The organism is Clostridium mobile (assembly GCF_018918285.1).
Lineage (GTDB): Bacteria > Bacillota > Clostridia > Clostridiales > Clostridiaceae > Clostridium_AW > Clostridium_AW mobile.
Genome location: NZ_JAHLQF010000001.1, coordinates 288,357 through 346,027, shown reverse-complemented (window position 1 = coordinate 346,027; position 57,671 = coordinate 288,357). Strand labels below are relative to the sequence as shown.

The window sequence follows — 57,671 nt, the reverse complement described above, 5'->3', positions numbered from 1 at the left end:
AATATGGGAAAAAACTATTAGGACAAGACTTTGAGGGTGGGGAATTTCCTTTATTAGTTAAGCTAATAAACTCTAAAGAAAAATTATCTGTTCAAGTACATCCTGATGATGAATATGCAAAAAGAGTAGAAAATTCTATGGGAAAAACTGAAGCTTGGTATGTAGTAGAAGCAAAAGAAAAGGCTTTTTTAATAGTAGGTACAAAAGATTGTGATAAGGAAACATTTAAAAAAGCAATTGAAGAAGGAAGAACAGAGGAATATTTAAATAAGATTCAGGTTAAGAAGGGGGATTGTTTTCTTATAAAGAGCGGTCTTGTACATTCTATTTGTGAAGGGGTTATAATAGCGGAAATTCAGCAGAACAGCGATATAACATACAGGATATACGATTACGGTAGACCTAGAGAGATACATGTAGAAAAATCTTTAGATGTTATTGATTTTAACTTAAGAGCAATAAATACAGGCGAGGACCAATTAGATAAATTTAATGGATATTCTAAAGGAGTTCTATGCCATATCAAATATTTTACAATTGAAAAATATATAATTAATAAAATTCTTGAAGAAAAAAGCAATGTAAGTAAGTTTCATATTTTTACATGTGTAGATGGATTTGGAACTATAATTTCAGAGGATGATACTATAGTAAAGATTAATAAAGGAGATAGTATATTAATACCAGCTACCCTTGGTAAATATATTATAAAAGGAAAATTAACATTATTGAAGAGTTATATATAATAGGAGGAATAGCTAGATTCATTAGCTATTCCTCCTATTTTTTATTAAACTTTTCCACATTTTGCACGATATTTATTAATAAATGCAGTATGTTTGGAGTGGTGAGTTTGAAGAAAAGATATAGTTTAATTTATAATATTATATTTGTATTTTTCATAGTAATTTCTGTGAATTATAAGGTAGAAGCAGCTTCTCCTATAAGTTCTTATAAGGGAGCAAATGGAGTGGAGATAAGAAGTTATACTCAAGCTTTTTCCTCACAAGAAAAGCTTAAAATGGTATATGATGAACTTTTAAATAATACAATAGGGGAAGAAATAAAGTATTTATCCCATATTGAGCTTATTGATGACTATCCTTATGGGAAGTATACCACGGGTATGTACTATAGGTTTTACACAGGGGATACAATAAGTAAAGATAATTATATTCAAATATATGGTTGCAAAAATATAAAATTTACTACTCTAGCTAGGGTTTTGTCCCATGAATACGGACATCACTTTACCATATACCATACTTGGATGGGAGAAGATAAAGAATTAGATGGTAAAGATACAGGATATTATAAAGTGAGAAATTTGGGCTCTTATAAAAAGGTTGAGAACGGAGAACATAGCTGGGCTATAAGCGAAATAGCAGCTGAGGATTATGTTCAACTTTTTGGAAGTCCTACAGGAAAAAACAGCATAGTTTATAGAGATATTAGGGACAACACAAATGGACTTAAAAATAACATAGGTGTTTATAGTAATTTAGAAGGTTTTAATTCATCCCCTCAAGAAAATGAAGAAATACCAAATGCATGGAATGTGAATGGATTATATGACTATTGGTTAAATATATCCAAGGTCAAACCTAAATATAGTAAGCCGGGAACAATTCCATTTTTGTATTTAGAGGATTATAATGATGGTAAATATACATTTAAATGGACAAAGAGTGTTGACGACAATACAGAAAATATGGAGTATACAGCTTTAATTGAAGATGGAGATTTACCAAATATCTGGTTTGGAAAGAGAACCACTACAGATAGTATTGGAAGGGATTTTATAACGGGTAAATATAAAGAAGATGGAATTATTTATAGCGATAATATTAAGTCAAATGTCTTTAGAATAAAGGTAAATGCTAAAGATAAGGATGGAAATTTAGTTTCTTCTAATATAGTTTCTATAGATAAAAACAATCCTCAAAAGAGCATAGCTCATATACCAAATAGAATAGAAGGAAAAAATAGGTATGCTACTAGCAGTGAGATAAGCAAAAGTGGATGGAGAGAGAAGAGCCAATATGTTATTCTAGTATCCGGCGAAAACTTTCCAGATGCTTTAAGCGCAGTACCATATGCTAAAAAATATAATGCTCCAATATTGCTTATAGAAAAGAATTATATAGATAAAAGTATAGAAAATGAATTGAAAAGATTAAAACCTAGTAATGCTATAATAGTTGGCGGACAAGGTGCAATATCACAAAATATAGAGAATAAAATAAAATCTATGGGTATGACAACTAGAAGAATTTGGGGAAATGATAGGTATGAAACCTCATTAGAGATATTAAAAAACTTTGGAGACTTTAAGGAAGTTATAATAACCTCTGGTGAAAATTTTCCTGATGCTCTTTCTGCTTCCTCTATAGCTGCTACTAAGGGTATACCAATAATATTATCTTCAAAAGCTGGATTAAAAGAAGATATAATAGAATATTTAAAAGAGAAAGAGGTAGAAAAAGCTTATATAGTAGGAGGAGAAAAAATAATTACTCCTTTCTTAGAACATAGCCTTTCTATAGATAGTGAGAGAATCTATGGTAAGGATAGATATGAAACAAATCTTTTACTATTAGATAGATTTGAAAAGGACTTAGATTTTAACAAGGTGTATTTAGCTTCGGGACAAAATTTTCCAGATGCCTTATCAGGCTCTGCTTATGCTGCTTTGTCAAAATCGCCATTGGTGTTATTCAATAATAGTAATTTAAAATACTTAAAGAACAAAGGAATATCTTTGAATGCTATGACTGTTTTAGGTGGAGAAAATTCAATACCTACGATGAATTTATTACAATAATATAGCATCAAAATAATTAATAAAGAAAGCAGGTGTTAATATGGATATAGCTGGATTATCCATCGCTATGAATGGAGGTAAGGTTAAGCAACAAGCTTCTTTAGCCTTAATGAAAATGGCTATGAACAAAGGTAAAGAAAATGCTCAAGCCATGACAGAAATGATTGAGAAATCAGTAAATCCTAATATTGGTCAAAACTTAGATGTTAGAGGCTAATTTAAAATCTATAAGCTTTAAAGGGGTTGTTTTGAAATATTATTTTGAAACACCCCTTTTGCATTCAGAAAATTTGTAAACTTATTTCCAATTATTACGATAATATATATAAGCAAGGAGGTGGAATATTGTTAATTAATAATATATATACTTTTTCATCTAGCAATAAAATTAATTCTTTTAGAAAAAACAAAGAAAATGTATTGGAGAAGATATCCTCGGGAAGAAGGATAAATAGAGCGGCAGATGATGCGGCAGGATTAAGCATTAGTGAGAGTTTTAAAGCACAAGTAAGGGGACTTTCCCAGGCACAAAGGAACATACAAGACGGTATATCTATGCTTCAAGTAGCAGATGGAGCCTTAGATAATATAACTAGTCATCTCCATAGAATGAAGGAGTTAGCTGTACAGGGGGCTAATGGAATCTTAACAGAAAGCGATAGGGAAAGCTTAAACAGTGAATTTAAACAACTTAAAGAATCCATAGATAGCATAGCAGAGAATACTGAATTTAATAGTATAAAATTGTTAAATGAAGATAAGACTCTAACAATACAAGTAAAAGATCAACCATATACTACTATGGGTATTAGGTTATATTCCTTAAGTACAGACAGTTTAATTATTGACGATGACAATTTAATCACTTCTGAATCCTCAGGAAATTCTATTCAAGGGCTAAAAGATGCACTGACAAAGATAAATGAAATTAGAGTTAATATAGGCTCATATTCAAACAATCTTCAGCATGCATTAAGCAATACCTCTAATACAAACGAAAATATAACAGCCTCCCTTTCACGTATAAAAGATATAGATATGGCTGGTTCTGTTATGAATATGGTTAAAAATGATATACTATCAAAATATAGTGAGATGCTATATAGTAATGTTAAAGGAAATGTAGAATCTATAAAAAATCTAATATATTAGTAAGGGTAGAGTGAAAATTCGCCTAGAAAAAAATTTCAAGTGAATCGAGTTAAAAATAAAGAGGACTAGCATTAATAAAGCTAGTCCTTTTTTTCCGTATGTTCTTTAGATTCAGATTTAATCTCCCAATGAATCATAAAAGTTAATAGCGCTCTTAATATAACGATAGAAGCTAAAATATACATTTCATCTAAGGTTCTTACTATAACCGTTTTTAATATCTCTCCACCTAATTTAAATTCTAAAGCTAAGGCTAGAGCATTGGCTAGATCAATCTTTATTAAAGGGTTAATCAATCTCTCTTCAGATTTTGTCGCTGCTTTTATGTACTGAAAGAAAGCCTTTCCCGCACCAAAGATTATAATAAATGTACCCATAGCCTCGAGTAAATGAATTACTAAAGGTATTAATGTTCCCATAAGTGATTCTAGATGCATGTCCTATTCTCCTTAAATAAATTATACTATTTTATTGATATATAGATTATACCACAATTGTATACATTATACAATTATAAAAACTTCGCTAATAAATAGTAATAGGGTAAAATTTTTGTAATATATTGTAGTAAAATGAATTGATATGTATAATAAAGTATAATAAAAAACTAAAAACGGAACAATTTACTGGAGGAGAGAATGAAAGTATTATTCAAGAAGAGAATAAATAACTATGTATTAATGCAAGTTTTAATATCATTAATTATACTAATAATATTTCAATTTCTTGATTATAAATATAATATTATTAGTGTTGAAAACAAGATGAGCTTAATATTAAGTTTAATGTTTATTTTTTTTGAAGTTGTAATATTAAAGTTGCAGATTAAAATATTTAACAAAAATGAAATAATAGATAAGCTTACAAAGCTAGAAGAGGATAATGGTAAATTAGCTGCTATTATTAAGTATGCTGATGATGCTATTATTAGTCAAGATTTACATAACAATATTATAAGTTGGAACAAGGGAGCAGAAAAGATATTTGGATACAAAAGAGAAGAAATAATAGGAAAAAATATATCTATCCTGATACCAGAGGATGAACTCCAAGAAAGGTCTTTGTTTATTAAAAAAGAAATTAATAATAATGAAGTTGAAAATATAGAGAGGATCACGGTTAAAAAAAGTGGTGAAAAAATAAATGTTTCCATAACTATATCCCCTATTATAGATGATATGGGAAGGAAAGTAGGGATTTCATTCATAGCCAGGGATATAAGGAAAAATAAAATTATGGAAGAGAAGCTTCAGAAAAGTTATGATGAACTTTCGGCTGTTTATGAAGAGCTTTCTGCTACAGAGGGAGAATTGAGGGAGCAGTATAATGAGCTACAGAAAATAGAAGAAAAAATGAGATATATGGCTTCTTATGATCAATTAACAGATTTACCGAATAGAAATACTTTTATGGAAAGTCTTAAGTCTACCATAAATAAAAACATAGAAGAGAAAAGCAGTGGTAAAATTGCAGTAATGTTTCTAGATTTAGATAACTTTAAGAAAATAAATGATACATTGGGACATATCTATGGAGATAAACTTTTAAAAAAGGTAGCGGATATATTAAGACTATACCTAGGTGGAAATAACTCAATAGGAAGAATTGGAGGAGATGAATTTATTATTTATCTACCTTGTGATTCTCAATGCAAAGAAGTAATTGAATTTTGTGAAAAGGTAATTTTAAAACTTAATCAAAATTTGATTGTAGATAATAAATGTGTTTATGTTTCTGTTAGTATGGGGGCAAGTGTTTTCCCAGATGATTCCTCAGATGTGAATACCCTATTAAAATATGCTGATACTGCTATGTATAAGGCTAAAAAAATAGGTAAGAACAACTATTGTTTCTTTTCAGAAGACATGAAAGAAGAAATAGAAAGAAAAATATCTATAGAAAAGGGATTAAGAACTGCTCTAAAAAATGAGGAATTAGATATTCATTATCAACCTCAAGTAGATGTTAAAAATAGAAAAATTGTAGGCTTTGAAGCTCTTTTAAGGTGGAATAGTAAAGAATTTGGTATGGTATCACCGGCAGAATTCATTCCAATTGCTGAAGAGACAGGACTTATTATATCCATAGGAGACTGGATTATAAATAAAGTATGTAAGCAAATAGTACAATGGGTACATAAAGGTTACGATATAGGCAGAGTAGCAATAAATATCTCTGCAGTACAAATACAGAATAGAGGCTTTGCTGATAGGGTAAAAAAAATAATTAAGCGCACTGGTGTGGATCCAAAATATTTAGAGTTTGAAATTACTGAAACTATATTAATGGAATCTCTAGAAAATAATATAAAAATACTACAAGAATTTAGAGATTTAAATATAAAGGTTGCCCTTGATGATTTTGGAATAGGGTATTCTTCGTTTAACTATTTAAAGAACCTACCTGTAAGTACTATTAAAATTGACAAATCCTTTATAGATAATATAGGGAAAAATAATTCAGATAAGGACATAACACATGGCATAATTAAGCTAGCTCATAATATAAATATGGAGGTTATTGCTGAGGGGGTAGAAGAAGAGGAACAAGTTTTTCTATTAGAAGATATGAGATGTGACAGGATACAGGGATATTATTTTAGTCGCCCCTTGCAAATAAATAAAGCAGAAGAATTGCTGATGAATATAGGAGAATAAGGCTATGGTATTTTATAGCTTTACATTTGTGAAATTGTAGAAGTGTTGTTGTAATTAGAATCCTATGTTATAATTTAAAAATGTTTAAAAATCAATAAAATTATTTGGAGGTTATTTATGAATATAGAAGAGATGATTAATAGAATAAATTATCTATATAAAAAAAATAAAGAAGAAGGATTAACGGAAGAAGAGAAAATTGAACAAAAGGAGCTAAGAGAAAAGTATCTACAGAATTTTAGAAATAATTTTAGAGCACAGTTAGAAGGTATGGGCAGGGTTTCTAACAAAAAAGATGAAAATTAAGTTTATCTTGTAGTGCAATTCAGTATATTTTTTATTATAATAATATGCTATAATAGAAATATAAGGATGCGGAGGTGCACAATGGAGGAAAAGCTACTAGTTAATAAGGAAGTTCTTACAAAGATACAATCAAGAGCTATGGCCATTAAACTGACATCAAAAGATAAACAAGTAGTAAAAGAAGCTGAAGAAATAATAGAAATTATTGAAAAGGTATTAAAGGATAATACATTAACTTTAAACGAGAAAATTGAAAAAAAGATGAAAGAGACAAAATTTAGCGATCCTGAAATGAATGCCAATCTGTATATTTTATACAGGAAGTTGTCAGATGGAAAGATAAGTCAAAAGGATGCCGCAGCTCTATTCCAGTTATATATAAATACTGAGCCTTTTGATAAGAAAATATATTAAAGGATCCATATAAGATAAATATGGATCCTTTATAGTATCTTTATTACTTCTACGTCATAATATCCATCAGGAGAATTTACAGTTACTCTTTTTCCTATCTCAAGCTTATAAAGAGCTTTGCCTAAGGGTGACTCTATGCTAATCTTCATATTTTGCAAATCAGATTCAACGGAACTTACCAAGGTTACCTCTTCTTCTTCTTCTATATCATAGAATTTTACAATAGCTTTTTTGTTAAGATCAAATATATTTTCCTCTGTGGAAGTTTCTACCACAACAGAATTTTTCAATTGAGCATCAAGGTCCAATATTCTAGTTTCATTTAAAGATTGATCATCTTTAGCGGCACTATAATCGGCATTTTCGCTTAAATCTCCTTGGGCTCTGGCAGCTTTTAAAGCAGCTTTAATTTCCACTCTTTTTACTGTCTTTAGGTACTCTAATTCATCTTCTATTAATTTTTTTGCGGATTGTGTAAGAATTATTTCTGACATTTTTCAACTCACCCTTCTATAGTTTACCTTTATCTTATAATTCTATCATTAATATATAATATTATTCAACATTTTTGAATAAAAAAATAATTTCATAATACATATTGTTGATTTTAGGAATAAGTAATATAATAGAATTAAATATTTTGCTAGTTAGAGTAGGTTTTGCGCGTCAAGTGCTAGTTGGACAGGAAGTTGCCACTAGACGAAAAGGCCAAAAGTTTTTTCAGGTTTTGCGATGCAATTACCGCATTCCGCTAACGTTGGGTGATACTTTCTCTACGGCAATTATTAATATTGCATATTTGGAGAGGAGGTGGGGATATGACAAAAACTCGAAAATTAATATTTATTAGTTTCTTTATTGCGTTACAAGTAGTCCTTACAAGATTTTTAGGCATCGAAACCCCGATAATTAGGATTAGTTTTGGATTTTTACCTTTAGCTCTGACAGGAATGTTATTTGGGCCTTTATGGGGAGGCATTGCTGGAGCTGTAGCAGACTTATTGGGTATGGCTATTTTCCCGAAAGGTGCTTATTTTCCAGGATTCACACTAAGTACTGCTCTTTCAGGGATGGTTTATGGTTTATTCCTTCACAAAAAGTCTAAAAATTTAGTTAATATTACCCTTGCAACAGCAATAGTTGTTATCTTTATTAACCTTGGATTAAACTCATTATGGTTGTCTATGATAACAGGTAAGGGTCTATATGCTTTGATTATTCCTAGAATAATTAAGAATGTAATTGAATTACCGGTAAGAGTATTTGTTATATATGTATCATGGAAGTCCATTGGCACATATTACAATAAAACCTATAAAGATGTAGCGGTTTAATCAAAATTTACTGAAATTTAGGAACAGTTCTAATCTTATACAAGATTAGAACTGTTCTTTTTATTTGACAATTATATTAATCGGTTATATTGTTGAATTATAGATGTATGACTAATATATGGAAGGTGATTTTATGAAAATTATAAATAAAAATTGGTACATAAGATTCAAAGCCTTGATGAGGATGATATTGGCAGATAACAAAATGGTTTTTGGATTAGTTTTTATAGTGTTAAATGTATTTTTAATATCTATATCTTTGATATCAAAAGTGAGACCGAAAGAAGGTAACATGTTTTTATCTATAGTTTTTTCAACTATACTTTTTATTTCTATTTGTGGCTTTACTGGGAGTTATATAAAAAATCTATTTCATTATTTAATTTTAGGGTTTAAAAGAAAAGAATTGATTAATAACCTATGTTTAATACACGGGATTATTTGTTTTATAATTTCATTGAGCACAATAATTTTTTTAAACGCTATGGTATCTAACGGAGAGTTTTTTCTTTATTTTAATTATAAAATGAAAAAAGAACCTATAGTATCTACACTAATAATCTTCATTACCTCTTTCATAATTTTATATTCTATTTGTATTTTTGCTTCTTATATAGCCATTAAACCCAATAATAAATTAATTATTTTTATAATTTCGGATAATGCTATTAGACATTTATTTAAAATCAGTATGACAGATATAATAATAGATTTTTTAGTTGAGTACATATTTATTAATACATTTATAACTTATATAATAACCATTGCCACAAGCTATATAATATATAAAATATGCTTAAGAAATATAATGAAACGTGATATAGCAGGTTCAGTCAGTTGAAATTTAAAACTACTATAATATGAAAAGGAATATGCTTGTAAGCATAAAAATCAAAAATAAATGTAATAATATTAGTGCACTATATTATTTTTGAGAGGAGAATAGCTCATGAAATCATTTAAAGGAGATAAGCATCAAAAAGATGGTAAAAATGATGGAATAAAGCCACCAGATAGAATAAGAAAAAGAGATGAAAAAAATCCTCCTAAGTTTGAAAATTTAAATGGAGAGCCTATAGAATAAAATAAAAATCAGAATATTATTAATTTTATGTATAAAATTTACAAAAACTGTTAATAATTAAAATGGTTAATGAATCACATCAACTTAATATCATTTTAAGCCCCTATATAGAAAGAGAACTGATAACCCCCTTTATCGGTTCTTTTTTTGTATAGAGATAAAGTGAAGCCTAGTCAGTCAATAGATTAAATATAGTTTGAAGTAGGAAGTTTAATTTTATATAATTGATAATATATATTAGTGCTTAAGAGGAGGAATTGTTTTGATAAATAAATTTAAAGATAAAGAACCTAGGATACATAGCAGTTGTTTTGTAGCTGAAACTTCTGACGTAATTGGAGATGTCACTGTAGAGGAGTGTGCTAATATTTGGTTTGGTAGTGTAGTTAGAGGAGATACTAACAATATTGTTATAGGTAAAAATACCAACATACAAGACAATAGTGTTTTACATGTAGATAAAAATCATCCATTGATTATAGAAGAAAATGTAACTGTAGGCCATGGCGCTATATTACATGGATGTAAAATAAGTAATAATTCTTTAATCGGTATGGGAAGTATTGTATTAGATGGTGCTGTAATCGGGAAACACACCTTAGTTGCCGCAGGTAGTTTAGTCCCTCAAGGTAAAATAATACCAGATGGTGTACTATGTATGGGATCCCCGGTAAAAGTCATCAGAGAGCTTACTGAGGAAGAAAAAATGAACTTAACCCAAAGTGCCCTTAACTATGTAGAATTATCAAAAGCTTACAAATAGAATAACTAAAAAACCAAGAGAAGCTAAAATATCCACCTTATGTTAAAATAACTGATTATAAATTTTAATAATGGGTATAATTATTAAAAAAACAGGTTAGAGGTGGAAAAATGAATAAGGTTTTATTAATTGGTAGGCTTACTAAAGATTGTGAATTAAAACAAATTGGAGAAGAAGGCAATTTGTTAATAAATTTCACCATAGCTGTTCAAAGATCTTATGTCAACAATAAAGGTGAAAGAGAAGCGGATTTCATACCAGTTTCTTACTGGAGAAAATCTGCAGAGAGTTTAGCTCCTAATTTAACTAAAGGAAGGCTTGTTAGTATTTTAGGTAGAATTAACGTAAGATCTTATACAAATGCAAATGACGAAAAAAGATATATCACACAAGTAGTAGCAGAACAGATCAACTTTATGGAGCACAATAGAGCTGATGAAGAAGCTAAATAATTTATAAAAATGAACCCTTGCATTCTTTGCAAGGGTTTTATTCATTTTTTCTGCAAGTTGAAATACATTACATTAAATACTATTATATAAGTAAAGAGAAAAATTATATTAGAGTAGGAGGAATGGAATTATGAAAATAGTTGTACTTGAACCTTTAGGGTTAGCGGAGGAAGAAATAGTTTCTGCCTTTAGAAACATATTAGGTGAGGCACATGAACTGGTGATACATAATGATAGAGTTGATGATATTGAAAAACTAAAGGAAAGAGCTGCTGGTGCAGATGTATTGGTAATAGCTAATATGCCTTTAAATGGAGAAGTTATTAGATCAGTGGATAATTTAAAATTAATATCTGTAGCTTTCACTGGTGTAGACCATGTAGATTTAGAGGCTTGTAAAGAAAGAAATATTTTAGTTTGTAATTCAGCAGGATATAGCACAAGCTCTGTTGCTGAATTGACTTTTGGATTAATTCTTTCATTATTAAGAAATATAGTTCCTTTAGATGGGAGAACTAGAGAAGGAAAAAATAAGGATGGATATTCACAAAGAGATTTGTGCGGAAAAACATTAGGAATAGTAGGGGCCGGAGCTATAGGACTTAAAGTTGCTAGAATAGGAAAAGCTTTTGGATGTAATGTTATAGCCTATAATAGATCTGTTAAAGATAATCTAAAAGAAATGGATATCAGACAAACTACTTTAGAGGAAGTTTTATCTGAAAGTGATATAGTATCTATCCATGTCCCTTTAAATGAAAATACTAAAGGCTTAATTAATAAAGAAAAGATTGATTTAATGAAAGAAAGTGCTATTTTAATAAATACTGCCAGAGGCCCTATAATAGATAATGAGGCTTTAGCTAAAGCTTTAATGGAAGGGAAAATCGCTGGAGCTGGTATTGATGTTTTTGATATGGAGCCACCTCTACCATTAGATTATCCATTACTACACACTCCAAATACAGTGGTTGCACCTCATGTGGGATTTGCTACAAAGGAAGCTATGATTAGAAGGGCTAAAATAGTTTTTGAAAATATATTAAAGTGGATAGAAGGAAACCCTCAAAATATAATGTAGAAGTAGAGTGACTATTTCTGAAATATTTTTCCTAAAGAATACTCATTTAATTACGATAAAATATACAATAAATACGTCAATGGAGTGATAAAAATGAGATTAAGTCATAATATACCATCATTAAATATATTTAGAGAATATGTAAAGAATACAAAGAAGAATAGCCAAGCATTATCTAGAATATCAACAGGTGAAAAAATAATAAAGGCCGGAGATGATCCATATGGTCTAGCTAAAAGTGAGAGAATGAGGATTCAAATAAGAAGCATGCAAATGGCTCAAAAGAATCTGCAAGATGGTGTTAGTATGCTTCAAACAGCGGATAGTGGACTAGATTCATTAAATTCAATAACTCAAAGAATGAGAGAACTTACAATACAATCTGGTAATGCTGGCAGTGATGAAGACAAGAAAATAATTAAAAATGAAATGGATGAAATGATAGAGGCTTTTAAAACCATAGTTAATAACACAGAATTTAATGGAACTAAATTATTGAATGTGGATGAAGATAGATTGATGCAGATTGGAGCTAAAGTAGGAGATAATATAGATATTCCTTTTGTGGATTTATCTCCAGATAAAATAGGAGTTATGAAGAAGAATGCTTCAGGAGAACTGGAGCTAGATTCAACAAAAACACTTCAACACCTAAAGGATAATTTAGATATATTAAGTGATGATTTTATCGGTAATTCACTAGAAATTTTAGATGCAGTTTCAAATAAGCTTGTAGATGTAAGAAGTAAGTATGGTGCTCTTAACAATATGTTTGAAGGTGAATACGATAATTTAAGTGAGTTTGAAATGGGGGTTACAGAGGCGGAAAGTTCCATTAGAGATGCTGATGTAGCAGAAGAGATTATAGAGTTCGCTAAAACCGGATTATTGATGGAAGCAGGTAATGCAATGATGGTTCAATCAAATAAATTACCTCAAGAGGTTTTAAGGATATTAGAAAATGTAAGAAGTAGATAATATTTTATTAGAGATTGTCCGTAAATTTGGACAATCTCTCTTTTTTTACATAATAACAGAATATTATTAGATAAATACCTAAAATTTTCTTTACTATGCTTATTTAGGTAATGTAAAATATAATTAATAAAGAATGTACCTCAATTTGTCCACATATAACTTGCTAATGTACAGGGATTTGTCCACATATAAGAGTATAAAATAAAAAGTTTAATTAAAATATAAAATAAATTAAAATAATTTAAAATATATGTAGAATTTAAATTGAAAATATTGTATAATGAATATGTAAAATTTGGTTTGTATATTATTGTAAAAGATAATAGATTTAGACCATTATTTGAAGAAATTTATATCTACTGGCTATTATATGGAATAAAAGAAAATTTTATGTTATATTGGAGGGTGATATTAATGAAGATTGGTGACAGTTCTATAGACAAAAGGAACTACAATCTTATAAAAAAAGCTTTGGATGTTTCAACAGAGAGAAGTCGAGTTATAGCAAATAACATGGCTAATGTAAATACGGCAAATTACAAGAGGAACTATGTCGTTTTTGAAGAAAATTTGAGAGAAGTTTCTGAAAAGTTAGAATTAAAAAAGACAAGCAACTCTCATATTAATACAGCTTCCTCTGAAGGTGAAATGGAAATTAAGAGAGATGAAACATCAAGTATGAGACAAGATGGAAATAATGTAAATATTGATTTGGAAAAAGTAAATCAAGCAGCCAATACTTTAACGTATAATGCTTTGATAAATCAGATAAATGGTAGATTTTCAACAAAAAGATACATAATAAATGGTAAATAAGCGGAGGTGAGTTAACTGTGATAAAAGCGTTTAATAACATGAGAATTAGCGCTAGTGGACTTTCAGCAGAAAGGTTGAGAATGGATACTATCGCTTCTAATATAGCAAACGTTTCAACTACAAGAGGAGAAGATGGGATGCCTTATAGAAGAAAGGTAGCTATATTTCAAGAAAATTTGACCAATGAATTAAATAAAAAAACAGGGAAAAAAGAAGAACAATTTCTTGGGGTAAAAGCTGTTGGGGTTATAGAAGATAACTCAGAGCTTAGAAGAGTATATGACCCATCTCATCCAGACGCTGGAGAAGATGGATATGTATTAATGCCTAATGTTAATATTCTAAATGAAATGGCAGATATGATTGCAGCCACACGGTCCTATGAAGCCAATGTAGATACTATTAATTCAGAAAAAAGTATGTTTATGAAAGCTTTAGAAATTGGAAGGTAGGTACTAGAATATGAGAATAAATGAGTTTACTCCAAATCCTAAAATATTTGAGGGAATGAGTTTAAATAAAAATAATGATACTGAAAATATAGAAGAAGATAAAAGCTTCACAGGTCTTTTAAAGAAACAGCTAGATAGTTTAAATGATAAGCAGATTAAATCTGAAATGTCAACGGAAGCCTTTATAAAAGGGGAAGAGACAAATATACATAATGTAATGATAAATGCTGAAGAAGCAAAAATGTCCCTAGAATTGGCAGTACAAGTTAGAAATAAAATAATAGAAGCATATCAGGAGTTAAGTAGAATGCAGTTATAGTAAGGAGTGCTATAGATGAACAAGCTATCCCAATGGGTAAATAAACTTAAAGAAACTTTAGGCAATTTGAGCAAAAAAAAGAAGATAGCTTATGGTGCAATATTTGCAGGTATAATATGTACATTAATTTATTTAGGAATAACTCTGACTAGCACAAAATATGCTGTTTTATTTTCTAACATAGATAACAGTGACATGGGATCCGTTTACAATAAACTAAAAGAAAAGAAAGAAGATTTTAAGGTTGAAGGTAATACCATATTAGTGCCTAGTGAAAAAGTTGACAGTTTAAGAATGGAAATATTGTCAGAGGTTCCCATGAATAATGGTAGTCAAGGCTTTGAATTATTGGATAAAAGCAAATTTGGAGCTACAGATGCTGAGATGAAAATTAATTATCAAAGAGCATTACAAGGTGAATTAGAAAGAACTATAAAGAGTTTTCCAGAGATAGAAAATGCAAGAGTTCATTTAGTTTTACCAGAAGGAAGTGCCTTTATAAAAGATGAAACTCCAGCTCAAGCTTCCGTAACATTAAAACTTAAACCATATAAAAAGCTATCAAAAGATCAAGTTAAAGCAATTGTAGCATTGGTTTCAGGGAGCGTTAAGAATCTACCAAGAGAAAACATTGAAATTAATGATACTAATGGAAGTCTTACTAAGGATTTATATGAAGATGAAGAACCAGATATGGCAGGGGCAGCTGAAAAGTAACAAGCCTTAGAGAGAGAATATGAAAAAAATTTAGAAAACAAAGTAATGAATATGCTGGAAGCGGTTTATGGAAAAGATGGGGTAAAAGTTAAAGTTAATGCTGATTTAAACTTTGACGCCCATGAAAAAGAAACTACAGTATATGACCCTAATAATGTAGTAGTTAGTGAACATTCTATTAAAGAAACTACAGACAATAATGTAGGGCCTAATAGCGGAAGCCCTGTAGATGATAATATGGGAAATAGGGCAGAAGATAACGTAGACAATGGAACTACAACTCATGAAGAAATCACTAAAAACTATGAGATATCAAAAGAAAATAATAAATTAATTAAAGCTCCAGGGTCAGTGGAAAGACTTACTGTATCAGTAATATTAGATGGAGTTTTAGATAATGCAACTAGAACCTCTGTAACTAATGCTGTATCATCAGCAGTAGGATTAAGCAAAGATAGAGGAGATCTTATAAGTGTTGAAGGATTGCCTTTTGACACTGGTTCTAAAGATAATACTAATACAGATATAGAAGATATGGAAAAAGAGGCGCAAAAAGCAAAGAATATGAAGCTTTATACAACTATAGGAATTATAGCAGGATTACTCTTATTACTACTTATAATATTTATTGTAATAAGAAGAAGAAAAAATAAGGATGAAGATATAGAATTAGAAGGAATCGATGTAGTATTGGATGATGAAGCACCAATAGAAGAAACACCAAAGTTTAAGCCGATACAATTAGATGTAGAAAATGAAAAGTCACATATAGAGAATCAAATTAGAAAATATGCTACGGATAAGCCAGAGCAGGTTGCAGAAATAATTAAGGCTTGGTTGGCAGAGGATGAGAGGTGATTGCATATGGCTAGAGGTGGAGATTCAAGTAAATTAACTGGAGTTCAAAAGGCAGCTATATTATTTATTACACTAGGGCCAGAAGCATCTGCCGCTATAATAAAAAAATTGCCAGAATCTGAAATACAAAAAATAACATATGAAATAGCTAATATTACTGCTGTAAAGTCAGAGCAGAAGGAAAAAATATTAGAAGAATTTATTCAGATGAACAAGGCAAAAGATTATTTGACAGAAGGTGGCATAGAATATGCAAGGAACTTACTTGCAAAAGCTTTAGGTAGCCAAAGGGCAGTAGAGATTTTAGATAAAGTTACAGAAGCTACTCAGCAGTTTAGACCTTTTGCTATAGCAAGAAAGGCTGATGCTGCTCAGCTATTAAATATTATATCTAATGAACATCCTCAAACAATTGCTTTAATCCTTTGTTATCTTCAGCCTGATAAATCAGGACAAATATTATCAGAACTGCCAGAGGATTTGCAAGGAGAAGTTGCTCATAGAATTGCAACTATGAATAATACTTCCCCTATAGTTGTAAAAGAGATAGAAAAGGTATTGGATGGCAAATTATCTTCAGTTGTAAGATCAGAAATGAAATCAATAGGAGGAGTACCTACTATTGTTGACATACTGAATCAAGTTGATAGAACAACTGAAAGAAATATCACAGAGTCACTAGAGAGAGAAAATGCTGAATTAGCTGAAAAGATTAAGGCATCAATGTTTGTTTTCGAAGATATTGTTACATTGGACGATGTTTCAATTCAAAGGGTTTTAAGGGAAGTAGAGACAAAAGAATTAGCATTAGCCTTAAAAGGATCTTCAGAAGAAGTAGCAAATACAATATTCAGAAATCAATCAAAGAGAGCTGCTGCATCGTTGAAGGAAGATATGGAATTCTTAGGGCCTGTGAGAATCATGGATGTTGAAAAAGCTCAACAAAAAATAGTAAGTATTATAAGAAGACTTGATGAAGCAGGAGAAATAGTAATATCAAGAGGTGGAGAAGATGCAATCATCATATAATAAGGTATTAAAAAATACCACCGTAATAAATAGCGGTAAAAAAAAGATTGTTACAGAGTATACACCACCAATAAATACTGCAGATATTATTGAAAAGAAACAAAGAGAAGATAATGCAAAAGAGTTTATAGAAAGCTATGAGAATCTAGCGAAATCAATGCTGGAAAATGCAAGAAGACAAGGTGAACAAATTCTATCAAAAGCATATGAGGATGCTGAAAAAATAGAAGCAGAGGCATATCCTATGGCCTATGAAAAAGGTTATGAAGAAGGCAGAAAAATAGGATATGATGAAGCTTATAAATTAGCATATGAGGAAAATATTAAAAAAGCTAATGAAGAAAGAGAAGAATTAATTAAGGATGCTCAAAGTACATCAAGTGAAATAATTAATTCGGGAAAAGAAGAGTATATTAAGTATTTAAAAGACAAAAAAATAGAAATAAAAAAGTTAATAAAAGAGATTATTGAGTCAATTATAGCTAAAGAATTTAAAGAAGAAGATGGTCTGAATTCTATGGTTATGGGGATATTAGATGAAGTAAAAACTTCTAAAACCGTGATTGTTCGATGCAACAGTACATATAAGGATGAATTGGAAAAAAATATTTCTAAATGGAAAGAAAATAATGCTTTTAGAGGAGATATATTTGTAATTAAAGATGATTCGTTAAAAGAAGGCAATGTTTGCATTGAAAAAGATAATGGAAAGATAAATATAAATAAAGACTCAATATTTGAAAAAATAGGGGAAATCCTCAATGGTTAAATTGAGAAATATCTGAGGTGTTTGAATGGAAATGCTAGACTTTAAGACTATAAAAAAGAGAATAAAAGAAAGCAGCTTTTACGAAAGAGAAGGAATAGTAAAGAAAGTCATTGGATTAACCATTGAAGTAGAAGGCATTAAGGCTTTTATAGGGGAAGTATGTACTATATATAATGAAAAAAATGCTTCCATTGTATGTGAAGTGGTAGGGTTTAAAGAAAATAATGTTATATTAATGCCTCTAGGTGAGCTAACTGGGATTGCTCCAGGGTGTAGAGTGGTTCCTTCAGGAAAGCCTCTAAGTGCAAGGTGTTCTGATGAAGTCTTAGGAAAGATATTAGATGGATTAGGAGAGCCATTAACTGAAGATGAGTTAAGAGGTGGAGTGTTCTATCCTTTGGATAAAGAACCTCCTGATCCTCTAAAAAGAAGAAGAATTAAAGATGTAATTTCCACTGGAGTTAGAGCAATTGATGGATTTTTAACCTGCGGTGAAGGGCAAAGAATAGGTATATTTGCAGGTAGTGGTGTGGGGAAAAGTACCACTCTTGGTATGATTGCCAAATATGCTGAAGCAGATGTGAATGTAATATGTTTAATCGGAGAAAGAGGAAGAGAAGTTCTAGATTTTATTGAAAAAGATTTAGGGACTGAAGGAATGAAAAAGAGTGTAGTGGTATGTGCCACCTCTGATAAGCCAGCTTTGGTAAGAATTAAGGGTGCTTTTACAGCTACGGCTATTGCAGAATACTTTAGGGATCAGGGGAAAAAAGTAATATTAATGATGGATTCAGTAACAAGATTTGCTATGGCTCAAAGAGAAGTTGGACTTGCTATTGGAGAACCACCGGCTACAAAAGGATATACTCCCTCTGTATTTGCTATGCTTCCTAGATTAATGGAGAGGGCAGGTATGTCCGATAAGGGATCTATTACAGCTTTTTACACAGTCTTAGTAGATGGGGATGATTTTAATGAACCTATTGCGGATGCTGTGAGAGGAATTTTAGATGGACATATTGTTTTATCTAGAGCTTTGGCTGCTAAAAATCATTACCCATCTATAGATGTATTAAGTAGTATTAGTAGACTTATGTCTGAAATAGCTGATGAAGATCATAAGAGTGCTGCTTCTATTGCAAGAGATTTAATAGCTACTTATAAGGAAGCTGAAGATTTAATCAATATAGGTGCATATGTAAAAGGAAGCAACAAAAAAATTGATTTAGCCATTGAATATAACGATGAAATTAATTCCTTTTTAAAACAAGGAATTAATGAACATACAACTTTTAAAGATACTGTATCTAGAATTGTAAATGTGTTTAATTCTTAATGAAAAGGTGAGCTTATGAAAAAGTATAGTTTTAGACTTCAAAAGTTACTAGACATAAGGATAGATAAAGAAGAGGAATGCAAAAGAACATTCCAAAAGGTTCAAAAAGATAAATTTGAAGCTGAAAATAAATTAAATGACTTAAAAAATAGTTATAAAAAACATAATAGAGTTGAACAAGAGGATACAACTATTGAAAGAAAGATGAGACAACAATATCTTAGCACATTATCTAATTCAATTAATGTTGCTACTACAGATTTAGAAAAGAAGATAAAGGTAGTAGATGATGTTAGGGTAGAGTTGAAACAAAAACAAATGGACAGGAAGACAGTAGAAATATTAAAAGAAAAATCTTGGCAAAATTATTTAAAGGAGCAAGAAGCAATTGAACAAAAATGCAATGACGAATTTGCTCTATACGGATTTTTCAGAAACTTGAAAGGAGGTGAGTTAAGTGATAGATAGTCTAAGTATTATGTTAAATAAAACTAGTTCTAAAGGAAATGATTCCCCTTATAAAAAAACAGACAACAAGGAAAATAAGGATTTTAATAGTGTATTAAATGACTTTAATGAAGTGAAAAAAGAAAATAAGGTGAATGTTCCTAAAAAAACTAAAGAGCCTTTGATGACAGCGAATTCAAAGGATAGCCAATCTACTAATATAGATAAAATTAATCCGGAAAAGTTAAAGGAAGAATTGAGTTTAAAAGATTTAGAAGTTGAAGATTTAAGCATTAGTGAATCATTAATGTTACTACAGTATTTGCTTGATACAACTAATGTAGACATGCCTCATGAGGCCATGGCTAAAAAGATTGAAGGAATTATAAATGCTGTAATTACAGAAGAGTTTATAAGTTCCAGCGATAAAAATTCAAAAGTAGATTTTATTTTAAATAATCTATTAAATAATAAAGAATTATTTAATGGAGAATTACTTGGAGAAAATAAACCCTTAATAAATGAATTAGTTAAAAAAGTAGAAAGTGACTTAGAGAAAATTATTACTTCAAAATCTGAAGAAGGATTTTCCGATGTAAATTTAGTTCAAAAGATAAAATCTGAAATATTGAATGGAATAAATAATGAAGAAATAGTAAAGAATGATGAATCTCCAATTAAGCCTGACATAATCAAGGAAGAAATACCTGTAAATGTACTGAATGGCTATAGAATGGGAAAAAATCATGAAAGTGATCAGTTTTCAAAACATGATGATAAACATCAAGGTAAGGAAGAAAAATTATTATCCAGTATTATAAATAATAAAGAAGAGGATAAAATATCTAAGTTTATTAATTTAATGCCGAATAATAAAAATTCTTTAGAAATCTCAACAGAAAAATTTAATATTGAAGAGCTTATGATAAGAAGAGAAACTATGGTTAGTGACATTGTTAAAGCTGTGAAATACATGGAAACTGGTAATTTAAAAGATTTAACTGTAAAAATCAATCCTAAAGAATTAGGTGAAGTAGTTATAAGCATAACTATGGAAAACGGAAAGATGAAGGCCTCCATTACAGCTAATACAAAAGAAGCATATAACTTAATAAACTCAAATATGAGTGACATAGCCAATAAGCTTGAAACTTCACAAATTAAAATTCAAAACTTCGCTTTAAATCTTTATGAAGATACTACCTTCTTCAAGGGAGAGGGAAAAGGTCATGGAGAAAAGCAGAATAATCAAGGAAGAAAAAATTCATCCTTGAGTGCTATCGATGATTCTTTAGATGGTGATGATATATTAGAAAACATAAGTGAAGATTTAAGAAATGTAAATACTTTAGCTTAGGAGGGAGAATGAATGTCAGACATACTAATATCTCAAAAACCCAATTCCCTAGCAGGCACACAAACATCTAAAGGAAATTTCCTTAAAAAAGATGGAAAGGAATCAGATATACCAATATCTGAAAGAGTTAATGCTAACACAGGTACGAAAACTGCTAGAGGGACTCCTATTAGAAAACCAGGGGACGATATGGATAAGAATGCCTTCTTAAGAATTTTAGCTGCTGAATTATCAAATCAAGATCCAATGAATGCAAAAGATGGAACTGAATTTGTTACGCAAATGGCACAATTCGCTTCCATAGAACAAATGTCAAATTTAAATAGCAACATGAGATTTGTTGGAGCAACCTCTCTAATAGGGAAGGGTGTAATGTTAAATAGATTCGATTCAGATGGCAACTTGTATATGGGTAAAATTACTGGTGTTTCTAGAGATGGAAATAGTATCAAAATTAATGTGTTAATTGGATACGAGGAAAACGAAGATGGTGAAACCGTTGCAGTAGTTAATCAATTTATGCTTGAGGATATACTTGAGATTATAAATGTCAACGAATCACCAGAAGAGCCAGGGGAACCGGAGGAACCAGGTGAGCCAGAGGAGCCAGGCGAACCGGAAAAACCGGGTGAACCAGAGGAACCTGGTGAAATACCAGAAAATTAAGGTTAGGAAAGTAAGGTTGAGTAAGTATGAGCTATAGAATTATAAATGGAAAAATGCAGTATATTCAAGAGCTGCAACCATATTCTATCTCAAATAATGTAAAAAAAGTTAATAGCCAAAATGGATCTGTTAACTTTAATGAAATTCTACAAAATGAGATTAATAAAGAATCGGATTTTGTCATATCTAATCACGCTAAACAAAGATTATTAGAAAGAAACATTGAGTTTAATCAAAATGATCTAAATAAAATAAGAGAAGGTATAGATAAGGCAAAAGAAAAGGGATGTAGTGAAGGGGTAATCTTATATAAAGACGTTGCCCTTGTAGCTAGTATAAAGAATAGAACAGTGATAACAGCAATGAATAAAGATGAGAGCCAAGGAAATATATTCACAAATATCGATAGTTTAGTAATATTATAGAGGCTGGACCTTCGGGAGGCCTAGTTCTGCTGAATGAAGGATGCAGGACGAGATAAATGAATTTTGGAGGGTATAAAATTATGTTAAGATCAATGTATTCAGGTATAAGTGGATTAAAAGCTAATCAAACAAAACTAGATGTAATTGGTAACAACATCGCTAACGTAAATACCACTGCATATAAGACACAAAGAATTAGATTTCAAGATATGTTGAGTCAAAATTTAAGAGAAGCTACAGGCCCGGGAACTAGCACAGGAGGAACAAATCCAAGTCAAGTTGGATTAGGTACTCAGGTTGCAGGAATTGACACTATAATGGAACAAGGTAACATGCAGTCAACTGGTAATTCATTTGATTTTGCCATAGATGGAGATGGATATTTTGTTGTTGCTAAAGGTAAGACTGGAGATGAAGCAGGACTAGAAGTAACAGAAGATGGAACTATAGACTCTGAAAATGAAAATGCAGGAGATTATGAAATATCCTATACAAGAGATGGTTCATTTACCCTAGATGAATTTGGTCAATTAGTAACTTCCGATGGATACAGAGTTATGGGATATGAAATTGATGGAAGTACTATTTCATACGATGAAAATGGTAGACCAGTAATAGAAAGTGCAGCTGATGTCAATGGAGAAGATGGTATTAAGGCTACTAATAAGTTAGTTCCACTAGCTATTCCTGATGAAGTAGCTGGAGAAAGAGTTAAGAGTTTTACTGTAGATAAAAATGGAGTAATAAAAGTAACGTTAAGTGGTGGGAGTATGAGAGCAATTGGTCAAATAGGAATGGCTAGCTTTAAAAATCCAGCTGGCTTAACAAAGGAAGGTAAAAACTTACTTTCATCCTCAGCAAACTCAGGACAAGCTGTTTTTAGAAGTGGTGCTGGAGCTGAAAATAGCAATGAAAAGGGATATGGAAGCATTAATCAATCAATGTTAGAAATGTCCAGAGTAGATTTAGCTGAACAGTTTACAGAGATGATTGTTGCAAGTAGAGCTTTCCAAGCTAATGGTAAAGTTATTACTACAGGAGATGAAATACTTCAAGAACTAGTAAACTTGAAGAGATAATTTTAGTTAGTTAATAATTGAGAGTTAAGGGTTGAGAGTTTAGAACTCTTAACTCTCCCTAAAAAAGGGGGTGGGTTTATGATTGAGGTAACAGGGCTTGATAATAAAAAAATTATATTAAATGCAGATCATATAGAAAAAATGGAAAGTGTACCAGAGAGTCTTATTACTCTCACTAATGGGAGAAAATATTTGGTTAAAGAATCTATTGAAATTATTGTAGAAAAAGTTACTTTATATAAAAGAAATATATTTACAGTGAATATACAGGAGGCATCTAGAAGATGAAAAAGAGGGACGCATTGACAGGCATAGGTATAGTAGTTGGATGTTTTACCATGTTATGGGCTATGAGTATGAAATCTCTTACAGAATACGATTTTGGACAGCTAAAGTCATTCTTTGACGTAGCTTCCATATTAATTACTATTGGTGGATCCTTTTGTGCCATGCTTATAACATATCCTTTAAGTTATTTTAGAAAACTAAAGACGGTACTTGTTCAAACATTTAAAGAAAGTGAAAAATCAAGTTTAGATATAATAGGACAATTTACTGAATTATCTAGAAAAGCTAGAAGAGAAGGATTATTGTCATTAGAAGATGAGATAAACCAAATAAATGATGGATTTTTAAAAAAAGGTTTACAAATGGTTGTTGATGGAATTGAGCCAGACACTATTAAAGACATCCTTGAACTAGAGATATCTGAGATGGAAAGAAGGCATAAGATAGGAGCAGATATGTTAAGATCTTGGGGAGGATATGCTCCAGCTTTTGGTATGGCAGGTACATTAATAGGACTTATTCAAATGCTTGTAAGCTTAACAGATTCAGCTCAGATAGCTAGTGGTATGGCTAAAGCCTTAGTTACAACCTTTTATGGTTCATTAATGGCCTACTTATTTTTTAATCCAATGGCAGCTAACTTAGCGTTAAAGAGTGACGAAGAAGCAGCTATTAGAGAAATGATGTTAGAAGGAATATTATCAATTCAATCAGGGGTTAATCCAAGAATTGTTGAAGAAAAATTGATTTCTTATTTATCACCTGAAGAAAGAACAAACTATGCTGTTACTGTATCTAAAGAAGGGGTGGCAGAAAATGGCTAGAAGAAAAAGGAATAACGGAGACAGCGGAGGTGGAGGTAATGAATGGATGGCTACCTACGCAGATACAGTTACCCTACTACTAACCTTCTTTGTATTGCTTTATTCTTTCTCTAGTGTTGATGCTGAAAAGTTTCAACAAATTGCATCTGCATTTCAAAGTGTTTTATCTGGAAGTTCAGGACAAACCATATTTGACTTTAATATGAAGAATGGAGATGTGCCCCTTGTAGGAGAAACTATTGATACTAGTTCAGCAACAGGGGGAAGAGATAACGAACTCTATGATAAAGTAAGAGATTATGCTCAAAAAAATGATTTGCAAGGGTCTGTAACAATAAAAAATGATTCCAGTGGTGTAATAATTGAATTAAAAGATAGTGTTTTATTTGAGACAGGAAGAGCTGAAATAAAAGAAGATAGTATACAAATACTAGAAAAGCTTAATAAGTTAATTGCAAGTTTTCCTAATTCGGTTATAGTTGAAGGTCATACGGATAATATACCAATAAAAAATTATAAGTATGATTCTAACTGGGAGCTTTCTACAGCAAGAGCTGTTAATGTCTTAAGATATTTTGTTGAAGTTAAAAAGCAAGATCCTAATAAATTTACAGCTGCAGGATATGGAGAGTATAAGCCTATATCTCCTAATGACACCGAGGAACATAGAGCTAAAAATAGAAGAGTTAATATAGTAATAGTTTCTTTAGAAAGGAAGCCTGATGGTAAATGAGCGAAAAGAGTTTAGAAACAACTAATAATAAGATAAGAATAATTTTAATTGTTTTATGTCTAATTGTAATAATAGGAGGAGGAGCTTTTGGTACCTACATGTTTTTATCAAACAAAAATGCCAAAGGAAATTCTCAAATGGCTCAAAATCCTAATATTAATGTTAATATGAATAACAATAATAATTTTTATAAACCGGCGGTTTCAGAGTATACATATGATCTAGGAGAATTCTTATTAAATCTTTCAGATACCGATAGTAAGAGATTTTTAAAAGCTAAAATTCACTTAGGATTTAATAATAAGAAAATGTTAAAAGAAATAGAAAAGAAAAAGCCAGTTATATTAGATTCCATAAATACTGTTTTAAGAGCAAAAAAACATGATGACTTTTCAACCAAAGGAACAGAAGAGATTAAAGTTGAATTATTAAACAAAATCAATCCTATGTTTGAAAATGGATTATGTGATAATGTGTATTTTACAGAAATATTAGTTCAATAATAAGTAATTTATAGCAAGGAAGTATAAGTATGAATGGAGATTATCAATTTATAGTTACTTTATTAAAAATATTAATATTCTTGCCTTTTATACTACTGCTAATATATACTTCATTAAAAATGGGTGGAGATAAGCTACAAAACATCCAAAACGGTAGGTATATGAAAATACTTGATCGGTTACCTTTATCAAAGGATAATGCAATACTTGCAGTGAAAATTGGAGATAAAGGCTACATCGTATCCTCATCTAATGGTAAAGTAGAAATACTTTTTCCACTTGAAGAGGATGAATTGAAAAAATTGGAGTCTTCCAAGGTAGATATAAATGTTTTGCAAAAATTAAGAAAAAAGGAAGAAAAACTATGAAACATAAGAAAAAAATTTTATTATACATTGTTGGAGTGACAACTTTTTTCATATTAATAACTATGTCTACTAAGGCATTTGCAGCTCCGGCACAAATACCAGTACCAAAAATTAATATATCTGTAGATGGTGCTTCTTCACCTCAAAATTATGTAGATAATATAAAGCTTTTGATCCTTCTTACAATATTAACTTTGCTTCCATCTATTATTATTATGATGACTAGCTTTGTAAGAATTATTGTAACATTAGGATTTTTAAGAAATGCTATGGGAACGCAGCAATCGCCGCCCAATCAGGTAATTATTGGACTAGCTTTATTTCTAACTTTTTTCATAATGGCCCCAGTATATAATGAAATCAACTCGAAGGCAATAAAACCTTTTTTAGAAAATAAAATCAACCAAGAGGTGGCCTTTGAAGAGGGAGCAAAACCTCTAAGAGAATTTATGTTAAAACAAACGAGACAAAAAGATTTAAAATTGTTTTTAGAGATTGGAAAAGTTGGAGAAGAAGTTACAAAGGATAATGCTCCATTACATGTTGTAATTCCTGCATTTATAACTAGTGAATTAAAGACTGCTTTTCAAATAGGATTTTTACTGTATATACCATTCTTAATTGTAGATTTAGTTGTTGCAAGTGTACTTATGTCCATGGGTATGTTTATGCTACCACCAGTTATGGTTTCTCTACCTTTTAAAATCTTGTTGTTTGTAATGGTAGATGGATGGTATTTAGTAGTAAAATCTTTAATTTTAAGCTTTAAATGAGGTGGTTAAATGAGTGAAAATTTAGTACTAGGAATAATGAAGGATGCTATAACCACTGGATTAATGATTTCAGCTCCAATCCTTATAACATCTATTGTTGTAGGGTTGATAATTAGTATATTTCAAGCTACCACTCAAATTCAGGAGCAAACATTGACCTTTGTACCTAAACTTATCACCATAGCTTTGGTGGGATTGTTGACTGGTAGCTGGATGTTGCATCAATTGGTTAGTTTTACTGAAAGGATATTTGAAATAATATCTAATATAGTTCATTAAATTAGTAAGTAGGTGTTATTTTGATTAATATAGCATTCTATACAGCGTTAATAATGGTTTTTTTAAGGTTTATAACTTTTTTTACTGTAACACCTGTATTTTTCCCTAAAGGTACTCCAGCTATGGTGAAAATAGGTTTTGTATTAATTTTATCCTTTATAATACTACCGGGAATAGATTATAACTCGGTAAATAATATAAATAATATGTTTGCCTTTATAGCTAGTGGAATAAATGAAATAATTACAGGATTAACACTTGGATACATAACAGAATTATGCTTTATGTCTGTAAGGATGGCAGGAAATTTTATAGACGTGCAAGTAGGTTTTTCAATGATGTCGATGCTTGATCCAAATACAAACAGTAATTCGACTTTGTTGGAGAGGTTGCTTTATTGGTGTAGTTTAGTAATGTTTTTCATTTTAGATGTACACCATGTATTGATATATCAATTAATAGGAAGTTATAAATCAGTTTCTTTAGGGAAATCTTTACTTTCAGATTCTTTATCAGGTTTAATAACAAAAATATTTATAGATTTTTTTAGTTTAGGTTTGAAAATAGCAATACCAATAGTATTGATAATTATAATAACAGAATTAACCTTAGGACTTATGGCAAGGACTGTACCACAGTTAAACATAATGATACTAGGGCTTCCGGTGAAGATATTAGTTGGATTAATTACATTTACTTTTGCATTACCTATTTTTATTACTTTAATAGAAAGTAGTTTTATAAAAATACCGGAATTATTTCAATCTGTTTTTAAAACCATACCATTCATTTTTATTTTCGCCTCAGATGACAAAACTGAGGAGGCCACACCACATAAATTAAGTGAAGCTAAGAAAAAGGGACAAGTAGCCAAAAGTAAGGATGTAAACTTAGCATTAACCCTTTTGATATCAACTTTAGTGCTATCCTTCGCAGGAGAATATGTGGTGGGGAATTTAAAAGGAGTTATGACTACTTTTTTAAATGACTTCTTAAATATGGAGTTAAACTACCAAACATTAGGTAATATATTGATAATAATATTAGGTAAATTGGCCACAACCATTCTTCCTATTGTAGTACCTATAATGTTAATGGGGATTTTTGCAAATTTTATTCAAACTGGATTTATATTTACTAAAGAACCTTTAAAACCAGATATAAAAAAGTTAAATCCTATTAATGGCTTTAAGAAAATGTTTTCAATGAGATCTGTAGTAGAATTAATTAAAGCCGTTTTAGTGGTAACTATAGTTGGATTTGTAGGATATAAATTTATTAAAAGTAATTATATATACATAGTAAATTTATATAACTTAAGATATCCCATATTGATAGAGGCCTTTGGAGACTTAGCTCTTAAAATATTTTTTAAAGTAACTCTTGTTTTGTTAGCTATAGCCGTAACGGATTTTATATTTCAAAAATTCCAATTTAAGAAAGAAATGAAGATGACTAAACAAGAAATAAAAGAAGAGTTCAAGCAAATGGAAGGGGATCCTCAAATAAAAGGGAAGATAAGACAAAAACAAAGGGAAATGGCTATGAGAAGAATGATGCAGGCTGTTCCAGATGCAACAGTGGTAATAACCAACCCAACTCATATTTCCGTTGCAATAAAATATAAAGAAGGGGAAAATAAAGCCCCAGTAGTAGTGGCAAAAGGAACAGATTTTGTAGCCTTAAAGATAAAAGAAAAAGCTAAGGAAAGTAATGTTCCTATAATTGAAAATAAACCATTAGCTAGGCTTATATATAATGAAGTGGAATTAGATAGTGAAATACCTGTAGAAATGTATCAAGCGGTAGCTGAAATTTTAGCAATAGTTATGAAGATGAAATAGTTAAGGCGGTGTTCTCTTGGAAAATTTAAGAAAAAGAGCAAACTTAAAAAATAATATAGATGTACTAGTAGCTTTTGGAGTAATTGCTATAGTTATGATGATGATTATACCGTTACCTACTAAAGTGCTAGATGTTTTGATTGCAGTTAATATTACTATTTCAGTACTTATACTTCTTATCACTATGTTTACCACAGAAGTATTGCAATTTTCATCTTTTCCCACACTATTATTGGTTACAACTCTTTTTAGGTTGGGATTAAATCTATCTTCCACAAGATTGATACTGGGGGAAGCAGATGGTGGAGAAATAATTGCTGCTTTTGGTAGCTTTGTAATTGGAGGTAACTATGTAGTTGGAATTATAATATTTTTAATTATAATTATTGTTCAGTTTATGGTAATTACAAGCGGTGCTTCAAGAGTCGCAGAAGTTTCTGCTAGATTCACATTAGATGCGATGCCTGGTAAACAAATGAGTATTGATGCTGACTTAAACTCAGGTCTTATAGATGAAAATGGAGCTAGAGATAGAAGAAAAAAATTACAGCAAGAAGCAGATTTTTATGGGGCCATGGATGGAGCTTCGAAATTTGTAAAAGGTGATGCTGTAGCAGGATTAATTATAACTGCTATAAATATTGCCGGTGGTATAATAATCGGTAGCTTAATGATGGAAATGACAGCTGGTGAGGCAGCAAAGAAATTCACCATGCTTACCATTGGAGACGGGTTAGTTTCCCAAATTCCTGCACTTTTAATATCTACAGCATCGGGTATTTTAGTTACTCGCTCAGGAAGTGATGAGAATTTTGGTAATATAATCGGCAGACAGTTAACTGCCTTTCCTAAGGTAGTAGCTATGGCTTCAGCAGTATTATTCTGTTTGTTTTTAATACCAGGGCTTCCTAAGATTCCATTTTTCATACTATCATTAACCAGTGGTGTTGGAGCATATTTTCTATATAAGGATGAAAATGAAAAAATTATTGAACAAATGGAGCAGGAGCAAATAGAAATAACAGAAATAGAGAGCAAAGAACCAGAAAATGTAATGAGTTTAATAAATGTAGAAACTATGGATATAGAAATAGGATATGGATTAATCCCCCTTGCTGATGAAGGTTCAGGAGGAGACTTATTACAGAGAATCACTTCTGTAAGAAGACAGTGTGCAATTGAAATGGGTATAATCGTACAACCTATAAGAATTAGAGATAATCTTCAATTAAGAACTAATGAATATGTTATAAAGATAAGAGGGACAATCGTAGCTAAGGGAGAGCTTATGCCAAATATGTTGCTATGCATGGATCCAACAAATGGAGAATATGGTATAGAAGGAATTAAAGCTATAGAACCTGCTTTTGGACTCCCAGCTATTTGGATAAACCAAGATAGTAGAGAGGATGCAGAAATAAAGGGACTAACAGTTGTAGATCCTACTACGGTTATGGTTACTCACTTAACTGAAACAATAAAGAATAACTCTTATCAGCTTCTTGGAAGACAGGAAGTTAAGATGGTGATTGATTCAGTTAAGGAAAAATACAACGCTGTAGTAGAAGAGTTAATACCAGACTTAATGACAATTGGAGAAATACAAAAGGTTCTTCAAAATCTATTAAAGGAGAGAGTTTCAATTAAAGACATGGTAACAATCCTGGAGTCTTTAGCTGATAATTCTAGAACTACTAAAGATATAGAACTTCTTACTGAATATGTAAGATTTGCATTAGGAAGAAGCATATGCAATCCATTAATTGATGAACAGGGAGCAGTAAATGTTGTTACTCTTTCACCTAATATTGAGGAACTCATAGGGGAAAATATACAAAGATCTATACAAGGTTCTTTCCCAGCTATTGATCCAGATACTACAGGGAAAATTTTAAACTCTTTAAAAGAAACAATAGAAAGTACATTCTTCTATGAGAACCAGCCAGTAGTCTTGGTTTCACCTAAGATAAGACCGGCATTTAGAAGGCTTACAGAAATGATTTTCCCAAATTTAAATGTACTTTCCATAAATGAAATACCAAATGATATAGAAATTAAAACTGAAGGAGTTGTGACAATATAAAATGGTTATTAAGAAGTATATTGTAAACAACATGAATGAAGCACTTACTAGAATCAGATATGAACTTGGAAAGGATGCTATAATTATTAGCCAAAGGAAGATAAAGCGTCCTGGACTTTTAGGATTTTTTCAGAAAAAGGTAATTGAAGTTACAGCTGCTATTGATAATAGCAATAAAGAAGAACAAGAAGAAAAAAAACCAGTGGAAAATGGAATAGACATTTTAAAAAAGATAGTAGAAAAAAATAGAGAGGAATCTAATACAAATGAAAAGCTAAGCTATCTAAAAGATGATAATCAAGATGACATATATAAAGAACTTCAAGAGATGAAAAGTATGATGAATAAAATTGTAAGTAATTCATCTGGTGAAAAGGAAGAAAAAGATCCTCTTAAAATAAAATTAGAAAAGGCAGATTTAAGTGATAGCATTATAAAATCGCTGATGAACAAAGTGAATAATATGGAAGATGATATTGATTCTATAGAAAAAGTTAAAGAAGCTTTAAAGGATGAAATTCATATATCAAATAGTTCCACAGATGGTATTATCGTTTTAGTAGGGCCTACAGGAGTAGGAAAAACTACAACCATAGCTAAACTAGCAGGAAGTCTAGCTTTAGTTCAAAAGAAGAAAGTTGGGCTAATTACAATTGATACCTACAGGATTGGAGCTGTTGAACAACTAAAGACCTATGCAGATATAATGAATATACCTTTTAGAGTAGTATTTACCCAAAAGGATATGGATGAAGCTCTAGAGTCCATGAAAGACTTTGACACCATATTAATCGATACCACAGGAAGAAGTTCTAAAAATGCTATGCAAATATCTGAGTTAAGAATGCTTATAGATAAAATACAAACAGAAAATATACACTTAGTGATTAGTGCTGCCATTAAAAATAAAGATATAACCACTATAGTAGAAGGCTATAAAATCCTTGGATTTAATAATGTTATAATAACTAAACTAGATGAAACAACATCTTATGGATCAATATTAAATATATTAGATAGTGCTAAAAAACCTTTAAGTTATGTCACTATTGGACAAAGTGTACCTGATGATCTTAAGACACTTTCTAAAGAGGAAATAGTTAATTTAATATTAGGAGAGGATAATATATGCTAGATCAAGCGGCAGCACTAAGAAAATTAGCAAAAGAAGCAAAAGAAAAAGAAGTAGAAGAAAAGGAATTAGAACAAAGTAGTAAAGGACCTAAAATAATTACAGTAACCTCTGGTAAGGGAGGGGTTGGAAAGAGTAATTTTGTTGTAAATCTTTCTATCGCTCTACAAATGAGAGGGAAAAAAGTTCTAATTTTTGATGCTGACGTTGGAATGGGAAATGATGATGTACTAATGGGATTCTTACCTAAATATGATGTTAAAGATGTAATATTTAACAATATGGAGATTGAAGATGTAATAATTGAAGGACCATATGGAGTAAGATTATTACCAGGAGGCTCTGGATTTACAGCTATAGAAGATATTTCTAAAGAAAAGAGAGATAAGTTTCTAAGAAAACTCGCTTCCTTAGAGAATCTTGACTATATTATTATGGATACAGGAGCAGGAGTCAGCAGGAATGTTTTGGGGTTTATAGCATGTTCTGAAGAGCTCATTGTAATAACAACCCCAGAACCTACTTCCCTTACTGATGCCTATTGCTTATTAAAAGTAATCAACCATTTTAAGATAAAAACCTCTGCAAAAGTGGTAATAAATAAAATAATGAGCTTTAAAGAAGGTATGGGAACTTATAATAAGTTTAACAATACTGTAAGTAAATTTTTAGATATTAAATTAGATTATTTAGGAGCTCTATCTGAGGATAAAAAGCTTATCGAAGCAGTTAGAAAACAAAAACCATTTGTGATAAGCTTTCCTAATGCTGAAGTATCAAAAGAGATAAATGATATTGCTACTAAAATATTGGGAGAAAAAAATAAAAAAAAAGGAACAGGAGCTCAAGGATTATTTAAAAAGTTGTTTAGTATTTTTTCATAGGGGATGGTATTATGACGGATAATATTAAATTTTCAGTAAACAGTAAAATTGAAATATTAATGGAGGATGGTATATATAAAAGTAATATCCAAGATATTTCAGATAGCTATGCAGGGATTAGTATACCAGTAAGAGATGGGGTATATTTACCTCTAAAGAAAGGTGAACTAATAGAGGGGGTGTATTACACTCATAAAGGAGTTTATAAATTCACTACTGTGGTTACAGGTAGAAAAATTGATAGAATTATGATGGTTCTTATTGCCAATCCAAAACAATTTGTAAAAATTCAAAGAAGGAATCATGTAAGAGTATCAATAGTATCAAAAGCCTGTTGTTCAGTAATAGATACAGGTAGAGATATTGAGTTTTTTGACGGCTATACTTTAGATGTAAGTGCAGGAGGCATGAAATTATCAACCTATAAAGAGCTTCATGTAGGAAATATATTAGCAATATCATTATTACTAAAAGATGAAGAAGTTCATGTAAAAGGAAAAATAATAAGAGTAGAAAAAGAAGATAAAAAATATATATGTGGAGTTTCATTTATAGATGTGGATGATAAAACCGTAGAAAAAATAATTAGGTTATTATTCCAAATTATGAGGGAGCATAGGAAAAATAGACCAGGGGGGTATTAGCTATGAGTGCAGTTGCAATCCCAGAAATGAGAGAAGAAATAGTAAAACAGTATATACCACTTGTAAAATATATAGCTTCTAGGATTATCATTGGTAAAACTAAATATATTGAGTTTGAGGATTTAGTTAGCTATGGAATGATTGGGCTTATGGATTCTATAAATAAATTTGACAAAAGTAAGGGAATGAAATTTTCGACTTATGCATCAATCAGAATAAAAGGTTCTATGATTGATGAATTAAGAAAAATTAGCCCCATATCAAAAGGAGCTATGGACAAATTAAATAAATATAATTATGCAATCGAAACCTTACAAAAGAAAAATTTTAGAGAGCCTAACATAAAAGAAATTAGTGAAGAATTAGGTATGACAGTGGAAGAAGTATCTCAAATTGAAAATTACATAAACTATATATCCATAGTTTCTTTAGAGGATTTAATATTTTCAGAAGAAGATGATATCCCATTAATAGGAACTATTGTGGATGAAAAAAGTCCATGCCCTGAAAAAGATTTAGAGGAAAAAGAAATGTTGGAATATTTACAAAGGGCATTAGAGAACTTAAAAGAAAAAGATAAGACTGTGCTGTCTCTTTACTATTATGAAAAATTAACATTAAAAGAGATAGGAAAGATTTTAAGTGTCTCAGAATCAAGGGTTTGCCAACTTCATAGTAGAGCTATAATAAATCTAAGAGGGGAACTAAAACGATTGAAGTATAATATAGAAAATTAATATAAGGTGATAGTATGACAATATTTCTATTAATTATTGGTTTGTTTTTAATAACTATAAATGTAATTGCCATAAAAAAAGAAAAGAAATCTTTTTCTAAGGCTATGGATAATGCAGAAGAAAATATTAATGACTATTCAATTGAAATTCTCAACTTAAGAAAGGAAATGGCAGAAACTATATTACAGCTTCAAATGGAAATAGAGGATTTAAAAGAAAGCATAAACTGCAAGAGTATAAAGATTGAAGACCTAGAAGAAGAGAAATTAATAGAGGATAAAAATGAAGAAAAACTAAAAGAAAGATCAGAAAAAAAAATAGAAGAGAAAATAGAGGAAAATAAGGTCGAAGAGAAGAATAATGTTAAAATAGATGAAGTAAAGCAGTTAATAGATAAAGGAATGGACTTAGACCAAGTAGCACAACATCTCCAGATAGGCAAGGGGGAATTATTATTAATAAAAGAATTATATTTAAAATAAAGGAGTTAATATATTTCTTAAGTGATAAAAAACTTCTCTTAGGTTTAGGTATTGGAATAGTATTTACTACAATGCTTATGGCAGGAGTAAAAATAAACTATCAGTTAAGTCCATATGAAATTGAGAAGAGAGCCCGTTCTATGGGAATGGAATATCCTCATGAAATGAAAGTAATAATAGATAAGGAAGTGAGCAAATGATAAGAGGTATTTATACAGCTGTTTCAGGTATGATAACACAGGAAGGAAAACAGAATGTAATCACTAATAATTTATCAAATGTTAATACTGTTGGATTTAAAGGAGAAGAATTATCTGTTAAGGAATTTGATAGGGTGCTTTTATATAACTATGACAAAGTAGTCAATGGAAAAAATTACAGACAAGATTTAGGAGAGATTAGTTTAGGAAGTAAAATTGATGATGTAAACACCAATTTTACTCAAGGTTCCTTTGAAAAAACTGATAAAGCTACGGATTTTGCTATAGAAGGTAGAGGATTTTTTACTGTTCAAAGAAATGATGGAATTGGTAATAATAGATACTATACTAGAGATGGTTCTTTTCATATAAATAGCAGAGGATACTTAGTGAATAGTAGTGGAGACAATATTTTAGGTATTAATTTAGAAACAGAACAAATTGAGCCAATAAGGGTAAATAGCAATAATTTAGCATTAGATGGAGAAGGAAAATTAAACGTAGATGGATCACCATCATATAGGTTCTACACTTGTGATTTTGGCCAAGAAAATAATGTAAATGAAGATTACAAATCATTACAAAAGGTTGGGGACAACCTTTATACAGGAGAGAATGCAAGAGAAACTAATAATACTGCTATAAAACAATATAATCTAGAGAAATCAAATGTTAATGTTATAAAAGAAATGGTAGAAATGATGACAGTAATGAGAAATTTTGAAACTAATCAAAAGGTAATTCAATCACTAGATGAAACTTTAGGTAAAGCAGTAAACGAATTAGGTTCAATAAGATAATTTGATTGTAAGGGTGGTATAAATGCTTAGAATACTTTGGAATGGTAGAAGTGCAATGACAGCTCAACAGGATAAATTAGACTCCATATCAAATAATTTATCTAATGTAAATACTGAAGGTTATAAGAGAATGGATGTAACTTTTAAAGATCTTATGTCCGAAACATTAGACAGGAGAGGGTATCCTGTAAATGGGGGAGAGAATAAAAATTTAACTAATGGTACAGGAGTGAGAACCTCTAATTGGATAAGGGATACAAAGCAGGGTAATTTATTACAGACCAATGCAAAAACAGATTTAGCTATAGATGGAGAAGGATATTTTAGAGTGTTGAACCCTCAAAATGAATATAGATATATAAGATCAGGAAGCTTTAATGTAGATACCAATGGAGATATTATAGATAAAAATGGCAACAAACTTTCCGTAGAATTATATGAAGAAGATTATGAAAGTGATGAACCAATCAAATTTACAAAAGATAACTTTGTTATTAAGGAAGATGGTTCTTTATATGTTAAAACTAAAGATTTAACCACTGGAGAAGGATTAAGAGAAGTGGGAAGAGTAAATGTATATAATGCTATTGGAGATGATGCTTTTTTATCCGTTGGAGATAACCTTTATATGGCAAAAGAAGGGGTTAATCCGGTAATTTCAGATTCTAACATACTTCAAGGATTTGTAGAGGGATCTAATGTAGATGCTGGTAAAGAAATGACGGAAATGATATTAGCTCAAAGGGCATTTGAATTTGGTTCAAGAACAATTAAAGCTGCAGATGAAATGTGGGGAATGGTTAATAATTTAAGAGGAAGATAATTTTTAATTGAGAATTGAGAATGGATAATTAGTTAAAAGTGAAGAGTTATGGATGAAATTCTTCGAGTCTGTAAATAAATTTGTGTAAAGCTCATTATTTTATAACTTTGGATATACTATATTTATTTATTAATAGGGTTGTAGCTTATTTAGCTACAACCCTATTTTATACTTATTTTCAAATTTTATACATCAGATATTAAAAAGCCTTTGGCTTGCCCGTAGGGTGCCGATATGGACAAGTGGATATCTAAAATAAGTTGATAAGTTTTCCTAGTTATTTACCAACGAATTTATGGCTATGGAATATAAGTCATTCCATTTAGCTTTTAAGTTCTCTAATTCCATTAGAGCTGTTTCTTCAGTTGAAGCCAAATACACTATTTAAGATCACTACAAAATTCTTTTCTGTGCTTCCAATCTATCTCTAGGAATTACTAAATCTATTTCTCCAAAATCAGAAATTATTTTCTTAGGAGAACTGCCATTCCTACTATTTTTAGTCCTTTTATTTTTGTAGTCATATTTAAAATAACCCAAATGATCATCTAACTCTGTTTCTAATATTTCCTGTAGAGTAGTAGCAGACAATTCTTTAAGAGCTTGTCGTAAATCCCTCGCATTTGTTAAGTTATTTTCTCTGATAAATTCTCTTAAGAATTCTTTCTTTAACATAATAAAAGTCTGTGACCTCCTTTGGATATTTTTATATAGTATATCCAAAGGAGGTCACAGACTTTTATAAACGCCGTCTTAAAATATATAAAATTCTATAATCTTTTTTATTGATATTTTATATTTTCTCAAGCTATAATCTAGCAAATTTAATTATCATTTTTATTTTAAAGATTATTTATTACTTGATTAATTTCAGCTTTTGTTAAGTCATCCTTTTTTATATTTCTTGCAGCTTTTATAGCTTCTCTTACTGCTTTAGCATTACTTGATTGTACAGTATTTATCCCTAATTTTTTATAGTAACTAAGAGTCGTTGTTCCTGCATTTATTCTTTTAAGTGAATCTATTATTGTATTTGCATCTGACTTTACTTTGCTTAATGTTGTGTGATTTTTACCTTTTAAAGCCTCATTAACATCAACTAAATTAATATCGGTCACACCAGTTAACCCTATTAATTCATAATCATCTAAAGTTGCTGTTCCTAAATTTATTGCATTAAATGAGTTTTCTATTTTTTTCAAAACGCTATCTATTACTTGATTAATTTCAGCTTTTGTTAAATTAGATTTCTTTTCATCTTTTGCAATCTTTATAGCTTCCCTTACTGCTTTAGCATTATCTTCTGCTACAGTATTTATTCCTAATTTTTTATAAGAACTAGTCACTAATGTTCCTGAATTTATTATTCTTAGTGAATCTATTACTGTATTTGCATCTGGCTTTACGTCCTTTAATGTTCTATAATTTTTACCTTTTAATGCTTCGTTAACATCAACCAAATTAACATCAGTTACACCAGTTAACCCTATTAATTCATAATCATTTAAAGTTGCTGTTCCTAAATTTATTGCATTAAATGAGTTTTCTATTTTTTTCAAAACGCTATCTATTACTTGATTAATTTCAGCTTTTGTTAAATTAGATTTCTTTTCATCTTTTGCAATCTTTATAGCTTCCCTTACTGCTTTAGCATTATCTTCTGCTACAGTATTTATTCCTAATTTTTTATAAGAACTAGTCACTAATGTTCCTGAATTTATTATTCTTAGTGAATCTATTACTGTATTTGCATCTGGCTTTACGTCCTTTAATGTTCTATGATTTTTACCTTTTAATGCTTCGTTAACATCAACCAAATTAACATCAGTTACACCAGTTAACCCTATTAATTCATAATTATCTAAAACTGCTGTTCCTGAATTTATTACATCAAATGAATTTTCTATTTTCTGCGGTAATTCTTCTATAATTAATTTTATTTCATCTTCTGTCAAATCAACCTTTTTCACACTTATTTCCATTCTTATAGCTGCATTTAGTTTTTTCACGTCACTTGCTTTTATATCTTTTATTCCTATCATTTTATAATCATCTAAAGTTGCTATTCCTGAATTTATTTTCATAAACGTATCATTTACATTCATTTCGTTTATTATTTTGTTTATAATATCTTGAACATTTTTTGCAACTAGATATTTATCTTTAACCTTATCATTCAATAGTTTCAAATCAGGAATAGTTAAAGGATTTACTCCAACTATTTCATAATCATTCATATTTCCATTTCCAGCATTTATATTCTCAATAGATTTTTGTATCATTTCATCTTCAAATACTGGGATATTTACATAGCAGAAATCTATTTTAAGATCAGTAGTACCAATTGGTACTGATCTCACTTCAATACGATGTTTACCTGGAGTTAAATATTTAATAGCAAAGGTTTGATAATAATTATTACCTATTTGTTTAATATCAAGTAAAACATCATCACTCGTACCTACAAATTTACCATCTACATGTATAGTTGAATGGTCAATAAAATTAATATGATTAGTTTCAATTACAATTTCTTTAGTATTTACATCATATGTACGACCTGAAAATTCAGCTTTTTGCATATTGTTAATATGATAAGTAAGTATCTCCGTCTTAAAAGCGTACTCTCTTTGTGCATCACCTATTGCATTAATTTTAAAGCTCAACTTCGGCTCATTATAATAAGCTTTCACCTCTTTTGTGAACATAAAAGTTATAAATAATACTATAATTAAAAATAGATTCATAGCTTTTTTTGATAAATATTTCATATAAAACCCTCCTCATCCTTTATTTAAATTTTAAACTATTTTTTACAAATGTCAATATAAATTTCCATTTATTTTATTATATATTATTATTTTATTAAATAAATGACTATAAAAACGCGAAATTTGACTGATATATTTGAAGGAAAATTAATACCATATGGCTGTAAATAAACTTATAACAAATAATATTTGGCAAAAACATAAGAGGTAAACTGTGCCCTGTAAGATAGACACAGAAGAGAAGATGTCTTTGGACATGGTACAATAAAGTAGACACAAAGTTAAGAGAAACTAGTGAAAGGTGGCGTTCAAAAGTAAATCGTTTAGAAGGTGTTAGAGATATACGAAAAGGGAATTCTGATAGAACTAGGGTTTCAAAAACTGTAGAAGAAGAGTTGATATGTTTGAAGCAACAAAATGAGTACCTAAAACAATAAAATTCATTTCTGCGGGAACTACGAGGATTGGAAAGGCAGGTGATGTCACATTTAAAATCAAACCAGAAGAAAAATAGAAAATAATTAGGATAATGACAAAAAAAGACATGCTATTTGAATATACAATATATGTGTGAAATGGCTAGTATATCTCGTTCAGGATATTATTCATGGATACAAAGAGAACAGTATCGAATTCAAAAGGAAAATCAAGACAAACAGCATTTTGAACTTATACTAAAGGCATTTCAATATAAAACTATGCCGTAGGCAACAAAGTAAATCGAGAGTTTTCTGTAGGAAAACCAGGCAAAGTATTATTAACAGATATTACTTATATATATTATGATTCTAGTAAGTTTGCATATCTATCTAATATTAAGGATGGATGCACAGGTCAAATACCGTCTTATGTACTAAGTGAATCACTTGAATTATCCATTGTAACGGATACGATACATCTTTTAATAGCTAATTAAGCCTATATCATCTCAAAAGATGTTTACTTACATTCAGGTCAAGGTGTTCATTATACAAGTAGAAAATTTCAAAAATTAATAAAATCAAAAGGATTTATTCAATCAATGTGTGGAAAAGGCAATTGCTGGAATAATGCTTCTCAGGAATCTTTTTTTGAACATATGAAGAATGAACTGAATCCTAATCGATGTGAGACATTTGCTCAATTCAAATCTGTGATTGATGAATCTATGAAATATTATAATGGAACACTATCAGTGGGATCTTATGAAAATGGCACCTAATGTGTCCTATGCATTTGAGCAAAATCTAGAAATTCTTAATTTATTTTAGAAAAATACCATTAAAATGTTGTACATGTTTGACTGAAAAGAGTTAAGAGTTAAAAGTTAAAATGAAGAACTTATAGGCCCCTAGTTAGAATGGACATATTAATTCTAGAATTATAAAATAAAATTAAGAGTTAGGAGGGTCTATATTTATGTCTAAAAGATTTACTCGTAAGTTTACAGAGGAAGAAAGAGTTGCATATGTTAAATAAGCATTAGAAGTTGGTAGTAACGTATTAGTTGGTAAAAAATATGATATTCATCCAAGTCTGCTTCTAACATTTCCTGTAGAGTACTAGCAAATAATTCTTTCTTTAACATAATAAAAGTCTATGACCTCCTTTGGATATTTTTATATAGTATATCCAATTTAAGGTTTACACAGACTTTTATAAACACCCAATTCTTTTTATTTGCTCTTCACTCTTAACTAGCTAAATTTACGTATTGTTATAAAAAAAGCCACAAAACAAATCATACAAATGCTATAAGCTATGCTTAAATAGTCTTTAATGCAAATATCATCTATTTTATTGGTGTATTCACCATAGCTTTTTATATAGTCTGTATTGTCATCGTTAAAGTAATAATAGAAATTAACAGATTCTATATAAGCGGCTAAAATATCTACATTTAGCAGGGGCTTCATAAAAAAATTAATTAAGTAATCTCCTTTAAAGTCTATGGAGAATTTTTTATTTCTGCAGATGTAAATTATATATAGAACAACTTGAACAAAAAAAGAAGGAATTATAGTAATTAAATTAAATAAAAAATTAAATAAAACAATGTTATTTTGTAAGCTTATGTTATAGATCAAGGTATATATTAGAGCTATATAATTATTAAATACTAATATATATATAATTGGAGCTATAAAACCACAAACAATGGAACGAGATATAAGGGAAATTGAGTCATAAAAATGTACCTTATCTCTCTTTTTAAGATTTTTTCTCTCTGTATTACTTATATCGATTACTATAAAACTAGTTATAAAGTTTAAAACTTCGTTATTATTTTCTTTATATAAAAAATAAAGCAATACAAAGAATAGTAAGTAAAATATTGTAAGTAAAAAATCCTTCTTTAGCATTTTTTTGATTTTTAAATTTAGCTTATAAAATATATGCTGTCTATCAATTTTCCATAAAAGCAAACTTAATAAACATCCAAATAAGTAACCTACCCCCATTTTTTCATCCCTCCATACTAACCTATTTATTAATTAATATGCAAAGAGATTACCTTTAATTCTAATCTTGTAGTTCTTCTATACTAACCTTTTTAATTTTTATATGAAAAGGTTCATTTTCTTCCTCATCCATTCTCACCATTTCATATTGATTATTATAAGGTTCATTGGGATAATACATATTCATCATAGGACTAAAGTAGGGCATAATAGGATAAAAATATTTACAATACATAAAAACTCCTCCTATAATTTAATCAGTATTATTATATGTACCCTACTTCCATATGTTTACTAATTTTACATAAATATTAATTATTTTCCGTAGATGCTGTTGTCAACGGTGGTATAACTTGTTTTTTTCTAGACATAACACCAGGAGCATAAATACTGTTTCCAACAAATTGTTTGTTAAATGCTTTGGCTACTATATGTTTTTCTTTTCCTGTAGCTAACAATTCAGAGCCATCTCTAAGTAAGTCTGTAACTATTAGCACTAATAAATCAAAATTCTCCATTTCCGTTTTATTTTCCATATAGCTTACCATATCATCTTTTATTAAGTCGAAGCCTTCTCTGTCCATAGTTATTATTTGACCTACGCCAACTCTAAGAGAACTCATTTTAAATATTTTAAAATCTTGATTGAATATTTCATCTACAGTTTTTCCTTGTAGAGAGGTACCAGCTTTAAACATCTCCTGAGCAAAAGTATCTACATCTATATCTGCTATTTCACTTAATCTTTTTAACATGATTTTATCTGTATTTGTAGATGTTGGCGATTTAAATAATAAGGTATCGGAAATAATGGCTGAAGCTAGAATTCCAGCTATTTTTTTAGAAGGTCTTATGCCATTTTCAAAGAATATGGAAGAAACAATTGTAGCAGTACAACCCACAGGCTCATTTCTAAAGTAGATTGGTGAGCCCGTTTGAATATCTCCAATTCTATGATGGTCAATTATTTCTAGTATTTCCGCATCTTCTAACCCAGGAACGGATTGAGCTTTTTCATTGTGATCAACTAAAATTATTTTTTTCTTATTTTTAGAAATAAGATGATATCTTGATACGCTTCCCAGTACTTTATTTTCTCCATTTATAATAGGGTAACTTCTATATCTAGTTTCTATCATAATATCTTTTGCATCTTCAATTAAATCTTCTTCATTGAAAATTACTAAATTTTCACGAGACATAACATACTTTACAGGTATACTTTGAGGAATCAATCTTGCTGCGGTGAAAGTATCATAAGGAGTTATGATTATTGAACAACCTATTTCTTGCGCTTGTTTTAAAATATTATCGCTAACTTCATTTTTTCCTGTAATTATCATAAGTGAAGCTTTGCATTCTAGAGTCATCTTCTGAGCATCTTCTCTATCTCCACATATAACAATATCACCTTCTTCAATCATTTCTCGAGCATTATCTGGATGCATTGCTGTAATTACTATTTTTCCTGTAAATGGTTTTACACTTTTACTCATATAAATATATTCAGCAGAAAGAGTCTCCATTATATTTTCTAAAGTGGTATTACTTTTTGAAAGTATAGCATTATCCCATATATCCATATATGTAGAAGTTATATTGGTAATGGATGCTAATCCAATTAATTTATCATTGTCATCCACCACTGTAAGGGTTTTTACTTCATGTTTTTTCATTAATGACCAAGCCATCTTAAGTGACGTTTCGGGATGGATTGGAGGCATTATATCGAATTTTAAGTCTTTAATTTGAGGCTTTACTGTTTCTACAAATTCTGGAGAAGATACTCCAAAATAGTCTAGTACAAATTGAGTTTCTCTATTTAAATCACCAAGTCTAATTGGTATTGCTTTTAAGCTTGTAGTCCTATTTTTAAATTCGGCGTAAGCTATAGCAGAACAAATTGAATCTGTGTCTGGATGCTTATGTCCGCTAATATAAACTTTTTCCATTATAAAATCACTCCTTTTAACTTCTTATGTAATTAATCCTAGGTTTATCCCATAGCTAGATTCCTAGATAAGTTCTTCTTGAAATTAAAAATCACTTAATCTAGATAATAATACCAAAGATATATATAAATTTAAAGTAAATAATATTTTAATGTTTTATTTCATATATTTATTGTGATTACTATTAGCTATTATCAAAGGGGGAAAATCATGATAAATGAAAAAGAAATTTACTCTGGATTAGACTCTAGAGAAGCGGAAAGAAGATTTAAAAAGTATGGACCTAATATATTGGAGAGCAAAGAAAAGGTTTCGCCTTTAAGAATATTTCTCCAACAATTTAATGATGTTATGGTTTGGGTATTAATCATAGCCACATTAATTTCTGGTATTATGGGAGAGAAAGCAGATGCAATAACTATATTAGTTATAGTAATAATGAACGGTATCTTAGGATTTATCCAAGAGTTTAAAACAGAAAAATCTTTAGAAGCATTAAATAGTCTAGCAGCTCCAACTGCAAAAGTAATTAGAGATGGAGTACTAAAGGTTATAAATGCAGAGAATTTAGTAATAGGAGATTTAATTGTTATTGAAAGCGGAGATAGAATACCAGCAGATTGTATTTTGGTTGAAGATTTTTCTTTAATATTAGATGAATCCCTACTTACAGGAGAATCTGTTGGAGTTAATAAAAATAGTAAAAATAAGGACAATATATTTATGGGCACCATAGCTCTTACAGGAAGAGGTAAGGGGAAGGTAATTTCAACGGGTATGGGCACTGAAATGGGAAAAATAGCAGGAATGCTAAAGGATATTGAAAAGGATAAATCACCGCTAAAAGAGAAGTTAGATGCTCTAGGAAAGGTATTGGTAGTATTATGTATAGGAATTTGCATTGTTGTAACAATAACGGGAATAAGTAGAGGTCATGATAAATATCAAATGTTTTTATTGGGAGTAAGTTTAGCTGTAGCAGCTATTCCAGAAGGGTTACCAGCCATTGTAACCGTAGCCTTAGCCTTAGGAGTTTCTAGAATGCTTAAGAAAAGTGCCTTAATTAGAAGATTACCAGCAGTAGAAACTTTAGGATGCACTTCTGTAATATGCAGTGATAAAACTGGAACTCTAACAGAAAATAAAATGACAGTAACTGAGATATTTTATAATAACAATTACCATAGAGTTGAAAAAGATTCAGTGTTTCCTAATATGTTTTTAAAGAAAGCTGTTACATACTGTAGTGATTGTAATGTTGATTATGGAGAAGGAAGAATAGAAAAGTCACTATCGGGGGATCCAACAGAGAAAGCTCTTATTAAAGCATTTGTTAAGGATACTAAAGATATAAAAAGTATGACAAGTAAGGGAAAGAGAATATCTGAAAAACCTTTTACTTCAGAAAGAAAAATGATGTCAGTAGCCATTAAAGAAGGAATAAATACTAATCTTTATTTAAAAGGTGCCCCTGAAAGAGTTATAGATAGATGCAAATATATAATTATTGATGGAGATGCTAAGTTATTTACATCAATGTATAAAAGTAAAATTTTAAAAGCAGTAGAGTCTATGTCTTTTAAAGCTTTAAGATGCATTGCAATTGCATATAAACCAGATATTAATTTCAAAGGTAATACAGTAGAGTATGATGAAAAAGATTTGACTTTAATAGGGGTTGCTGGCATAATTGATCCACCGAGAAAAGAAGTTAAAGATGCAGTATTTAAATGCAGAATGGCTGGTATAAGACCTGTAATGATAACTGGAGATCATAAAAACACTGCCTTTGCAATAGGTAAAGAATTAGAAATAGTAAAGAATGAAGAGGAAGTTATAACCGGTGAGGAATTAGATAAACTAGATGATAGAAAGCTATTTAATATAGTAGATAATATAAAGGTATTTGCAAGAGTAAGTCCAAATCATAAATTAAGAATCGTTAAAGCTTTTAAAAGTAAGAATAATATAGTGGCTATGACGGGAGATGGAGTAAATGATGCTCCTGCAGTAAAAGAAGCGGACATAGGAATTTCTATGGGGATTTCAGGAACAGATGTAACAAAAGAAGCATCTTCAATGATACTTTTAGATGATAATTTTGCTACAATCGTATCTGCAATAGAAGAGGGAAGAGTAATATACGATAACATTAGAAAGTTTATTAGGTATCTATTATCCTGTAATTTAGGAGAAGTTTTAACTATGTTCTTAGCTTCTTTACTAAATCTTCCTACACCCATGTTGCCTATTCAAATACTATTTGTAAATTTAGCTACAGACGGACTACCAGCCATGGCTTTAGGGATAGACCCAGCAGATATAGATATTATGGAGCAAAGACCAAGGCCTAAGGATGAGAGTATTTTTGCAAGAGGACTTAAGGAAAAGATTTTAATAAGAGGAACATTAATAGGTATTTGCACTGTTGGAGCATTTATTATGGGATATAGGTATAATATGGATTTAAAGACTTGTAGAACTTTAGCATTGTGTACACTAGTAATGTCACAGTTAATACATGTGTTTGAATGTAGATCGGAGAGGCACTCTATTTTTGAAATCAAGCTTTTTACAAATCCATATCTAGTTGGAGCAGTGATTGTTTCAATAGCTATGCTACTTAGCATACTATATATACCATTTTTACAGAAAATATTCCACACCGTGGCGCTAACTTTAGCTCAATGGTCCATAGTGATATTTTTATCTAGTGTAATAGCTTTCATAAATAGTCTTTACCTACTTTTATGGAATAAGAGAAGATAAAGAAGAAAATAAAATAATAAAAACAGGTCTATGACCTGTTTTTCTACTTATATTTTGTTTTTATTTTTTGAACTTTTGGTTCTTTACCCTCAATAGGGACTAAATCTTTTCTAGTAGTTAAATTTCGTATGTTCATTATTTCAATATGCTCTCTATTTTCTTTTCCCTTTTTACCTTTTAAACCTTGAACTAATACATAGTTACCTTGGTTAATTTGCATAAAGTCAATCTTTTTAAACCATTTACGTTTTTTATAAACACATTTAACTATATTTTTACTCCTATCAGGCTTTACTAATAGTGTAACAGTTATTCTATAAAGAATACCCAAAAAGGATTTTTCTTCTACTTTAACGGAGACTACATTACCTTGAATTTGAGCTAATCTATCCCCATATTTTTTTATATAATTTTCTGCATAGTATTTATTTAACTTATCTGTAAATCCCATATACCTGTGACTCCTTTGCATTTGATTTGGTAGCATTAGCTATATTATACCATAGTATTTACAATTTTAAAATAAGGAGATATTAGTTTTTGCAATTATAGTTTAACCCTCTTAATCATATATTATTTAGCATATTAAACTGCTCTAATTTCATAAGAAAATAGTAAGAAAAATAGAATATGTTGTAAAGTATTAATATGTATTATACAATAAGTTTAAAGTGAAGTGCAATTGGAGGGATATTATATTATGAATAATACTAAATTAGCGTCTTTTATAGATCATACAGTATTAAAGCCTGAAACTGGAATTGATAAAATTAAACAAATTTGTGAGGAAGCTTTAAAATATGAATTTGCCTCAGTGTGTATTAATCCATGTAACGTTAAAGTTGCAAGTGATTTGTTAAAAGGAAGTAATGTTAAAGTTTGTACTGTTATCGGATTTCCTTTAGGAGCTAATACAACTGCTGTAAAAGTTTTCGAAACTGAAGATGCAATAAATAATGGCGCTGACGAGATAGATATGGTTATAAATGTTGGAAGACTTAAGGACAAGGACTACGAATACGTAAAAAGAGATATAGAGGAAGTAGTTAAGGCTGCTAAAGGAAAAGCATTAACTAAAGTAATTATAGAAAATTGTCTTTTAACAGAAGAAGAAAAAATAATGGCATGTAAACTTTCAAAGGAAGTGGGAGCTGACTTTGTAAAGACATCTACTGGATTTTCTACAGGTGGAGCTACTCCAGAAGATGTGAAATTAATGAGAGAAACAGTGGGAACTACTATGGGAGTTAAAGCTTCTGGTGGAGTTAGAACTTATGAAGATGCAATGACTATGATAGAAGCAGGAGCTTCAAGAGTAGGAGCTTCAGCATCTGTGCAAATTTGTGAAAATAAAAATCTTAGCAAATAGGAATTATAATTAAGGCATGTAATGGGCATTATGCACATTACATGCCTTTTATATTGAGCTATTATTAAAAAAATGTTACTAAAAAGCAATAAGTAGAATATTAATATATTAATGGTTTGAATAGGGGGGATATTAATGAGCGAACTAAATACAAGAAATATAAAATATTCCATTGATTTTAGTGACATTGAAGCTATGGATGAGGAAGAATATTTATTGGGCTATGAGGATGTATATAAAGATATAAAGAGAGCTTTAGAAATTGATAAAGAAGGATTTAATATATTTTTAATAGATGATTTTTCAAGGGATAAACTTAATACAATGATTAGATATATTGAAGATAATTTACCTAATAATCCGCCTAAAGATGTATGCTATATTGTTGGAACAGAAGGAAGAAATCCTAAAGGAGTTTTTTTATCTAATGGAAAGGGTAAAATATTAAAAAAGTATCTAGAGGAAATACAAAAAAATTATTATCAAAAAATTTATGATTTTTATAATACTTCTAACAATAAGGAAAAAGAAAAGCTACTAGAAAAAGTACAGAAAAATAGAAGTGAATTAATAGGTGAGATGGTTAAAGTCGCAGAGGAAAGCGGTTTTGACATTAAATTCACTGGTGGAGGATTTACATTTATCCCAATAAAAGAAGATGGTAATGCTATGAGTGAAAAGGAGTATGAATCTTTAGAAAAAGAAGACAAGGATCACATAATAAAGAAGGTATTTCAGTTAAAGGAAAAGGCTCAAAATATATTAGACAAAATAAAAAATAGTGAAGAAGAAGGGATAGAAAACATTAAAAAATTAATGGAAGAATACTTAGAAGAATGTTTTCGTGAAACAAAAGAAGATTTTAAAAAAGAATTAAATGGAGAAGAATGTGCAATCAAATATTTAGAAGATATATGTTCAAATATTGAAAAAGAACTAGTAGAAAATTATTCAATGATCTATGAAGAAGATGAAGAAGAGATAGGAGATATAATATATAGATATGGAATAAACGTGATTGTAGATAACAGTCACAATAAAAAACCAATATGCATTTATGAAGATGATCCTAATTTAAGTAATCTACTAGGCAATATCGAATATGAAAATAAAAATGGAGTTTATGTAACAGATGTGAGCTTAATAAAAGCAGGGTCTATGTTAAAGGCAAACGAAGGGTGCCTTATATTAAGAATGAACAATTTATTAGCTAATCCATCTTCATATTATTATCTAAAAAAAGCTTTAATAAATGGAAAGGTAGATATTGATTATAATAAGGGATATCTAGAACTTTTATCTTTAAGCGGAATTCATCCAGAGCCAATACAAATTAAGGAGAAGATAATACTTATAGGTGATTATGAGGTTTATGACATATTATATAACCATGATGAAGATTTTAAGAAGATTTTTAAAATAAAAGCACAGTATAATCCTTATATTAAAATAGATAATAGAGCAAAAGCCTCTTTTTTAAAAATTATAGATACAATATGTAAAAAGAACAATATATTATCTTTAGAAGATGAAGGAAAAAAGGAAATTGCAAAATATCTTTCAAGAAAAGCAGAAAATAAAAATAAATTATACTTCAGCATTGAAGATATAGAGAGAGTGATTTTATTAGCAAATAATGAAGCTATCAATGAAAAAGCTCAATCCATAGAAAAGAAACATATAATCAAAATAGCTTATGCTGAAGATATGATTGAGAAAGAAATATTAGAATCTTTTGAAGAGAAGAAGCTAATGATAAATGTCAATGAGACATTAGTTGGAGAAATTAATGGATTGACTGTTTTAGATGCAGGATATTTTTCCTTTGGAAAGCCAGTAAGAATAACTTGTAACTGTTATAGTGGAGAAGGGAATATTATAGATGTTCAAAAGGATAGTGAATTAAGTGGTAAAATTCACAGTAAAGCTATAAATATCTTAAAGGGGTATATAAATAGGTTGATAGGTGGATATACTAAAATTCCTGTAGATTTTCATCTAAGCTTTGAACAGGTTTATGGCAAAATAGATGGAGATAGTGCCTCTGTGGCGGAGGTTATAGCTATGTTATCTTCCTTAAGCAAAATAGGGATAAAAAACAATATAGCTGTAACTGGTTCAATAAATCAATTAGGAGAAGTTCAACCTATAGGTGGAGTAAATGAAAAAATAGAAGGTTTCTTTAAGGTATGTAGAAAACTAGATAATATTAAAAACAAAGGGGTAATAATACCATATTCTAATATAAATAATTTAGTCTTAAATGCAGAAATTGAAGATGAAATTGATAAAGGAAATTTCCATATATATACCATGAAAACCATAGAAGATGCAGTTACTATCCTTATGTGCAGCGAAGATATAACTTATAAGGATATAATAGAATGTATTGAAAAAGAATTGAAAAAGTACAGCAAAAAAGGAAAATAATATTGACTAAAACAAGAGAATAAAGTAAAGTATACATAGGATATCTATGCATAGAAATCCTATGTATATTTTTATTAAAAAATAGGAGGGGATTTTTTGAAATTTGATAAGGAATTATTAAAGGGGAGTACGGAAACTTTAATTCTTAGTTTAATAAAAGATACTCCCATGTATGGTTACCAAATAATCAAAGAATTAGAAATGAAATCTACAGGAGCATTTATGTTGAAAGAAGGTACGCTATATCCCATCTTACACGGTCTAGAGGAGAAAGGTGTAGTAGAAGCCTTTTGGAGTGAAGGAGAAAATGGGAGAAAGAGAAAATACTATAAAATTACAGAAAAAGGTAAAGGTTATCTAAAAGAAAAAGAGGAAGAATGGAAGTTTTTTAAGGGAGCCGTAGATAGAGTGTTATGGGAGGGGATAGTATGCAATTGATGGATTCTGAAGTTATAAAAGAGTACATAGATTCACTTCTTAAAGAAATTAAGAATAAAGAGGTTCATCAGGAGATAACTTATGAAATTTTATCTCACATTGAAGAGAATTATGAACATGCTTTAGAAACAGGATTAAATAGTGAGGAGAGTATTTTACAAGCTATTAAATCCATGGGAAGTCCAGAAGAAACTGGTCAGAGATTAAATAAAATCCATAAAGGAAAACTAGAGTGGGGTATAGTAGTTCCATCTATTTTAATGTGCCTATTTGGCATTTTTTTAATGTTCTTTATGGCCAGTTATGTTAATAATTTCACCAAAGGCATGGCAGTAAAAACTGTGGTATCATCTATAATGGGATTTATACTTGCTGTAATTTTCTATATATTTGATTATAGAAAGATAAAAAAATATTGTGGAAAGATATTTTTTGCAGCTAATTTAATATTATTAATACAATTATTATTCCCACCTATAAATGGTGCAAAGAAATTTATAACAATAGGACCTATTACTATAAGTACTCTTCAACTGTCTTTGTTTTTGATTTGTGTATCGTTACCTGGAGTTTTAGAAGAAGTTAAAGCTAAGAATAATAAAATTTTATTTCGTTTACTAGCCATATATGCTATTCCATCATTATTAATATTTTTGACACCTTCTGGCATGGACTTTATAATATATACTTGCATATTTATGGTGTTATGTATAAATAGTAAATTTTCAAAGAAATATATTACTTTAATACTTATGATATTTATTGGGGGAATAATTATACAATTTGATAATTTTTCTTACATGATAAACAGGATAACTTCTTTTATAAATAAAGATCCTAATGGAATGGGATATATATATGATCTAATGGACAGTTTAATAAAATCATCTGGATTTTTGGGGAACGGTATAGATTCAAACATACAACTTTTACCAGAACCTCAGGGGCACTTTATATTTGTTTATATTGTATATACTTTCGGATGGATATTTGCGTTGGCTATTATGGCATTAGTGGTATTTTTTATAGTCCGTATGTTTGCCACTGCAAGGGTTATTAAGGATAGCTACGGAAAATTAATTTTAATGTCTTTCGGCACATTGTTTTTAATACAGTTTAGTTTGAATATACTTATGAATTTAAACTTAATTCCACTAGTGAATATAAATTGTCCATTCCTAAGCTATGGAGGAACATCTATGTTGTTAAATATATCTTCAATTGGACTTATTATGAGCATATATAAAAGAAAAAATTATTCACCAGTAATAATAAATTAATAAGGAAAGATAAAGAGGGTACAAATTAACATGAAAAAATAAACAATTTAATTATGATGTATGATATTAGAGGAAATTTAGCTATATCTGTTGAAAGGTGTTCATTAAATTGTTATAATAACTATGTTTCATTGGACGGTGAGAGGAGAGTTATTATGACTAAGAGAATAGCTATATTAGGTGGGCCTAGATGTGGCAAAACCACTCTTATTCAACAGTTATATGTAGATATGAAGATCATGGGATTTAGTGTAGGGTGCGCTACTGAATATAGTACTGAATATTTAAGAGATAAAGGTATGATAGAGAGTATTGCTGAACAATATGGAATATATTTAGGACAAGCTTTGAGGGAAGAGCAGTTAAATTGTTATGATTATGCTATAACAGACTATGCTACATTTGTACCTTATATTTATGGAAGGTTTATGCTTGGTTCTAAAAAAAGAAGTGAAAAAGAAATAGAAATATTAAAAGATCTCTATTGTCTTGCTATAAAGGACTTGCCTAAATATGAGTATATATTTTATGTTCCAAGGGAATTTGGATATGAGCAAGATGAGGTAAGGTGGCAGGATGAAGAGATGGCTAAAAAAGTAGATGATGCCATACTATCATTTTTAGATGCTGAAAATGTTCCTTATAAAATAATTAAAGGGAACACTAAAGAGAGAAGTAAAAAAATTATTGAAGAGATGGGAATAAATTATTTAGTTGAGAAAGAAGCTTAGAAAAAAGTTATGGGGCTTTTTTAATAAATAATAAATTAAGAGTTAAGAATAAAGGAAGGGATTTTTCTATGTAAAATCCCTTCCTTTATACATTTACAATTCTAATATACAGGATTAATATGTATTTTTTATTTTTGCCATACTTTCTAGTGAATATGAGATAATACATTCTACATTATACTACAAAAGCACTTATATTATAATGTTTTTAGTTGAAATAAAGCCATTAGTAGAGTATAATCTTAAAAGGAATTGACTAAAGTGATGAAAGGATTGTGTACATATATGAAATTAGGAATTGTTGGATTACCAAATGTGGGTAAGAGTACTTTATTTAATGCCATTACATGTGCAGGAGCAGAAGCGGCTAACTACCCATTTTGTACTATAGAACCTAATGTAGGTGTAGTTACTGTACCAGATAAAAGATTAGATGTATTAGAAAAAATATATAATACGAAAAAAAAGATATATGCAACTATAGAGTTTTATGATATAGCAGGTTTAGTTAAAGGTGCTAGTAAAGGTGAAGGATTAGGAAATAAGTTCCTATCTCACATTAGAGAAGTAGAATCTATAGTTCATGTGGTTAGATGCTTTGATGATGGAAATGTAGTGCATGTAGAAGGTTCTGTAGATCCAGTTAGAGATATAGAAGTTATAAATCTTGAGCTTATATTATCTGATTTAGAGGTGCTAGAAAGAAGAATAGAAAAAACAAATAAGCTAGCAAAGAGTGGAGATAAAAAAGCTAAAGATGAGATGGCTTTAATGGAAAGAATAAAAGCACATCTTGAAGGGGAAAAGCCCGCTAGAACCTTAGAAGTAACTGCGGAAGAAGAAGAACTAGTTAAAGGATTCTTTTTAATTACTTCAAAACCAGTGTTATATGTATGTAATGTTTCAGAAGAAGACATGATATCTGGAAATACAGAAAATGAATATGTAAAAAAAGTTAAAGAATATGCAAATAAAGAAAATGCTGAAGTTGTAGTTATCAGTGCGAAAATAGAAGAGGAATTATCAACTTTAGATGAAGAAGAAAAATCAGAGATGCTAAAAGAATACGGAATTGAAGAACCAGGACTTTATAAACTAATCCAATCTAGTTATAAGCTACTAGGATTAATGAGTTATTTAACTGCTGGAGTTCAAGAGGTAAGAGCTTGGACTATTAAACAAGGAACTAAAGCACCACAAGCAGCAGGTAAAATACATACAGATATTGAAAGAGGTTTTATAAGAGCTGAAATTATATCCTATGATAAACTAGTAGAATGTGGTTCAGAGGCAGCAGCAAAAGAAAAAGGATATTATAGACTAGAAGGAAAAGAATATGTAATGCAAGACGGAGACGTTGTAAATTTTAGATTTAATGTTTAATTTTAAATCTTTAATCTTATTTAGTTTTAGTAAGATTTTCTATAATTAGTAGGTACTAAAATTATTTGAAATATAAAATATAGAATTTAGAAAAACTGAGTACATAGTGTAAGAGTCAGAGTTTTGACATCACTATTGTACTTAGTTTTTTTATATAATTACTTATTCTTATTTAAAAAGTCACTCATTAAATAAAATTTATAAATTTCCAATAGATCAGTATGATATTAGAAATTAATAGGGAAACATGTGAGGAGAATAATGAGTATAATATATTAAAATACTCACTTTTAATAAAACTTGAAAGAGTGATTTAAAATGTTTGATAAATTTTATTTGATAAATATAAGCTATATTCTCCTCCTCATGCTTTTTATATATAAAATATTTAATATCAAGAAAAATATATATTGTATGGAGAAAAAATTAAATGATTTAGAATATCATGATTTACTCACCAATCTTCCCAATAGAAAGATCTTTTTTATAGTATTGAAGGAAGTTATTTGTCAGTTGAAAAAAGAAAATAAAGCAGGTGCATTATATTTAATTGATATAGATAACTTTAAAAGAATAAATGGAATATTAAACTATTCTACAGGGGATAAAGTATTAAATAAGGTATCTTTGGAAATAAAAAATATTATATCTGGAGAAAAAGAGGTATTTAGATTTGGAGAAGACGAACTTTTAATATTGCAAAAAAACGTAAAGAACTTAGAAGAAGTAGAAGAATTCAGTAAAGTCTTATTAAAAAAGTTGAACAATAATATTCTTATGGAAGATAAAAATGTATATTTGTTCGTAAGTATAGGAAGTACAATTTTCCCTAATAAAGAAGATGAGGTAGAAGATGTGTTAAAAAGAGTAGACATAGCCATGTGTAAAGCAAAAGAGCTTGGTAAAGGGAGATATGAATTCTATGATTGAAGAATTACAAAGGATAAAATTTTACAATGAATTAATTAAAATTATATTTGGCATAATATATTATGAAAACAAGAAGAAAGGAAAGATATTTATGCCAAAAGATAGTCAACCAGATAATAAAAAAGCTAGAATGGAAAAAAGCAATTATCAAACACCAATAACTAGAGAAACAGCTAAGAACAGCAATAGAACAACTAAAAAACAATCTGCGGAAAGAGGACAGTAAAATGTTCTCTTTTTTATGTATTTCACAAAAAATTAATAAAAATATTCAAAAAACTATTGACCATTACCTAACGTCATGGGTTAAAATGATTATTAGAGGTGAGTAATTTGTATAAGGAGGATGAAGAACTCTATACCGTAGGCCAATTTGCTAAAAAGGCTGGGGTTACTATTAGAACTTTAAGGTTTTATGATAAGATAAACTTGCTTAAGCCTTCTAACTATAATGAGCTAGGATATAGACTTTATAATAAGCAAAATTTCGGTAGGCTTCAAAAAATCCTTACATTAAAATTTATAGGTTTATCTCTTGAAGAAATAGGGGATATTATGAAATATGATATAGATGATAAAGACTTTAAAAAATCCCTTAATATTCAAAAAAAAATCATAGAAGAGAAAATTGATCATATGTCCAATGTACTGAAAGCTATAGATGAAACTCTCATTATGGTGCAAAAAGAAGATAATCTAAATTGGGATAAGTTTGTAAATGTAATTAATTTAATAAATATGGATAATAAGTGGATTGAACAGTATAAAAATGCCTCGAACCTAAGAGCTAGAATAAATATACATGAAAAATTCAGCAGTAACAAAGAAGGATGGATGCCATGGTATTTTACTAAGCTTGATATAGCAAAAGGAGCTAAGATATTAGAACTTGGTTGTGGTGATGGAAGTTTATGGTTGAAAAATATTGAAAAAGTACATGAAAGCTGGAATATAACTCTAACGGATTTTTCCCAAGGTATGTTAAATGATACGAGAAATAATTTAGAGAAATGGGAAAATAGGTTTAACTTTGCTGTGGTAGATGCTCATGATTTGCCCTATAGTGATGGCAGCTTTGATATTGTAATAGCCAATCATATGTTGTATCATTTAGGAGATCTAAATAAGGCTCTATCAGAGGTAAAAAGAGTATTAAAAACTGGTGGGCAATTTTATGCTTCTACTGTAGGAAAAAACCACATGAAGGAAATGAGAGATATCATAGCACAGGTGGATAAGAATCTACTTAACATGGAGGGCTTTACTCGTACAGAAAATTTTCAACTTGAAAATGGAGAGGACATACTTAAAAACTGGTTTAGGGATATTGTAATAAATAGATATGAGGATAGTTTAATGGTTACTGAAAGTTCTGCTCTTATGGATTACATATTTTCTATGCCAGGTAATATAAAAAACAATTTTAGTAAAGAGAAATTTAATAAACTAGAAGGTAAGATGAAAAAAATAATAAAAGAAAAAGGCAGTATATACATAAACAAGGATACAGGCTTTTTTAAAGCTATAAAGTAAATATTATTATAATACAAAGGAGTGTTAATTATGGGAAAAAAGATACCTTTTTCACCACCAGATATAACTAGAGAGGAAATTGATGAAGTAGTAAAAGTATTAGAATCAGGATGGATTACTTCTGGACCAAAAGTTTTAGAGTTTGAAGAATCTATGAAAAAATTCTGCCAATCTAATTATGCAGTAGCGGTTAATAGCGCAACGGCTGGAATGGAGTTATTATTAAAGGTATTGGATATAAAAGAAGGAGATGAGGTAATAACTACACCTTATACCTATACAGCAACTGCAAATGTTATAGTTCATAGAGGTATAAAACCAACCTTTGTTGATGTAGAAAAGGATAATTTTTTAATCGATATAGATGCCATTGAAAAAGCTATAACTCCTAAGACAAAAGTAATTATGCCAGTGGATTATGCAGGTATACCACTAGACTACGATAAGCTTAAAAATATGCTAAAGAGAATAGGAAGGGAAGACATAATAACTATATGTGATTCAGCCCATTCTTATGGCGGCACATATAAAGGAAAAAGAGTAGGTGCTCAATGTGACTTCCACGTATTTTCCTTTCACGCAGTAAAGAATTTAACTACTGCTGAAGGAGGAGGAATAACCTTTAATGACAATAATTTTAAAGGAAAAGAAGATTTGCATAGAGAACTTAAAATAACAGCTCTTCACGGACAGACTAAAGATGCTCTTTCAAAGATGAAAGCAGGAGCATGGAAATATGATATAATAACAGATGGATTTAAATGCAATATGACAGATATTATGGCTGCTATTGGAGTAGTTCAGATGAAACGCTATGAAAGCATGATAGATCATAGAAGGAAGGTATTTGAAGTTTATAATAATAATTTAAAAGACAAAGAATGGGCTATTACTCCTTTTAGTAAAAATGATATAATGGAATCATGTTACCA

At 29.8% G+C, this 57,671-nt stretch carries 62 protein-coding genes, 2 pseudogenes and 1 riboswitch (2 of these 65 cut by a window edge); of the genes and pseudogenes, 56 read left to right on the top strand and 8 right to left on the bottom strand.

The genetic code is table 11. The features are described 5' to 3' along the window. From KQI86_RS01875 to KQI86_RS01860, 4 genes are all read left to right on the top strand, one after another. On the top strand, positions 1 to 746 hold the 3' portion of the coding sequence (locus KQI86_RS01875; protein WP_216437460.1) for a type I phosphomannose isomerase catalytic subunit. Its footprint begins 190 nt before the window's first position; the window shows 746 of its 936 coding nt (coding positions 191-936); the start codon falls outside the window, past its left edge; its stop codon occupies positions 744 to 746. Between the two features lie 107 nt (positions 747 to 853). Further along, the gene (locus KQI86_RS01870) at positions 854 to 2,824 is read left to right on the top strand and encodes a cell wall-binding repeat-containing protein (protein ID WP_216437459.1); all 1,971 of its coding nucleotides are present in this window, start codon (positions 854 to 856) and stop codon (positions 2,822 to 2,824) included. A gap of 40 nt (positions 2,825 to 2,864) precedes the next feature. Next, a complete protein-coding gene (locus KQI86_RS01865) occupies positions 2,865 to 3,041 on the top strand; it encodes a YjfB family protein (protein ID WP_216437458.1) in 177 nt (58 codons plus the stop codon). Positions 3,042 to 3,169: 128 nt separating this feature from the next. Further along, positions 3,170 to 3,976: a flagellin gene (locus tag KQI86_RS01860; protein ID WP_216437457.1), complete on the top strand. Its 807-nt coding sequence runs from the start codon at positions 3,170 to 3,172 to the stop codon at positions 3,974 to 3,976. A gap of 80 nt (positions 3,977 to 4,056) precedes the next feature. Here KQI86_RS01860 and KQI86_RS01855 read toward each other — a convergent pair whose 3' ends face one another. Next, a complete protein-coding gene (locus tag KQI86_RS01855; RefSeq protein WP_216437456.1) occupies positions 4,057 to 4,413 on the bottom strand; it encodes a DUF1622 domain-containing protein in 357 nt (118 codons plus the stop codon). A 201-nt stretch (positions 4,414 to 4,614) separates the two neighbouring features. Between KQI86_RS01855 and KQI86_RS01850 the strand changes: the two genes are divergently transcribed. The 3 genes from KQI86_RS01850 to KQI86_RS01840 all read left to right on the top strand — a co-directional run bounded on the left by KQI86_RS01850 (position 4,615) and on the right by KQI86_RS01840 (position 7,353). Beyond that, positions 4,615 to 6,633, top strand: a complete 2,019-nt coding sequence (locus KQI86_RS01850) for a sensor domain-containing protein (protein WP_216437455.1) — start codon at positions 4,615 to 4,617, stop codon at positions 6,631 to 6,633. 117 nt (positions 6,634 to 6,750) lie between these two features. Continuing rightward, entirely contained in the window at positions 6,751 to 6,939 is a 189-nt protein-coding gene (locus tag KQI86_RS01845; protein WP_216437454.1) for a DUF896 domain-containing protein, read from the top strand. 81 nt (positions 6,940 to 7,020) lie between these two features. Beyond that, positions 7,021 to 7,353, top strand: a complete 333-nt coding sequence (locus KQI86_RS01840) for a hypothetical protein (RefSeq protein ID WP_216437453.1) — start codon at positions 7,021 to 7,023, stop codon at positions 7,351 to 7,353. Positions 7,354 to 7,382: 29 nt separating this feature from the next. Here the strand turns inward: KQI86_RS01840 and greA are convergent, their stop codons facing one another. After that, positions 7,383 to 7,847 (bottom strand): transcription elongation factor GreA, encoded by a 465-nt coding sequence (gene greA, locus KQI86_RS01835; protein ID WP_216437452.1) that lies wholly within the window; start codon positions 7,845 to 7,847, stop codon positions 7,383 to 7,385. 152 nt (positions 7,848 to 7,999) lie between these two features. After that, a riboswitch (THF riboswitch) is annotated at positions 8,000 to 8,109 on the top strand. A gap of 62 nt (positions 8,110 to 8,171) precedes the next feature. Between greA and KQI86_RS01830 the strand changes: the two genes are divergently transcribed. The 36 genes and pseudogenes from KQI86_RS01830 to KQI86_RS01665 all read left to right on the top strand — a co-directional run bounded on the left by KQI86_RS01830 (position 8,172) and on the right by KQI86_RS01665 (position 36,712). After that, the gene (locus tag KQI86_RS01830) at positions 8,172 to 8,687 is read left to right on the top strand and encodes a folate family ECF transporter S component (protein ID WP_216437451.1); all 516 of its coding nucleotides are present in this window, start codon (positions 8,172 to 8,174) and stop codon (positions 8,685 to 8,687) included. 133 nt (positions 8,688 to 8,820) lie between these two features. Further along, positions 8,821 to 9,528, top strand: a complete 708-nt coding sequence (locus KQI86_RS01825; protein WP_216437450.1) for a hypothetical protein — start codon at positions 8,821 to 8,823, stop codon at positions 9,526 to 9,528. A gap of 108 nt (positions 9,529 to 9,636) precedes the next feature. Then, the gene (locus KQI86_RS20320) at positions 9,637 to 9,771 is read left to right on the top strand and encodes a hypothetical protein (protein ID WP_281417147.1); all 135 of its coding nucleotides are present in this window, start codon (positions 9,637 to 9,639) and stop codon (positions 9,769 to 9,771) included. A gap of 262 nt (positions 9,772 to 10,033) precedes the next feature. Continuing rightward, complete coding sequence (locus KQI86_RS01820) at positions 10,034 to 10,534, top strand: gamma carbonic anhydrase family protein (protein WP_216437449.1); 501 nt, start codon at positions 10,034 to 10,036, stop codon at positions 10,532 to 10,534. A gap of 110 nt (positions 10,535 to 10,644) precedes the next feature. Continuing rightward, positions 10,645 to 10,986 (top strand): single-stranded DNA-binding protein, encoded by a 342-nt coding sequence (locus KQI86_RS01815; RefSeq protein ID WP_216437448.1) that lies wholly within the window; start codon positions 10,645 to 10,647, stop codon positions 10,984 to 10,986. Between the two features lie 130 nt (positions 10,987 to 11,116). Then, a complete protein-coding gene (locus tag KQI86_RS01810) occupies positions 11,117 to 12,067 on the top strand; it encodes a 2-hydroxyacid dehydrogenase (RefSeq protein WP_216437447.1) in 951 nt (316 codons plus the stop codon). A 93-nt stretch (positions 12,068 to 12,160) separates the two neighbouring features. After that, positions 12,161 to 13,045: a flagellin N-terminal helical domain-containing protein gene (locus KQI86_RS01805; RefSeq protein WP_216437446.1), complete on the top strand. Its 885-nt coding sequence runs from the start codon at positions 12,161 to 12,163 to the stop codon at positions 13,043 to 13,045. Positions 13,046 to 13,459: 414 nt separating this feature from the next. Then, a complete protein-coding gene (gene flgB / locus KQI86_RS01800; RefSeq protein WP_216437445.1) occupies positions 13,460 to 13,861 on the top strand; it encodes a flagellar basal body rod protein FlgB in 402 nt (133 codons plus the stop codon). 17 nt (positions 13,862 to 13,878) lie between these two features. Beyond that, a complete protein-coding gene (gene flgC / locus KQI86_RS01795; RefSeq protein ID WP_216437444.1) occupies positions 13,879 to 14,313 on the top strand; it encodes a flagellar basal body rod protein FlgC in 435 nt (144 codons plus the stop codon). 10 nt (positions 14,314 to 14,323) lie between these two features. Continuing rightward, on the top strand, positions 14,324 to 14,632 hold the full coding sequence (gene fliE, locus KQI86_RS01790) for a flagellar hook-basal body complex protein FliE (protein ID WP_216437443.1): 309 nt from the start codon (positions 14,324 to 14,326) through the stop codon (positions 14,630 to 14,632). Positions 14,633 to 14,647: 15 nt separating this feature from the next. Then, positions 14,648 to 16,207 (top strand): annotated as a pseudogene (gene fliF / locus KQI86_RS20475) (flagellar basal-body MS-ring/collar protein FliF). Between the two features lie 6 nt (positions 16,208 to 16,213). After that, positions 16,214 to 17,236 carry a flagellar motor switch protein FliG gene (gene fliG / locus KQI86_RS01780; RefSeq protein ID WP_216437442.1) on the top strand — a complete coding sequence of 341 codons (1,023 nt, stop codon included), beginning with the start codon at positions 16,214 to 16,216 and terminating at the stop codon, positions 17,234 to 17,236. Continuing rightward, positions 17,220 to 18,005 carry a FliH/SctL family protein gene (locus KQI86_RS01775; RefSeq protein WP_216437441.1) on the top strand — a complete coding sequence of 262 codons (786 nt, stop codon included), beginning with the start codon at positions 17,220 to 17,222 and terminating at the stop codon, positions 18,003 to 18,005. Before fliG ends, KQI86_RS01775 begins: the two co-directional genes overlap by 17 nt. Before the next feature lie 25 nt (positions 18,006 to 18,030). Next, positions 18,031 to 19,341 carry a flagellar protein export ATPase FliI gene (gene fliI / locus KQI86_RS01770; RefSeq protein ID WP_216437440.1) on the top strand — a complete coding sequence of 437 codons (1,311 nt, stop codon included), beginning with the start codon at positions 18,031 to 18,033 and terminating at the stop codon, positions 19,339 to 19,341. A 15-nt stretch (positions 19,342 to 19,356) separates the two neighbouring features. Further along, positions 19,357 to 19,809 carry a flagellar export protein FliJ gene (fliJ, locus tag KQI86_RS01765; RefSeq protein ID WP_216437439.1) on the top strand — a complete coding sequence of 151 codons (453 nt, stop codon included), beginning with the start codon at positions 19,357 to 19,359 and terminating at the stop codon, positions 19,807 to 19,809. Next, entirely contained in the window at positions 19,799 to 21,145 is a 1,347-nt protein-coding gene (locus tag KQI86_RS20470) for a flagellar hook-length control protein FliK (protein WP_216437438.1), read from the top strand. Before fliJ ends, KQI86_RS20470 begins: the two co-directional genes overlap by 11 nt. A gap of 12 nt (positions 21,146 to 21,157) precedes the next feature. Continuing rightward, positions 21,158 to 21,811 (top strand): flagellar hook assembly protein FlgD, encoded by a 654-nt coding sequence (locus KQI86_RS01755; RefSeq protein WP_216437437.1) that lies wholly within the window; start codon positions 21,158 to 21,160, stop codon positions 21,809 to 21,811. 26 nt (positions 21,812 to 21,837) lie between these two features. Next, on the top strand, positions 21,838 to 22,236 hold the full coding sequence (locus KQI86_RS01750) for a TIGR02530 family flagellar biosynthesis protein (protein WP_216437436.1): 399 nt from the start codon (positions 21,838 to 21,840) through the stop codon (positions 22,234 to 22,236). Positions 22,237 to 22,316: 80 nt separating this feature from the next. Next, entirely contained in the window at positions 22,317 to 23,315 is a 999-nt protein-coding gene (locus tag KQI86_RS01745) for a flagellar hook-basal body complex protein (protein ID WP_216437435.1), read from the top strand. Positions 23,316 to 23,393: 78 nt separating this feature from the next. Beyond that, positions 23,394 to 23,603, top strand: a complete 210-nt coding sequence (locus tag KQI86_RS01740) for a flagellar FlbD family protein (protein ID WP_216437434.1) — start codon at positions 23,394 to 23,396, stop codon at positions 23,601 to 23,603. Then, on the top strand, positions 23,600 to 24,427 hold the full coding sequence (locus KQI86_RS01735) for a motility protein A (protein ID WP_216437433.1): 828 nt from the start codon (positions 23,600 to 23,602) through the stop codon (positions 24,425 to 24,427). The genes KQI86_RS01740 and KQI86_RS01735 overlap by 4 nt, the downstream gene beginning before the upstream one ends. Next, on the top strand, positions 24,420 to 25,160 hold the full coding sequence (locus KQI86_RS01730) for a flagellar motor protein MotB (protein ID WP_216437432.1): 741 nt from the start codon (positions 24,420 to 24,422) through the stop codon (positions 25,158 to 25,160). Before KQI86_RS01735 ends, KQI86_RS01730 begins: the two co-directional genes overlap by 8 nt. Next, positions 25,157 to 25,663 carry a flagellar basal body-associated FliL family protein gene (locus tag KQI86_RS01725; RefSeq protein ID WP_216437431.1) on the top strand — a complete coding sequence of 169 codons (507 nt, stop codon included), beginning with the start codon at positions 25,157 to 25,159 and terminating at the stop codon, positions 25,661 to 25,663. The genes KQI86_RS01730 and KQI86_RS01725 overlap by 4 nt, the downstream gene beginning before the upstream one ends. Before the next feature lie 29 nt (positions 25,664 to 25,692). Continuing rightward, entirely contained in the window at positions 25,693 to 26,031 is a 339-nt protein-coding gene (locus KQI86_RS01720; protein ID WP_216437430.1) for a flagellar biosynthetic protein FliO, read from the top strand. Between the two features lie 62 nt (positions 26,032 to 26,093). Next, positions 26,094 to 26,804: a flagellar type III secretion system pore protein FliP gene (fliP, locus tag KQI86_RS01715; RefSeq protein WP_425514354.1), complete on the top strand. Its 711-nt coding sequence runs from the start codon at positions 26,094 to 26,096 to the stop codon at positions 26,802 to 26,804. Positions 26,805 to 26,813: 9 nt separating this feature from the next. Further along, positions 26,814 to 27,083, top strand: a complete 270-nt coding sequence (fliQ, locus tag KQI86_RS01710; protein ID WP_216437428.1) for a flagellar biosynthesis protein FliQ — start codon at positions 26,814 to 26,816, stop codon at positions 27,081 to 27,083. Between the two features lie 20 nt (positions 27,084 to 27,103). Beyond that, a complete protein-coding gene (locus KQI86_RS01705) occupies positions 27,104 to 28,927 on the top strand; it encodes a fused FliR family export protein/FlhB family type III secretion system protein (protein WP_216437427.1) in 1,824 nt (607 codons plus the stop codon). A 16-nt stretch (positions 28,928 to 28,943) separates the two neighbouring features. After that, the gene (gene flhA / locus KQI86_RS01700; RefSeq protein ID WP_216437426.1) at positions 28,944 to 31,010 is read left to right on the top strand and encodes a flagellar biosynthesis protein FlhA; all 2,067 of its coding nucleotides are present in this window, start codon (positions 28,944 to 28,946) and stop codon (positions 31,008 to 31,010) included. A gap of 1 nt (position 31,011) precedes the next feature. Beyond that, positions 31,012 to 32,145 (top strand): flagellar biosynthesis GTPase FlhF, encoded by a 1,134-nt coding sequence (gene flhF, locus KQI86_RS01695; protein ID WP_216437425.1) that lies wholly within the window; start codon positions 31,012 to 31,014, stop codon positions 32,143 to 32,145. Further along, the gene (locus KQI86_RS01690) at positions 32,139 to 33,026 is read left to right on the top strand and encodes a MinD/ParA family protein (RefSeq protein ID WP_216437424.1); all 888 of its coding nucleotides are present in this window, start codon (positions 32,139 to 32,141) and stop codon (positions 33,024 to 33,026) included. Before flhF ends, KQI86_RS01690 begins: the two co-directional genes overlap by 7 nt. Positions 33,027 to 33,037: 11 nt before the next feature. Next, positions 33,038 to 33,670: a flagellar brake protein gene (locus KQI86_RS01685; RefSeq protein ID WP_216437423.1), complete on the top strand. Its 633-nt coding sequence runs from the start codon at positions 33,038 to 33,040 to the stop codon at positions 33,668 to 33,670. A gap of 2 nt (positions 33,671 to 33,672) precedes the next feature. After that, positions 33,673 to 34,407: a FliA/WhiG family RNA polymerase sigma factor gene (locus tag KQI86_RS01680; protein ID WP_216437422.1), complete on the top strand. Its 735-nt coding sequence runs from the start codon at positions 33,673 to 33,675 to the stop codon at positions 34,405 to 34,407. A gap of 41 nt (positions 34,408 to 34,448) precedes the next feature. Further along, positions 34,449 to 34,889 carry a hypothetical protein gene (locus KQI86_RS01675; RefSeq protein WP_216437421.1) on the top strand — a complete coding sequence of 147 codons (441 nt, stop codon included), beginning with the start codon at positions 34,449 to 34,451 and terminating at the stop codon, positions 34,887 to 34,889. A gap of 77 nt (positions 34,890 to 34,966) precedes the next feature. After that, complete coding sequence (locus KQI86_RS20315) at positions 34,967 to 35,089, top strand: hypothetical protein (protein WP_281417146.1); 123 nt, start codon at positions 34,967 to 34,969, stop codon at positions 35,087 to 35,089. Further along, positions 35,086 to 35,889, top strand: a complete 804-nt coding sequence (locus KQI86_RS01670; RefSeq protein WP_216437420.1) for a flagellar hook-basal body complex protein — start codon at positions 35,086 to 35,088, stop codon at positions 35,887 to 35,889. Before KQI86_RS20315 ends, KQI86_RS01670 begins: the two co-directional genes overlap by 4 nt. Before the next feature lie 22 nt (positions 35,890 to 35,911). Then, positions 35,912 to 36,712, top strand: a complete 801-nt coding sequence (locus tag KQI86_RS01665; protein ID WP_216437419.1) for a flagellar hook-basal body complex protein — start codon at positions 35,912 to 35,914, stop codon at positions 36,710 to 36,712. Positions 36,713 to 37,132: 420 nt separating this feature from the next. On the opposite strand, the pseudogene KQI86_RS01660 reads toward KQI86_RS01665, so the two are convergent. Together KQI86_RS01660 and KQI86_RS01655 are read right to left on the bottom strand one after the other, a co-directional pair. Then, a pseudogene (locus KQI86_RS01660) lies at positions 37,133 to 37,387 on the bottom strand (transposase); the annotation flags it as partial. Positions 37,388 to 37,554: 167 nt separating this feature from the next. After that, positions 37,555 to 39,483 carry a hypothetical protein gene (locus KQI86_RS01655; protein ID WP_216437417.1) on the bottom strand — a complete coding sequence of 643 codons (1,929 nt, stop codon included), beginning with the start codon at positions 39,481 to 39,483 and terminating at the stop codon, positions 37,555 to 37,557. Between the two features lie 551 nt (positions 39,484 to 40,034). On the opposite strand from KQI86_RS01655, the gene KQI86_RS01650 reads away from it, so the two are divergent. Both KQI86_RS01650 and KQI86_RS20070 read left to right on the top strand, forming a co-directional pair. Further along, entirely contained in the window at positions 40,035 to 40,190 is a 156-nt protein-coding gene (locus tag KQI86_RS01650) for a hypothetical protein (protein WP_216437416.1), read from the top strand. A gap of 371 nt (positions 40,191 to 40,561) precedes the next feature. Next, a complete protein-coding gene (locus KQI86_RS20070) occupies positions 40,562 to 40,684 on the top strand; it encodes a hypothetical protein (RefSeq protein ID WP_246582620.1) in 123 nt (40 codons plus the stop codon). Between the two features lie 475 nt (positions 40,685 to 41,159). Here the strand turns inward: KQI86_RS20070 and KQI86_RS01640 are convergent, their stop codons facing one another. The 3 genes from KQI86_RS01640 to KQI86_RS01630 all read right to left on the bottom strand — a co-directional run bounded on the left by KQI86_RS01640 (position 41,160) and on the right by KQI86_RS01630 (position 43,879). Then, positions 41,160 to 41,924, bottom strand: coding sequence for a hypothetical protein (locus KQI86_RS01640; RefSeq protein ID WP_216437415.1), 765 nt, complete (start codon positions 41,922 to 41,924; stop codon positions 41,160 to 41,162). A gap of 61 nt (positions 41,925 to 41,985) precedes the next feature. Then, on the bottom strand, positions 41,986 to 42,159 hold the full coding sequence (locus KQI86_RS01635) for a hypothetical protein (protein WP_216437414.1): 174 nt from the start codon (positions 42,157 to 42,159) through the stop codon (positions 41,986 to 41,988). A gap of 76 nt (positions 42,160 to 42,235) precedes the next feature. Continuing rightward, positions 42,236 to 43,879 carry a putative manganese-dependent inorganic diphosphatase gene (locus KQI86_RS01630; protein ID WP_343216144.1) on the bottom strand — a complete coding sequence of 548 codons (1,644 nt, stop codon included), beginning with the start codon at positions 43,877 to 43,879 and terminating at the stop codon, positions 42,236 to 42,238. A gap of 207 nt (positions 43,880 to 44,086) precedes the next feature. Between KQI86_RS01630 and KQI86_RS01625 the strand changes: the two genes are divergently transcribed. Then, complete coding sequence (locus tag KQI86_RS01625; protein ID WP_216437412.1) at positions 44,087 to 46,645, top strand: calcium-translocating P-type ATPase, PMCA-type; 2,559 nt, start codon at positions 44,087 to 44,089, stop codon at positions 46,643 to 46,645. Between the two features lie 43 nt (positions 46,646 to 46,688). On the opposite strand, the gene KQI86_RS01620 is transcribed toward KQI86_RS01625, so the two are convergent. Further along, positions 46,689 to 47,096: a hypothetical protein gene (locus KQI86_RS01620; protein ID WP_216437411.1), complete on the bottom strand. Its 408-nt coding sequence runs from the start codon at positions 47,094 to 47,096 to the stop codon at positions 46,689 to 46,691. A gap of 249 nt (positions 47,097 to 47,345) precedes the next feature. On the opposite strand from KQI86_RS01620, the gene deoC reads away from it, so the two are divergent. From deoC to KQI86_RS01570, 10 genes are all read left to right on the top strand, one after another. Beyond that, positions 47,346 to 48,014 carry a deoxyribose-phosphate aldolase gene (deoC, locus tag KQI86_RS01615; protein ID WP_216437410.1) on the top strand — a complete coding sequence of 223 codons (669 nt, stop codon included), beginning with the start codon at positions 47,346 to 47,348 and terminating at the stop codon, positions 48,012 to 48,014. Positions 48,015 to 48,149: 135 nt separating this feature from the next. Then, the gene (locus KQI86_RS01610) at positions 48,150 to 50,444 is read left to right on the top strand and encodes an AAA family ATPase (RefSeq protein WP_216437409.1); all 2,295 of its coding nucleotides are present in this window, start codon (positions 48,150 to 48,152) and stop codon (positions 50,442 to 50,444) included. A gap of 96 nt (positions 50,445 to 50,540) precedes the next feature. Further along, on the top strand, positions 50,541 to 50,882 hold the full coding sequence (locus tag KQI86_RS01605) for a PadR family transcriptional regulator (RefSeq protein WP_216437408.1): 342 nt from the start codon (positions 50,541 to 50,543) through the stop codon (positions 50,880 to 50,882). Further along, on the top strand, positions 50,873 to 52,162 hold the full coding sequence (locus KQI86_RS01600; protein WP_216437407.1) for an FtsW/RodA/SpoVE family cell cycle protein: 1,290 nt from the start codon (positions 50,873 to 50,875) through the stop codon (positions 52,160 to 52,162). The genes KQI86_RS01605 and KQI86_RS01600 overlap by 10 nt, the downstream gene beginning before the upstream one ends. Before the next feature lie 155 nt (positions 52,163 to 52,317). Beyond that, positions 52,318 to 52,893, top strand: a complete 576-nt coding sequence (locus KQI86_RS01595; RefSeq protein WP_216438275.1) for an ATP/GTP-binding protein — start codon at positions 52,318 to 52,320, stop codon at positions 52,891 to 52,893. A gap of 285 nt (positions 52,894 to 53,178) precedes the next feature. Next, positions 53,179 to 54,276 carry a redox-regulated ATPase YchF gene (gene ychF / locus KQI86_RS01590; protein WP_216437406.1) on the top strand — a complete coding sequence of 366 codons (1,098 nt, stop codon included), beginning with the start codon at positions 53,179 to 53,181 and terminating at the stop codon, positions 54,274 to 54,276. A gap of 414 nt (positions 54,277 to 54,690) precedes the next feature. Continuing rightward, complete coding sequence (locus KQI86_RS01585; protein ID WP_216437405.1) at positions 54,691 to 55,206, top strand: GGDEF domain-containing protein; 516 nt, start codon at positions 54,691 to 54,693, stop codon at positions 55,204 to 55,206. Then, on the top strand, positions 55,199 to 55,432 hold the full coding sequence (locus tag KQI86_RS01580; protein ID WP_216438364.1) for a hypothetical protein: 234 nt from the start codon (positions 55,199 to 55,201) through the stop codon (positions 55,430 to 55,432). Before KQI86_RS01585 ends, KQI86_RS01580 begins: the two co-directional genes overlap by 8 nt. A gap of 107 nt (positions 55,433 to 55,539) precedes the next feature. Continuing rightward, positions 55,540 to 56,739 (top strand): MerR family transcriptional regulator, encoded by a 1,200-nt coding sequence (locus KQI86_RS01575; protein WP_246582619.1) that lies wholly within the window; start codon positions 55,540 to 55,542, stop codon positions 56,737 to 56,739. Between the two features lie 30 nt (positions 56,740 to 56,769). Further along, positions 56,770 to 57,671: the 5' portion of a DegT/DnrJ/EryC1/StrS family aminotransferase gene (locus KQI86_RS01570; protein WP_216437403.1), read on the top strand. The gene runs 274 nt beyond the window's last position; the window shows 902 of its 1,176 coding nt (coding positions 1-902); the start codon lies at positions 56,770 to 56,772; its stop codon lies off the right edge, out of view.

Coding starts and splice junctions, on each gene's coding strand:
- KQI86_RS01865 (WP_216437458.1), top strand. CDS start 2,865: ATGGATATAGCTGGATTATCCATCGCTATGAATGGAGGTAAGGTTAAG.
- flhF (WP_216437425.1), top strand. CDS start 31,012: ATGGTTATTAAGAAGTATATTGTAAACAACATGAATGAAGCACTTACT.
- KQI86_RS01720 (WP_216437430.1), top strand. CDS start 25,693: ATGAATGGAGATTATCAATTTATAGTTACTTTATTAAAAATATTAATA.
- KQI86_RS01855 (WP_216437456.1), bottom strand. CDS start 4,413: ATGCATCTAGAATCACTTATGGGAACATTAATACCTTTAGTAATTCAT.
- fliQ (WP_216437428.1), top strand. CDS start 26,814: ATGAGTGAAAATTTAGTACTAGGAATAATGAAGGATGCTATAACCACT.
- KQI86_RS01665 (WP_216437419.1), top strand. CDS start 35,912: ATGCTTAGAATACTTTGGAATGGTAGAAGTGCAATGACAGCTCAACAG.
- KQI86_RS01845 (WP_216437454.1), top strand. CDS start 6,751: ATGAATATAGAAGAGATGATTAATAGAATAAATTATCTATATAAAAAA.
- KQI86_RS01830 (WP_216437451.1), top strand. CDS start 8,172: ATGACAAAAACTCGAAAATTAATATTTATTAGTTTCTTTATTGCGTTA.
- KQI86_RS01680 (WP_216437422.1), top strand. CDS start 33,673: ATGAGTGCAGTTGCAATCCCAGAAATGAGAGAAGAAATAGTAAAACAG.
- KQI86_RS01825 (WP_216437450.1), top strand. CDS start 8,821: ATGAAAATTATAAATAAAAATTGGTACATAAGATTCAAAGCCTTGATG.
- KQI86_RS01840 (WP_216437453.1), top strand. CDS start 7,021: ATGGAGGAAAAGCTACTAGTTAATAAGGAAGTTCTTACAAAGATACAA.
- KQI86_RS01805 (WP_216437446.1), top strand. CDS start 12,161: ATGAGATTAAGTCATAATATACCATCATTAAATATATTTAGAGAATAT.
- KQI86_RS01815 (WP_216437448.1), top strand. CDS start 10,645: ATGAATAAGGTTTTATTAATTGGTAGGCTTACTAAAGATTGTGAATTA.
- KQI86_RS01850 (WP_216437455.1), top strand. CDS start 4,615: ATGAAAGTATTATTCAAGAAGAGAATAAATAACTATGTATTAATGCAA.
- fliP (WP_425514354.1), top strand. CDS start 26,094: ATGTCTACTAAGGCATTTGCAGCTCCGGCACAAATACCAGTACCAAAA.
- KQI86_RS01735 (WP_216437433.1), top strand. CDS start 23,600: ATGAAAAAGAGGGACGCATTGACAGGCATAGGTATAGTAGTTGGATGT.
- KQI86_RS01810 (WP_216437447.1), top strand. CDS start 11,117: ATGAAAATAGTTGTACTTGAACCTTTAGGGTTAGCGGAGGAAGAAATA.
- fliG (WP_216437442.1), top strand. CDS start 16,214: ATGGCTAGAGGTGGAGATTCAAGTAAATTAACTGGAGTTCAAAAGGCA.
- KQI86_RS01745 (WP_216437435.1), top strand. CDS start 22,317: ATGTTAAGATCAATGTATTCAGGTATAAGTGGATTAAAAGCTAATCAA.
- KQI86_RS01585 (WP_216437405.1), top strand. CDS start 54,691: ATGGAGAAAAAATTAAATGATTTAGAATATCATGATTTACTCACCAAT.
- ychF (WP_216437406.1), top strand. CDS start 53,179: ATGAAATTAGGAATTGTTGGATTACCAAATGTGGGTAAGAGTACTTTA.
- KQI86_RS01755 (WP_216437437.1), top strand. CDS start 21,158: ATGTCAGACATACTAATATCTCAAAAACCCAATTCCCTAGCAGGCACA.
- KQI86_RS20320 (WP_281417147.1), top strand. CDS start 9,637: ATGAAATCATTTAAAGGAGATAAGCATCAAAAAGATGGTAAAAATGAT.
- KQI86_RS01670 (WP_216437420.1), top strand. CDS start 35,086: ATGATAAGAGGTATTTATACAGCTGTTTCAGGTATGATAACACAGGAA.
- KQI86_RS01595 (WP_216438275.1), top strand. CDS start 52,318: ATGACTAAGAGAATAGCTATATTAGGTGGGCCTAGATGTGGCAAAACC.
- KQI86_RS20315 (WP_281417146.1), top strand. CDS start 34,967: ATGGCAGGAGTAAAAATAAACTATCAGTTAAGTCCATATGAAATTGAG.
- KQI86_RS01600 (WP_216437407.1), top strand. CDS start 50,873: ATGCAATTGATGGATTCTGAAGTTATAAAAGAGTACATAGATTCACTT.
- KQI86_RS01685 (WP_216437423.1), top strand. CDS start 33,038: ATGACGGATAATATTAAATTTTCAGTAAACAGTAAAATTGAAATATTA.
- KQI86_RS01640 (WP_216437415.1), bottom strand. CDS start 41,924: ATGGGGGTAGGTTACTTATTTGGATGTTTATTAAGTTTGCTTTTATGG.
- KQI86_RS01610 (WP_216437409.1), top strand. CDS start 48,150: ATGAGCGAACTAAATACAAGAAATATAAAATATTCCATTGATTTTAGT.
- KQI86_RS01655 (WP_216437417.1), bottom strand. CDS start 39,483: ATGAAATATTTATCAAAAAAAGCTATGAATCTATTTTTAATTATAGTA.
- KQI86_RS20070 (WP_246582620.1), top strand. CDS start 40,562: ATGAAGAATGAACTGAATCCTAATCGATGTGAGACATTTGCTCAATTC.
- fliE (WP_216437443.1), top strand. CDS start 14,324: ATGAGAATAAATGAGTTTACTCCAAATCCTAAAATATTTGAGGGAATG.
- KQI86_RS01730 (WP_216437432.1), top strand. CDS start 24,420: ATGGCTAGAAGAAAAAGGAATAACGGAGACAGCGGAGGTGGAGGTAAT.
- KQI86_RS01690 (WP_216437424.1), top strand. CDS start 32,139: ATGCTAGATCAAGCGGCAGCACTAAGAAAATTAGCAAAAGAAGCAAAA.
- KQI86_RS01725 (WP_216437431.1), top strand. CDS start 25,157: ATGAGCGAAAAGAGTTTAGAAACAACTAATAATAAGATAAGAATAATT.
- KQI86_RS01635 (WP_216437414.1), bottom strand. CDS start 42,159: ATGTATTGTAAATATTTTTATCCTATTATGCCCTACTTTAGTCCTATG.
- flgB (WP_216437445.1), top strand. CDS start 13,460: ATGAAGATTGGTGACAGTTCTATAGACAAAAGGAACTACAATCTTATA.
- KQI86_RS01580 (WP_216438364.1), top strand. CDS start 55,199: ATGATTGAAGAATTACAAAGGATAAAATTTTACAATGAATTAATTAAA.
- deoC (WP_216437410.1), top strand. CDS start 47,346: ATGAATAATACTAAATTAGCGTCTTTTATAGATCATACAGTATTAAAG.
- KQI86_RS01740 (WP_216437434.1), top strand. CDS start 23,394: ATGATTGAGGTAACAGGGCTTGATAATAAAAAAATTATATTAAATGCA.
- fliJ (WP_216437439.1), top strand. CDS start 19,357: ATGAAAAAGTATAGTTTTAGACTTCAAAAGTTACTAGACATAAGGATA.
- KQI86_RS01625 (WP_216437412.1), top strand. CDS start 44,087: ATGATAAATGAAAAAGAAATTTACTCTGGATTAGACTCTAGAGAAGCG.
- fliI (WP_216437440.1), top strand. CDS start 18,031: ATGGAAATGCTAGACTTTAAGACTATAAAAAAGAGAATAAAAGAAAGC.
- KQI86_RS01775 (WP_216437441.1), top strand. CDS start 17,220: ATGCAATCATCATATAATAAGGTATTAAAAAATACCACCGTAATAAAT.
- KQI86_RS01750 (WP_216437436.1), top strand. CDS start 21,838: ATGAGCTATAGAATTATAAATGGAAAAATGCAGTATATTCAAGAGCTG.
- greA (WP_216437452.1), bottom strand. CDS start 7,847: ATGTCAGAAATAATTCTTACACAATCCGCAAAAAAATTAATAGAAGAT.
- KQI86_RS01620 (WP_216437411.1), bottom strand. CDS start 47,096: ATGGGATTTACAGATAAGTTAAATAAATACTATGCAGAAAATTATATA.